General features: G+C 56.8%; 49 protein-coding genes and 6 tRNA genes. 40 read left to right on the forward strand and 15 right to left on the reverse strand.

Annotated features, from left to right (window positions below; translation table 11 throughout):
- The 3 genes from AC559G_RS23670 to seqA all read right to left on the reverse strand — a co-directional run.
- Positions 1-265, reverse strand: a 265-nt coding sequence (locus AC559G_RS23670; protein WP_498915103.1) for a hypothetical protein, incomplete at its 3' end; no start/stop codon positions are given.
- Positions 266-365: 100 nt separating this feature from the next.
- Positions 366-2,009 (reverse strand): phosphoglucomutase, encoded by a 1,644-nt coding sequence (gene pgm, locus AC559G_RS23675; protein WP_498915104.1) that lies wholly within the window; start codon positions 2,007-2,009, stop codon positions 366-368.
- 75 nt (positions 2,010-2,084) lie between these two features.
- Positions 2,085-2,624: a replication initiation negative regulator SeqA gene (gene seqA / locus AC559G_RS23680; RefSeq protein WP_498915105.1), complete on the reverse strand. Its 540-nt coding sequence runs from the start codon at positions 2,622-2,624 to the stop codon at positions 2,085-2,087.
- A gap of 253 nt (positions 2,625-2,877) precedes the next feature.
- Between seqA and ybfF the strand changes: the two genes are divergently transcribed.
- The 4 genes from ybfF to fur all read left to right on the forward strand — a co-directional run bounded on the left by ybfF (position 2,878) and on the right by fur (position 5,726).
- Positions 2,878-3,648 carry an alpha/beta fold hydrolase gene (ybfF, locus tag AC559G_RS23685; RefSeq protein WP_498915106.1) on the forward strand — a complete coding sequence of 257 codons (771 nt, stop codon included), beginning with the start codon at positions 2,878-2,880 and terminating at the stop codon, positions 3,646-3,648.
- 253 nt (positions 3,649-3,901) lie between these two features.
- Positions 3,902-4,189, forward strand: a complete 288-nt coding sequence (gene ybfE, locus AC559G_RS23690; protein ID WP_279027061.1) for a LexA regulated protein — start codon at positions 3,902-3,904, stop codon at positions 4,187-4,189.
- A 232-nt stretch (positions 4,190-4,421) separates the two neighbouring features.
- Positions 4,422-4,949: a flavodoxin FldA gene (gene fldA, locus AC559G_RS23695; protein WP_095845450.1), complete on the forward strand. Its 528-nt coding sequence runs from the start codon at positions 4,422-4,424 to the stop codon at positions 4,947-4,949.
- Positions 4,950-5,279: 330 nt separating this feature from the next.
- Positions 5,280-5,726 (forward strand): ferric iron uptake transcriptional regulator, encoded by a 447-nt coding sequence (fur, locus tag AC559G_RS23700; RefSeq protein ID WP_121553026.1) that lies wholly within the window; start codon positions 5,280-5,282, stop codon positions 5,724-5,726.
- A gap of 95 nt (positions 5,727-5,821) precedes the next feature.
- Here the strand turns inward: fur and AC559G_RS23705 are convergent, their stop codons facing one another.
- The 4 genes from AC559G_RS23705 to nagE form a co-directional block, all read right to left on the reverse strand.
- Entirely contained in the window at positions 5,822-8,494 is a 2,673-nt protein-coding gene (locus AC559G_RS23705) for a beta-N-acetylhexosaminidase (RefSeq protein ID WP_498915107.1), read from the reverse strand.
- Positions 8,495-8,556: 62 nt separating this feature from the next.
- Positions 8,557-9,945: an OprD family porin gene (gene chiP / locus AC559G_RS23710; RefSeq protein WP_498915108.1), complete on the reverse strand. Its 1,389-nt coding sequence runs from the start codon at positions 9,943-9,945 to the stop codon at positions 8,557-8,559.
- A gap of 449 nt (positions 9,946-10,394) precedes the next feature.
- Positions 10,395-12,059, reverse strand: coding sequence for a glutamine--tRNA ligase (gene glnS, locus AC559G_RS23715; protein ID WP_498915109.1), 1,665 nt, complete (start codon positions 12,057-12,059; stop codon positions 10,395-10,397).
- Between the two features lie 240 nt (positions 12,060-12,299).
- The gene (gene nagE / locus AC559G_RS23720) at positions 12,300-14,339 is read right to left on the reverse strand and encodes a PTS sugar transporter subunit IIABC family protein (protein WP_498915110.1); all 2,040 of its coding nucleotides are present in this window, start codon (positions 14,337-14,339) and stop codon (positions 12,300-12,302) included.
- 331 nt (positions 14,340-14,670) lie between these two features.
- Here nagE and nagB point away from each other — a divergent pair, with 331 nt between their 5' ends.
- The 11 genes from nagB (at position 14,671) to AC559G_RS23775 (ending at position 21,614) form a co-directional block, all read left to right on the forward strand.
- Complete coding sequence (gene nagB / locus AC559G_RS23725) at positions 14,671-15,471, forward strand: glucosamine-6-phosphate deaminase (protein ID WP_498915306.1); 801 nt, start codon at positions 14,671-14,673, stop codon at positions 15,469-15,471.
- A 17-nt stretch (positions 15,472-15,488) separates the two neighbouring features.
- Positions 15,489-16,628, forward strand: coding sequence for an N-acetylglucosamine-6-phosphate deacetylase (gene nagA / locus AC559G_RS23730; RefSeq protein ID WP_498915111.1), 1,140 nt, complete (start codon positions 15,489-15,491; stop codon positions 16,626-16,628).
- A gap of 26 nt (positions 16,629-16,654) precedes the next feature.
- Positions 16,655-17,875 (forward strand): DNA-binding transcriptional regulator NagC, encoded by a 1,221-nt coding sequence (gene nagC / locus AC559G_RS23735; RefSeq protein ID WP_438597454.1) that lies wholly within the window; start codon positions 16,655-16,657, stop codon positions 17,873-17,875.
- A gap of 66 nt (positions 17,876-17,941) precedes the next feature.
- Positions 17,942-18,694: an HAD-IIA family hydrolase gene (locus AC559G_RS23740; RefSeq protein WP_095845459.1), complete on the forward strand. Its 753-nt coding sequence runs from the start codon at positions 17,942-17,944 to the stop codon at positions 18,692-18,694.
- 442 nt (positions 18,695-19,136) lie between these two features.
- Positions 19,137-20,801: an asparagine synthetase B gene (gene asnB, locus AC559G_RS23745; RefSeq protein WP_498915113.1), complete on the forward strand. Its 1,665-nt coding sequence runs from the start codon at positions 19,137-19,139 to the stop codon at positions 20,799-20,801.
- Between the two features lie 217 nt (positions 20,802-21,018).
- Positions 21,019-21,095: transfer RNA gene (locus tag AC559G_RS23750), tRNA-Met, on the forward strand.
- Between the two features lie 7 nt (positions 21,096-21,102).
- Positions 21,103-21,187 (forward strand) — tRNA-Leu (locus tag AC559G_RS23755).
- A 35-nt stretch (positions 21,188-21,222) separates the two neighbouring features.
- Positions 21,223-21,297 (forward strand) — tRNA-Gln (locus AC559G_RS23760).
- Between the two features lie 45 nt (positions 21,298-21,342).
- Positions 21,343-21,417 (forward strand) — tRNA-Gln (locus AC559G_RS23765).
- 40 nt (positions 21,418-21,457) lie between these two features.
- A tRNA-Met gene (locus tag AC559G_RS23770) sits at positions 21,458-21,534 on the forward strand.
- A gap of 5 nt (positions 21,535-21,539) precedes the next feature.
- Positions 21,540-21,614 (forward strand) — tRNA-Gln (locus tag AC559G_RS23775).
- 138 nt (positions 21,615-21,752) lie between these two features.
- Here AC559G_RS23775 and araH read toward each other — a convergent pair.
- From araH to ubiF, 4 genes are all read right to left on the reverse strand, one after another.
- Entirely contained in the window at positions 21,753-22,736 is a 984-nt protein-coding gene (araH, locus tag AC559G_RS23780; RefSeq protein WP_462615433.1) for an L-arabinose ABC transporter permease AraH, read from the reverse strand.
- 19 nt (positions 22,737-22,755) lie between these two features.
- The gene (gene araG / locus AC559G_RS23785) at positions 22,756-24,279 is read right to left on the reverse strand and encodes an L-arabinose ABC transporter ATP-binding protein AraG (RefSeq protein ID WP_498915115.1); all 1,524 of its coding nucleotides are present in this window, start codon (positions 24,277-24,279) and stop codon (positions 22,756-22,758) included.
- Between the two features lie 120 nt (positions 24,280-24,399).
- Positions 24,400-25,383 (reverse strand): arabinose ABC transporter substrate-binding protein, encoded by a 984-nt coding sequence (locus AC559G_RS23790; RefSeq protein ID WP_438597456.1) that lies wholly within the window; start codon positions 25,381-25,383, stop codon positions 24,400-24,402.
- Between the two features lie 510 nt (positions 25,384-25,893).
- Complete coding sequence (gene ubiF, locus AC559G_RS23795) at positions 25,894-27,075, reverse strand: 2-octaprenyl-3-methyl-6-methoxy-1,4-benzoquinol hydroxylase (RefSeq protein WP_498915116.1); 1,182 nt, start codon at positions 27,073-27,075, stop codon at positions 25,894-25,896.
- A gap of 169 nt (positions 27,076-27,244) precedes the next feature.
- On the opposite strand from ubiF, the gene miaB reads away from it, so the two are divergent.
- Both miaB and AC559G_RS23805 read left to right on the forward strand, forming a co-directional pair.
- Positions 27,245-28,669, forward strand: coding sequence for a tRNA (N6-isopentenyl adenosine(37)-C2)-methylthiotransferase MiaB (gene miaB / locus AC559G_RS23800; protein ID WP_462615431.1), 1,425 nt, complete (start codon positions 27,245-27,247; stop codon positions 28,667-28,669).
- A 117-nt stretch (positions 28,670-28,786) separates the two neighbouring features.
- Positions 28,787-29,122: a zinc ribbon domain-containing protein YjdM gene (locus AC559G_RS23805; protein ID WP_095845469.1), complete on the forward strand. Its 336-nt coding sequence runs from the start codon at positions 28,787-28,789 to the stop codon at positions 29,120-29,122.
- Between the two features lie 60 nt (positions 29,123-29,182).
- On the opposite strand, the gene araD is transcribed toward AC559G_RS23805, so the two are convergent.
- Genes araD through AC559G_RS23820 form a run of 3 tightly spaced genes read right to left on the reverse strand, consistent with a single transcriptional unit; the run spans position 29,183 to position 33,113 of the window.
- Complete coding sequence (gene araD, locus AC559G_RS23810; protein ID WP_095845470.1) at positions 29,183-29,878, reverse strand: L-ribulose-5-phosphate 4-epimerase; 696 nt, start codon at positions 29,876-29,878, stop codon at positions 29,183-29,185.
- Between the two features lie 24 nt (positions 29,879-29,902).
- Entirely contained in the window at positions 29,903-31,405 is a 1,503-nt protein-coding gene (gene araA, locus AC559G_RS23815; protein ID WP_498915118.1) for an L-arabinose isomerase, read from the reverse strand.
- Between the two features lie 10 nt (positions 31,406-31,415).
- Positions 31,416-33,113 carry a ribulokinase gene (locus tag AC559G_RS23820; RefSeq protein WP_498915120.1) on the reverse strand — a complete coding sequence of 566 codons (1,698 nt, stop codon included), beginning with the start codon at positions 33,111-33,113 and terminating at the stop codon, positions 31,416-31,418.
- Positions 33,114-33,452: 339 nt separating this feature from the next.
- On the opposite strand from AC559G_RS23820, the gene araC reads away from it, so the two are divergent.
- The 10 genes from araC (at position 33,453) to rihA (ending at position 43,240) form a co-directional block, all read left to right on the forward strand.
- Complete coding sequence (gene araC / locus AC559G_RS23825) at positions 33,453-34,298, forward strand: arabinose operon transcriptional regulator AraC (protein WP_498915308.1); 846 nt, start codon at positions 33,453-33,455, stop codon at positions 34,296-34,298.
- A gap of 202 nt (positions 34,299-34,500) precedes the next feature.
- Positions 34,501-35,556, forward strand: a complete 1,056-nt coding sequence (locus AC559G_RS23830) for a PhoH family protein (RefSeq protein ID WP_438597462.1) — start codon at positions 34,501-34,503, stop codon at positions 35,554-35,556.
- Entirely contained in the window at positions 35,553-36,026 is a 474-nt protein-coding gene (ybeY, locus tag AC559G_RS23835) for an rRNA maturation RNAse YbeY (RefSeq protein WP_498915122.1), read from the forward strand. Before AC559G_RS23830 ends, ybeY begins: the two co-directional genes overlap by 4 nt.
- A 76-nt stretch (positions 36,027-36,102) precedes the next feature.
- The gene (gene corC / locus AC559G_RS23840) at positions 36,103-36,981 is read left to right on the forward strand and encodes an HlyC/CorC family transporter (protein ID WP_498915124.1); all 879 of its coding nucleotides are present in this window, start codon (positions 36,103-36,105) and stop codon (positions 36,979-36,981) included.
- 7 nt (positions 36,982-36,988) lie between these two features.
- Positions 36,989-38,524 (forward strand): apolipoprotein N-acyltransferase, encoded by a 1,536-nt coding sequence (lnt, locus tag AC559G_RS23845; RefSeq protein WP_498915126.1) that lies wholly within the window; start codon positions 36,989-36,991, stop codon positions 38,522-38,524.
- 398 nt (positions 38,525-38,922) lie between these two features.
- Complete coding sequence (locus AC559G_RS23850) at positions 38,923-39,819, forward strand: amino acid ABC transporter substrate-binding protein (protein WP_438597465.1); 897 nt, start codon at positions 38,923-38,925, stop codon at positions 39,817-39,819.
- A gap of 220 nt (positions 39,820-40,039) precedes the next feature.
- Positions 40,040-40,780: an amino acid ABC transporter permease gene (locus tag AC559G_RS23855; RefSeq protein WP_095845479.1), complete on the forward strand. Its 741-nt coding sequence runs from the start codon at positions 40,040-40,042 to the stop codon at positions 40,778-40,780.
- The gene (gene gltK / locus AC559G_RS23860; protein WP_279023967.1) at positions 40,780-41,454 is read left to right on the forward strand and encodes a glutamate/aspartate ABC transporter permease GltK; all 675 of its coding nucleotides are present in this window, start codon (positions 40,780-40,782) and stop codon (positions 41,452-41,454) included. The genes AC559G_RS23855 and gltK overlap by 1 nt, the downstream gene beginning before the upstream one ends.
- Positions 41,454-42,179, forward strand: a complete 726-nt coding sequence (locus tag AC559G_RS23865; RefSeq protein ID WP_121554801.1) for an amino acid ABC transporter ATP-binding protein — start codon at positions 41,454-41,456, stop codon at positions 42,177-42,179. The genes gltK and AC559G_RS23865 overlap by 1 nt, the downstream gene beginning before the upstream one ends.
- 128 nt (positions 42,180-42,307) lie before the next feature.
- The gene (gene rihA / locus AC559G_RS23870) at positions 42,308-43,240 is read left to right on the forward strand and encodes a nucleoside hydrolase (RefSeq protein ID WP_498915129.1); all 933 of its coding nucleotides are present in this window, start codon (positions 42,308-42,310) and stop codon (positions 43,238-43,240) included.
- A 396-nt stretch (positions 43,241-43,636) separates the two neighbouring features.
- On the opposite strand, the gene AC559G_RS23875 is transcribed toward rihA, so the two are convergent.
- Positions 43,637-44,119 carry a zinc ribbon-containing protein gene (locus AC559G_RS23875; protein WP_438597123.1) on the reverse strand — a complete coding sequence of 161 codons (483 nt, stop codon included), beginning with the start codon at positions 44,117-44,119 and terminating at the stop codon, positions 43,637-43,639.
- 318 nt (positions 44,120-44,437) lie between these two features.
- Between AC559G_RS23875 and leuS the strand changes: the two genes are divergently transcribed.
- The 13 genes from leuS (at position 44,438) to AC559G_RS23940 (ending at position 57,518) form a co-directional block, all read left to right on the forward strand.
- Positions 44,438-47,020, forward strand: a complete 2,583-nt coding sequence (leuS, locus tag AC559G_RS23880) for a leucine--tRNA ligase (RefSeq protein ID WP_498915131.1) — start codon at positions 44,438-44,440, stop codon at positions 47,018-47,020.
- Positions 47,021-47,033: 13 nt separating this feature from the next.
- Positions 47,034-47,588: an LPS-assembly lipoprotein LptE gene (lptE, locus tag AC559G_RS23885; protein ID WP_498915133.1), complete on the forward strand. Its 555-nt coding sequence runs from the start codon at positions 47,034-47,036 to the stop codon at positions 47,586-47,588.
- Entirely contained in the window at positions 47,585-48,616 is a 1,032-nt protein-coding gene (gene holA, locus AC559G_RS23890; protein ID WP_279023958.1) for a DNA polymerase III subunit delta, read from the forward strand. The genes lptE and holA overlap by 4 nt, the downstream gene beginning before the upstream one ends.
- Positions 48,609-49,271, forward strand: coding sequence for a nicotinate-nicotinamide nucleotide adenylyltransferase (nadD, locus tag AC559G_RS23895; RefSeq protein WP_498915135.1), 663 nt, complete (start codon positions 48,609-48,611; stop codon positions 49,269-49,271). Before holA ends, nadD begins: the two co-directional genes overlap by 8 nt.
- Positions 49,272-49,445: 174 nt before the next feature.
- Positions 49,446-49,763: a ribosome silencing factor gene (gene rsfS / locus AC559G_RS23900; protein WP_279023954.1), complete on the forward strand. Its 318-nt coding sequence runs from the start codon at positions 49,446-49,448 to the stop codon at positions 49,761-49,763.
- A 3-nt stretch (positions 49,764-49,766) separates the two neighbouring features.
- Positions 49,767-50,237 carry a 23S rRNA (pseudouridine(1915)-N(3))-methyltransferase RlmH gene (gene rlmH, locus AC559G_RS23905; RefSeq protein ID WP_498915137.1) on the forward strand — a complete coding sequence of 157 codons (471 nt, stop codon included), beginning with the start codon at positions 49,767-49,769 and terminating at the stop codon, positions 50,235-50,237.
- 37 nt (positions 50,238-50,274) lie between these two features.
- Complete coding sequence (gene mrdA / locus AC559G_RS23910) at positions 50,275-52,170, forward strand: peptidoglycan DD-transpeptidase MrdA (protein ID WP_279023952.1); 1,896 nt, start codon at positions 50,275-50,277, stop codon at positions 52,168-52,170.
- A 6-nt stretch (positions 52,171-52,176) separates the two neighbouring features.
- Complete coding sequence (gene mrdB / locus AC559G_RS23915) at positions 52,177-53,289, forward strand: peptidoglycan glycosyltransferase MrdB (RefSeq protein WP_279023950.1); 1,113 nt, start codon at positions 52,177-52,179, stop codon at positions 53,287-53,289.
- Positions 53,290-53,299: 10 nt separating this feature from the next.
- A complete protein-coding gene (gene rlpA, locus AC559G_RS23920) occupies positions 53,300-54,355 on the forward strand; it encodes a septal ring lytic transglycosylase RlpA family protein (RefSeq protein ID WP_498915139.1) in 1,056 nt (351 codons plus the stop codon).
- 179 nt (positions 54,356-54,534) lie between these two features.
- Positions 54,535-55,746: a D-alanyl-D-alanine carboxypeptidase DacA gene (gene dacA, locus AC559G_RS23925; RefSeq protein WP_279023945.1), complete on the forward strand. Its 1,212-nt coding sequence runs from the start codon at positions 54,535-54,537 to the stop codon at positions 55,744-55,746.
- A gap of 125 nt (positions 55,747-55,871) precedes the next feature.
- Positions 55,872-56,135 carry a DUF493 family protein YbeD gene (gene ybeD, locus AC559G_RS23930; protein ID WP_279023944.1) on the forward strand — a complete coding sequence of 88 codons (264 nt, stop codon included), beginning with the start codon at positions 55,872-55,874 and terminating at the stop codon, positions 56,133-56,135.
- 83 nt (positions 56,136-56,218) lie between these two features.
- Positions 56,219-56,887 carry a lipoyl(octanoyl) transferase LipB gene (gene lipB, locus AC559G_RS23935; protein WP_498915141.1) on the forward strand — a complete coding sequence of 223 codons (669 nt, stop codon included), beginning with the start codon at positions 56,219-56,221 and terminating at the stop codon, positions 56,885-56,887.
- A gap of 127 nt (positions 56,888-57,014) precedes the next feature.
- Entirely contained in the window at positions 57,015-57,518 is a 504-nt protein-coding gene (locus tag AC559G_RS23940; protein WP_498915143.1) for a DUF1543 domain-containing protein, read from the forward strand.
- Positions 57,519-57,671 lie beyond the last annotated feature (153 nt).

Consider the following 57,671-nt stretch of genomic DNA (forward strand, 5'->3'; position numbering starts at 1 on the left):
TCTTGTTGAACTTTTGCAGTTGCCAGACCGCAAGATGTTTTAACAAATCAAAAGGGGTTTTAATAACTGGCTTAAAGCTGAAAGCTTTCCGGAACCCCCAGCCTAGCTGGGGGTTTTCCATCGACAAAAAAGTGCGGCAATATTCTGCCGCACCGTTTGCACAACGAGATCCCCTCACCCCATCCCTCTCCCACAAGGAAAGGGAGCGCACCGGCATTGCCATGAGGTGTGGCTTTACCAGGGGCTGGTTTTGTTCCTTTCCCATGGCGCCGGGGGTAACGATAAAGCGTTGTATTATCAGGCCATGCGTTTTTGTCCCCTCTCCCTGTGGGAGAGGGTTAGGGTGAGGGCACGCACCGGCATTATTACTTGGCTGAAGCCAGCACTTCGCTGACGATATTCACCGCTTCGTGTTCGATCTTCTCGCGATGTTCAGCCCCGAGGAAGCTCTCACAATAGATTTTGTAAGCCTCTTCCGTGCCGGATGGGCGTGCAGCGAACCAGCCGTTGTCCGTCATCACCTTCAAGCCGCCGATTGCAGCACCGTTGCCTGGCGCAGCCGTCAGGCGAGCCGTGATCGGATCGCCGGCCAGCGTGCTGGCCTTCACCATTTCTGGCGAAAGCTTGGCCAACACGGCCTTCTGCGCATGGGTCGCTGGCGCCTGAATACGGTTGTAGCTCGGCGCGCCAAAACGCGCGGCCAGCTCATCGTAATGGGCCTGTGGGTTTTTGCCGGTAACCGCCGTAATTTCCGCCGCTAGCAGGCACATAATGATGCCGTCTTTATCGGTGGACCACGGTTTGCCGTCAAAGCGCAGGAAAGATGCACCGGCACTCTCTTCACCACCAAAGCCGAAGCTGCCGTCAAACAGGCCGTCAACGAACCACTTAAAGCCCACTGGCACTTCCACCAGCTTGCGGCCCAGGTCAGCCACCACGCGATCGATCATCGCGCTCGACACCAGCGTTTTACCTACGGCGACGTCAGCCCCCCACTGCGGGCGATGCTGGAACAGGTAGTTAATGGCCACCGCCAGGTAATGGTTCGGGTTCATCAGGCCCTTCGGCGTAACGATGCCGTGGCGGTCGTAGTCCGGATCGTTGGCGAAAGCCAGATCAAACTTATCGCGCAGCGCCAGCAAACCGGCCATCGCCGATTCCGATGAGCAATCCATACGGATAATGCCGTCGTGATCCAGGTGCATAAAGCGGAAAGTTTGATCGACCGAATCGTTAACCAGCGTCAGATCCAGCTTGTAATGTTCGGCAATGCGCTGCCAGTAGGCAATGCCCGAACCGCCGAGCGGATCAACGCCCAGCTTCAGCCCCGCCTGCTGGATGGCCGGCATATCGACGATATTAACCAGCCCTTCGACATACGGCTGCACCAAATCCTGCGCGTGCAGATGGCCGCTTTGCCAGGCTTTGTCCAATGACTGGCGCGCCACGCCTTTCAACTGCTGCGCCAGCAGTTCATTGGCGCGTTTTTCGATCACCGAGGTCAGGTTGGTGTCCGCCGGCCCACCGTTTGGCGGATTGTATTTAATGCCGCCGTCTTCCGGCGGGTTGTGCGAAGGCGTGATAACGATGCCATCCGCCAGCGCGCCGCCGTCGCGGTTGTGCACCAAAATGGCATTGGAAATCGCCGGCGTCGGTGTGAAACCGTTGTTTTCCTGCACGATCACATCAACACCGTTCGCGGTCAGCACTTCCAACACGGAAATAAATGCCGGTTCCGACAGCGCATGGGTATCTTTCCCCACGTAGCAAGGGCCGGTAATGCCTTGTTGATGGCGCACTTCCGCTATCGCCTGAGCAATCGCCAGAATGTGAGCTTCGTTGAAGCTGTGGCGTTGAGCGCTGCCACGGTGACCTGAAGTACCGAACTTAACCGCATGGGCGGCATTGCCCACCTCCGGCTGCAGCACATAATACTGCGAGGCCAGTTGGGCTACGTTAATCAAATCGCTTTGCTGAGCAAGTTGCCCGGCACGTGGGTTGTTCGCCATCGGCATATCTCCCTGTACCCTCCCGGCCACCGGGCAAACAACTGCGCACGGCCACCGGTCAGGCTGTTCGCTAAATTAGATAGTCCCGCAAACTTTCTCAGTCAGTTCCGCCGGGAACTGCATGGCCAGCATGATATGTTCAACCATGCTGCGCTTGCGGCCGGTATTGGTATTGGTGATCACCCAGTATGGCGTACCTGGAACGTGTTTCGGTTTGGTATGCGTACCATTTGCCAGCAGGGTTTGCTGATCGCCGGCAAAGTAAATACGGGTACGGCCATGCAATGCTTCGGTTGCGGCGGCGAAGCCCGCTGCATCCAGGGTATACAGAGTGGAAAGTACCAGCATAAAACGGTTGACGGCTTTATTCTGCTCGGCATATTCGTCCGACAGCAACAGCTCGCGCATGGCACGCACGCGATCGCGCGGGCGCGATTGCGCCGCATTTTTCTCTGGCTCCGCCGCTGCGCTGCCGCCCACTGGCACAGCGCGCACTGGCTGCCCCGCAGTGAACTTCAACATACGCCGTAAAATATCAGACGCGCTTTCACCAATATGTTGCGTGTGGCTGGCAATATAGCGGTAAAGTTCTTCGTCGACTTCAATAGTTTTCATCTTTATCCAGTACGTTTTTTTCTACTTAAAGCCTGAAGCCAGGTTCTGCATTCAAGCCATGGGATTATAAAGTTAAAAGCGCAGGGGCGGACACAATATTGTTCCATCTGGCAGCAAAAGCAGATTATTACCTATCGCCACCGGAGGCAAACGCCACGCCTTACCATGAAAAACCCACGTTATTCATTGGGAAGACCAACCTGATTCAATCATGATACCCTAATCTTGGTATCCATAAATCATCAACTTCACCATGAAATTACATTATCAACGCTTGGCGGCACCGGCGGATGCACCGGCAGCACTGCCGATTATTTTGATCCACGGTCTGTTTGGCGATCTCGACAATCTGGGCGTGCTGGCGCGCGATTTGTGCCAACAGCACACGGTAATAAAAGTCGATCTGCGTAATCATGGGCTTTCCCCTCACGCAGAGGAGATGTCTTATCCAGCCATGGCGCAGGATCTGCTGGCCCTGATGGACGAACTTTCGGTAGCAAAGGCCATCGTCATCGGTCATTCAATGGGCGGCAAGGCGGCGATGGCGTTAACGGCGATAGCGCCGGAACGGATTGAAAAACTGGTGGTTATCGACATCGCCCCGGTGGCCTACGATACCCGCCGCCATGACAAAATTTTCGCCGCGCTGCAGACGGTGGCCAACGCCAACGTGGCCCAGCGGCGTGAGGCCACCTTGCTGATGCGTGATTATATTGAAGAAGAAGGCGTCATTCAGTTCCTGCTGAAATCGTTTCACAACGGTGCCTGGCGTTTTAACCTGCCGGTGCTGATTCAACAATACGCGGCAATTCTCGGTTGGCAGGATGTGCCCGCCTGGCCACACCCGGTGCTGTTTATCCGCGGTGGGCTATCACCCTATATACAAGACAGCTACCGTGATGAAATCACCCGCCAGTTTCCGCAGGCCCGTGCCTATGTCGTCGCCGGCAGCGGCCACTGGGTTCACGCCGAAAAACCGCAGGCGGTATTAAAAGCAATTAATCGGTTTATCGGCCCTGCCTGAACCAATTGGCGGAAAAACGCGCTAAAGATAAGCGCTTAGCGCGTTTGTACCGCAGTTAAGCATTGTCGTTGCTCTACCTGCTGGGGTAATATGGCGCGCTGTAATTTTGCCGCCTAAGCCCCGCGTTTTAACCGGCGCCAGGCTGGGGGGCGAATTTTGGGTTAGGGTTGATTGGCCCGACAAAATGTAAACCGAACCGTCCAAAGGCGCGTAAGCGCTTTTTGATACAAACTCCCTTGCAGTTACCGCAACAATGGCTAAAGAACAAACGGATCGCACAACGCTGGATCTGTTCGCAGATGAACGCCGTCCGGGGCGCCCGAAAACTAACCCGCTTTCCCGCAATGAACAGCTTAGGATCAACAAGCGCAATCAGTTACGGCGCGATAAGGTTCGTGGCTTGCGGCGTGTGGAGCTGAAAATCAATGCGGACGCGGTAGACGCTCTGAACAAACTGGCGGACCAGCGCAACATCAGCCGCAGCGAACTCATTGAGCAAATGCTGTTGGCTAAACTGGCGGAAGAACAGCCAGAACTCTGATCTTGCCGCCCTGGCGCGCGGCGCAGGCGTTAAGGACAACGCCGGATCGCTCCCGCTTTCTTCCCCATAGGCATCGCATAAATGCGATAAATCCTGCGGGTAAATTTCTGGCATGATAGGCGTTTACCGGTAAGAAACAGCGTGAAAATGGCGCACGGGATGCCCAGCGCTGCATCGCCATCGGCGTCTTATCGCGACACAACTTTATTGAATTGAAAGGGTTATACGCTATATGGCAACTGTAGGCATTTTCTTTGGCAGCGACACTGGTAATACCGAAAACATTGCCAAGATGATCCAAAAACAATTGGGCAAAGAAGTGGCTGAAGTTCACGACATTGCCAAAAGCAGCAAGGAAGATCTGGAAGCCTTCGACATCCTGCTGCTGGGTATTCCAACCTGGTACTACGGTGAAGCGCAGTGCGATTGGGATGACTTCTTCCCTACGCTCGAAGAGATCGACTTCAACGGTAAGCTGGTCGCGCTGTTCGGCTGCGGCGATCAGGAAGACTACGCAGAATACTTCTGCGATGCGATGGGCACCATCCGCGATATCATCGAACCACGCGGCGCCACCATCGTCGGCCACTGGCCAACCCAGGGCTACCATTTCGAAGCCTCAAAGGGTTTGGCGGATGATGATCATTTTATTGGCCTGGCCATCGATGAAGACCGCCAGCCGGAGTTGACCAACGAGCGTGTCGACGCCTGGGTCAAACAGATCAGCGAAGAATTGAATCTGGCTGAACTGGCCAACTAAACCTTGTGGGTGGCGGTTGAATAATGGCCCTGTAACGTGCATAGTAGCAATGTCAACAGGGTCATTATTGATATTATGAATTGAAGCAATAGAAGCTACGATTTTGTAACTTCTCACATCGTCACGGTAAACTGCGGCATCGGTTTATCCCATTCATCAAGACGTTGCATATGTAAAATGCAATAGTGCAAATATAGCGTTGTTAACAACCGGCGGTTTTCATTTAGCGCAACCGGTTCTATAATGTGACGCAATTATATCTTTGTGCCGACCGATGCCATAGGCGAGAACGCCTCAACTTGATTAGCATAGTAACAGGACTGAATCCGCATGACTGACAACAACACCGCATTGAAGAAGGCCGGCTTAAAAGTCACGCTTCCGCGACTCAAAATCCTGGAAGTGCTGCAGGATCCGGAATGCCACCACGTCAGTGCGGAAGATTTGTATAAGAAATTGATAGATATGGGCGAAGAAATTGGCCTGGCCACGGTGTACCGCGTGCTTAACCAGTTTGACGACGCCGGTATCGTCACCCGCCACAATTTTGAAGGCGGCAAATCCGTATTTGAATTGACTCAGCAACACCACCACGATCACCTGATTTGCCTGGACTGCGGCAAAGTGATCGAATTCCGCGACGAATTTATCGAAGCGCGCCAGCGTGATATTGCCAAAAGGCACGGTATCAAACTCACCAACCACAGCCTGTATCTGTATGGGCACTGTGAAACCGGTGATTGCCGTGAAGATGACGCGATACACAACGCAAAGTAACAGGTGCTTGCCCCTAGCGTAAAAAAACAGCCGTATATGCGGCTGTTTTTTTATGGGCTGCGTATGCAGCCCGCGCGCTGCGCGGGCTGGCGTCACTACCCTTGCACCATTTCGCTACGGCTAAAGCGCTTACCATCCGGGCTGACGGCACGGATTTGCACCCCAGCGGAAACGTTCGGCTTGGCGCTGCCGTCATAGCGCCGCCATTGTTTGCCGCCGTCGGTGGAGTATTCAATCCCCAGGCCCGGCAGTGAGATATTGGCCTCCAGTTTGCCATCAACGATGCGCGCGCCAGGCACCGGCAAGCGGTAGTGGATACCGCCCTTATCCAACTTGGCCAGCTCACGCTGCCCTAACAGATTGGCAAAGCGCAGCCAGTCTTTATCCAGCGCCGCGCGATCGACAAACTGCGTTTCGCCACCTTTATATTCGCGCGCGGCCTGATAATCCAGCTCCCAGGCCGCGCGGTGCCACGCACGCTCCGCCACCGAAATGACGCGCGGGAAAATCATATATTCCATCTGCTCGTCGGTACGCACGGTTTCGCTCCAGGACTGTGCCGATAGCCCGTATGCGCCAGGCCATGGCTTATCGCTCTTGGCGCTGAAGGCATCACCGTCGCGATCGCGCGAAGTTTCCGCATTCTGCGGCAGGTTGTCCGGCGCAAAGCTGAACATTTTCTGTTCATCATTAAAGCGTGCCGCCCAATAGTAACCGCGTTCATTGGGGTTAACTTCGTACGGGAAATCCATGTAGACATAATCCGGGTTGGAGATCGTCACCTCGTAGCCCTTGTTCGCCCAGTCGTTAGCGGTGTCGAAGCCGCCCCAGTACAGGGTATCCCAGAAATTAACGCCAACGCGCTTGGTGGCGAACGCCTTGGCGTTTTCCGCGTCTTTCAGGCCATCTTGCCAGGCCTGCATTTTTTCGATGCCGTGCGCGTTAACCCGTTTGCTCACCTCAATGGCGAAATAGCTCGGCAGGTGCGCCATATCCTGCACCTTGCCTTGCGCGATCATCGCCTGGCAAACCTGCGATTTCGCCCAGGGTTTGTCCTCTTTGCTGAGATCGACCATACCTTTGCCTGGCTCCGGATGGCGGATATCGGTATAGCCGGTGCCCAAGCGGATATTTTTTGCTTCATCACCACCAAAATGCCAGGTGGTCAGCGGTTGGCCCGCCTCTTTATGCATCAAAGCGATCTCGCCAATCACCTTATCGGCAAAGTGCGTGGACGACGGCAAGCAAGGGTTCAGATAGCTGTGGCGATCGTAAAACTGTACCGATGTGGTATTGGAGTCATCGGTAGGATCCAGCAGGCGATACTCGCCAGCGGCCTGTTCCTTGCCTTCGGCGTGCAGCTTTTGGTAGCGGGCTTCCATCGCCACCACCGCCGCACGGGCGTGCGCCGGCATGTCAATTTCCGGGATCACTTCAATCTGGCGCGCCTGGGCATATTTTACGATGTCGATATAGTCGCCACGGGTGAAAAAGCCGGAACCGTTATTATTGCTGTTCGGCCCGGAGCCCAACTGGGGCAACAGGCACGTTGTTTCTGTCAGATCGTGGCAGCGCTTGCCCCCCACCTCGGTTAACTCCGGCAGGCCGGGAATTTCAATGCGCCAGCCTTCGTCGTCGCTCAGGTGAAAATGGAATTTATTCAGCTTATAGGCCGCCATCTGGTCCAATAAGCGCAGAACCGCATCTTTGGTGTGGAAATTGCGCCCAACGTCCAGGAACACGCCGCGGTATTGAAAACGCGGCGCATCGCGGGCCGTCAGCACGGCGATTTTTTTGTCGCCATCGGCGGGCAGCAGCGAAAGAACAGACTGCAAGCCATAAAATACGCCCGCCTCATCAATGCCGGTAATCTGCGCGGATTTTTCACCCATCGCCAGCGTATACGCTCCCGGCACTGCCTCGGCGCCGCTGAAGGCGTGCGGATCAATCGCGGTTGTGATCGGATAACCACCCGCACGCTGGGGGATGCCAAGCTGTTCGAAACGCTGGGTGACAGCGCTGGCTGCCGGTGCCGCCAATGCGCCAAGCGCCAGCGCAACGCCCTGGCTAAGATCGGCATCCCGAGTGGGATCAATCGTCACCTGCAGCGGCGTTGGGATCATCTGCCCGCGCAGCGCCGTGGCCGGCAGGCGGCTTAACGCCGCGTTTTTCGTAAAGCGCGTCGCCGGCGTCATCAGGATGTTGTTATCATGTTGGGTGCGTTTCCATTGATCGCCGCTTAACGGCGTCAGGAACCGGTGCAAATCTTCAGTATCGGTGTTCACCAGCACCTTCGGCTTGGCGTTGCCGGAGGTGGCATACCAGCGCGGCATCACGTCGCTGTTGAACAATTGCCAGTATTCCCCCACCAGCGGGATCTCCACGCGCCCCCCAGCCGGGAAGCCGGTGAATTTATCCGTCGGCTCCAGCTTATGTAAATCGCCGGTGATAAAGGTAATTTTAAACTGATCGCTATCCACCTTCAGGATCTGACGGATGCTGTGAAAATAGATGGCCCAATCCTTTTCTTTTATCGCTGCGCCATCGTTGATTAGGGTAAGCACCGCCTGGTTACACGCCGCCCAATCCGCCCCCAGCTTGGCGCAGTCTACGCCATGCTCTCCCGCACGATTATCCACGATGCGGTAATTAACCTTAAGCTGGCTCAGTTGATCAACCACCGCCTGCCCGGCAGGCGCCTGCGCCGCCGCCCCAAAGCCCACCGTTGCCATCAGCGCCGCCAGCGCTCTCACCGTAAATTTATTCATTTTCAGCTCATCCTTAATCAGTCTGCAATATTGCCAATCGCGCCTTTCCCTGCCGGGATGCTTTACAGCAGCGTAAACGGCACAATCACTATGAATTTGACGTCTTTCTCATCCTGGAAAATGTTGCCGTAGCCCCCGCTCCAGCTTGGAATATCCGAGTGGTTGTTATAACGGGTGAAGTGCAGCTTGAACTGTGCGCCTTTGACGCGCCCTTCCTGCACGGTGTACATCGCATCAAGGCTATAGGCACTTTCCCTGAGCCGTTGGCTCTGATCGTAAATCGGGTTGGTGCTGGGCTTGGCATCCCAAGCGTAAACATACGAGCCGCCCACCGCCCAACCGGGCAGATCCCAGTTCTTCAGGTCATACATCACGCCGGCGTAGACGGCTTTTTCACCGTTGGCGTTAAAATCGGAACGGTTATCCCACCAGATATCAAGACGGCCGTTGGAAGACGCGTAGGTCGGCGTCATGCGCTGCAGGAAATACCCCTGGTTGCCCTCGGCCTTAACCATGGTGCCTTCCAAGCGCCAGTTGAACGGGCCGGTGGTATAGCCGAAGGTCAGCGCCTGCAGCCAGGCCAGCCCGTCATAGATGCTGTTGGCATCGCTTTTATTGCCGATGCGATCTTCAGCCCCATAGAACTGATAACTGGTGGTCAGTGGGTTGCCCGCCACGGAAAACTGGTAGCTGGCCTTGGTGAAATACTGGTTTACATAGCCCTGGGCCTGGCCGAAGGCGGCTTCCAGCACCAGGTTGTTTTTAAAGTCATATTTCGCCCCGAAGGAGTGCAGGTAGGCAACCGCGGTTTTTTTGTCGTTCTGGCGGAAATCGTCCATTTCGGTGTGCCACGGGGCCTTGTACTTGTTGGCCCACATATAGGAAAAACGCAGTTCCCCGGCATCGCCGTAATCAAACTCGGCCCCGGCTTCCGCCCCCTGATAGGTGCCGGGCAACAGGCTCCAGTGTGGCGCCAGCAACGTTTGCCCGCTGGGCTGAATATAACCGGCGCGCGCCCAGAGCGGGCCTGATTTGAACTTCGCCGCCGCCTTATACAGGCTAACGCCGCTCTTGTCGCCGCTATAATCTTCAGCGTAAGTGCGGTTCCTCGAAGAAAAAGCGATTTCATTCGGGTGGCCGCTCGCGCTGGATTCCGCCATCTCAACGGCGGTGAAGACCGCCAGATCGATGCCGAACATATCGGCAGCATAGCCGGAGGCGAAATCAAGATTGGCGTTCCATGTGGCGTGGGAAAGGTTGGTTTTATATTGATCGCCGTCGGTAACATCTTTGCGATCGCGCTGGCGCTGCCAGTAGTACACCCCGCCAGTCAGCGACGCATCATCGATAAACCCCGTGGCCTGCACGCTGGCCGGGGCCACACAACCGCCGCCTGCGGCACTGGCCAACACCAGCACCAGCGCTCTGCGCCGCACATCCTTTTGCTCCATACAAAATCCCTCTTGCGGTTAAACGTGCGGCGAATACATCGTTGAACAGTACGCCGCGCAATGTCATGCAGATCTCAGACTACTTTCGCGATGAAAATTATCAAAGGGGATCGGCGCAATTTTTATCAAAATATGACCAAGAGCACATATTAGTGTGTCAGCAGGTAACCATTTATGTGACGCAGCACCAAATGACAGATAGATAAATAATATTTTGATTATAAAATAATTTTTATCACGCCAAACATAATCAGAGTGAACGCATTGCGCTAAAGAAACACCGCCTCAGCTCCGGCTTGCTTGCAAGGGAAATACAGTTAATTCGTAATGAAAATAAATAACACAAGGCAGTGTATGCGGTGGGAATGAACGAAAATAGCCGCGAATGTTCGGCATAAACATAAAAAAAGCGCGGCCTACGCCGCGCTTTTTCACCACTGAAGAAAAACTCACACTGCGGCTTTCGCCCAGGTATCACGCAGGCCGACGGTGCGGTTAAACACCAGGTGCGTGGCCGAAGCATCGCGGCTATCTGCGCAGAAGTAACCTTCGCGCTCAAACTGGTAGGCTTTTTCCGGCACAGCGCCAGCCAGGCTTGGCTCAACGAAACCTTGTTTGATCACCAGCGATTCCGGGTTAATGGTCGAGAGGAAATCCTCTGCCGCGCCAGGGTTCGGCACACTGAACAGGCGATCGTACAGGCGAATTTCCGCCGGCAGCGCGTGCGCCACAGACACCCAGTGGATCACCCCTTTCACCTTGCGGCCATCGGCCGGATCTTTGCTCAGCGTTTGCGCATCATAGCTGCAATAGATGGTGGTAATGTTCCCCTGCTCGTCTTTCTCAACGCGTTCGGCTTTAATCACGTAGGCGTTACGCAGGCGCACTTCTTTACCCAGCACCAGACGCTTGTACTGCTTGTTGGCTTCTTCACGGAAATCCGCGCGATCGATATAGATCTCACGGCTGAATGGCACCTCACGGCTGCCCATTTCCGGTTTATTCGGATGGTTAGGCATGGTGACCATCTCAACATCTTCGCCCTTGTTCTCGATGACCACTTTCACCGGATCCAATACCGCCATGGCGCGCGGCGCGTTCTCGTTAAGATCGTCCCGGATGCAGGATTCCAACGCCACCATTTCCACGTTGTTATCTTGCTTAGTAACGCCTATCCGCTGGCAGAACTCACGGATCGATGCCGCGGTATAACCACGGCGGCGCAGACCGGAAACGGTCGGCATACGCGGATCGTCCCACCCTTCCACGATGTTTTCCGTCACCAGTTGGTTCAGCTTGCGCTTGGACATAATCGCGTACTCAAGATTGAGGCGCGAAAACTCGTACTGCCGTGGGTGGCACGCGATGGTGATGTTATCCAGCACCCAGTCATACAGGCGGCGGTTATCCTGGAATTCCAGCGTACACAGCGAATGCGTGATCCCTTCCAGCGCATCGGAAATGCAGTGGGTGAAATCGTACATCGGATAGATGCACCATTTGTCGCCGGTCTGGTGGTGATGGGCGAACTTAATGCGGTACAGCACCGGATCGCGCATTACAATGAACGGCGATGCCATATCAATTTTGGCACGCAGGCACGCCGTGCCTTCAGCAAATTCACCCTGGCGCATTTTTTCAAACAGCGCCAGGTTCTCATCCACGCTGCGATCGCGGTACGGGCTGTTTTTACCCGGAGCCGTCAGGGTGCCGCGGTATTCACGGATTTGTTCAGGCGACAGTTCATCAACGTAAGCCAGGCCCTTGGTGATCAACTCCACTGCATAACCGTACAACTGATCGAAATAGTTCGAGGAATAGCAAACGTCGCCGCTCCACGTGAAGCCCAGCCATTCCACGTCGCGCTTGATTGACTCAACAAACTCCACGTTTTCCTTAACCGGGTTCGTGTCGTCAAAGCGCAGATTGCACTGGCCGTGATAATCCCTGGCGATGCCAAAGTTCAGGCAAATAGACTTCGCATGGCCAATATGCAGATAGCCATTAGGTTCAGGCGGGAAGCGGGTATGAACCGTGGTGTGCTTCCCTGAAGCCAGATCTTCATCAATGATCTGGCGGATAAAGTTGGTTGGGCGGGCTTCAGCCTCACTCATTGTTCTCTTCCTCAAAGACAAAACGCGACATATAACCGCCTATGATCTAACAAGCCACGCCCGGAAACAACCGTTAGTTTCACGAAAAGCGCAGGTTGCGGCCACCTCATGCTTAAGAGAGCTACAGCCTGGCATTTGTGCCGCTCTTCCATAAGAAAAGCGGGAAGAGATCGCTCTCTTCCCGCCTCATTATCCAGGCTGTTTTTCGCTATGTGCGATAGCGCGCCCTGGCTTTACGCCTTATTTTTGGATCTCGAACAGCGGGGTCTGGCCGGCCACCACCTGCCCGCTGGCCAATTCGGCCAGGCCGGCATAGTCTTCAATGTTGCTGACGATCACCGGGCTCACCATTGAGCGTGCGTTGGCATTCAGGAAAGCCAGATCCAGCTCCAGAACCGGCTGGCCGGCTTTCACCTTCTCGCCTTCCTGCACCAGGCGTTTAAAGCCCTGGCCGTTCAGCGCCACGGTATCAATGCCGATATGGACGACAATCTCGGCGCCTTTATCGGTTTCCAGGCAAAACGCATGATCGGTGTTGAAGATTTTCACCACGGTGCCGTCTGCCGGCGCCACGACGGTTTTATCGGTTGGGCGAATGGCAACGCCTTCCCCCACCGCTTTGCTGGCAAAGGCTTCATCCGGCACCTGCTCCAACGGCACCACCTCACCGGTGATCGGCGCCAGCAAGCGCTGGAACGCTGCTTTCGGCGTATTCGGCACCGCTTGCGGTTTGGCCTGGGTGGCGGGTTCAGCCGCCACTGGTGCAACCGCGGCGGCAACCGGGCCGGCGGAAATAACGCTGCGCATCGCGCTGGCGATCAGTTCGGCACGGGTACCGACAATGATCTGCACGCTCTGCTTGTTCAAACGGATCACCCCGGAAGCGCCCAGGCGTTTCGCCAGGCCATCATTAACCAGCGCAGAATCTTTCACATTTAGGCGCAGACGGGTGATACAGGCATCAATCCCCGTCAGGTTATCGCTACCGCCGATGGCGGAAACATAGCGGCGAGCCAGCGCGGAGGTTTCACTTTCATCCCGATTGGCGCTGTTATCCACATTCACATCATAACCGTCGCTTTCATCACCGGTAGCCGCCAATTCACGCCCCGGCGTCATCAGGTTGAACCGGGTAATGGTGAAGCGGAACACCAGATAGTAAATGACGAAGAACACCAGCCCTTGCGGGATCAGCATATACCAGTGGGTTGCCAGCGGGTTGCGCACCCACAGCATCATATCCACCAGCCCGGCGCTGAAGCCAAAGCCGGAAATCCAATGCATGCTGGCGGCGATGAACACTGAAATCCCGGTCAGCACGGCGTGGATCACATACAGCACCGGGGCCACAAACATGAAGGAAAACTCAAGCGGCTCGGTGATGCCGGTAAAGAAGGCTGCAAAGCCGGCAGCCAGCATAATCCCGGCCACTTTCGCCTTATTCTCCGGGCGGGCGCAGTGATAAATCGCCAGCGCCGCCCCCGGCAGGCCGAACATCATGATCGGGAAGAAGCCCGCCTGATAGCGGCCGGTAATGCCCACCACCGCTTTGCCGGCATCAATGGACTGCTGGCCGCCGAGGAAGTTAGGGATATCGTTAATGCCGGCGACGTCAAACCAGAATACCGAGTTCAGCGCATGGTGCAGACCAACCGGGATCAACAGGCGGTTGAAGAAGGCATAAATACCAGCGCCCGCCGCGCCCAGTTTCTGAATGTGCTCACCGAAGTTCACCAACGCGTTGAAGATCATCGGCCAGACATACATCAGGATAAAAGCAACGAGGATCATCAGGAAAGAGATCAGGATCGGCACCAGACGGCGGCCGCTGAAGAAGGACAACGCCTTCGGCAATTCAACGCCGCTGAAGCGGTTGTATATCTCTGCCGAGATCACCCCCACCAGAATACCAACGAACTGGTTTTCTATTTTACCGAACGCGGCTGGCACCTGCTCGACCGGGATTTTTTGGATCATTGAGACGGCGGCAGGTGAACACAGGGTGGTCAGCACCAGAAAGCCGACAAAGCCGGTCAGCGCGGCGGCGCCGTCTTTGTCTTTCGACATGCCGTAAGCCACACCAATGGCAAACAGCACGGCCATGTGCTCGATGATGGCCGCACCGGATTTGATCAACAATGCGGCAAACGCATTATCGCCCCCCCAAGCGACGGGATCGATCCAATACCCCACCCCCATCAGGATTGCGGCTGCCGGTAGCGTGGCAACCGGCACCATCAGCGCCCGGCCTACTTTTTGTAAATAACTAAGAATGTTCACCTTTTCCCCCTACTGATCCGCGAGCGGAATCTTATTAGTTGTTATTGATGCTACTCACTACTTTTTCGGAAAACTCCGTGGCATGCATTACTCGCACCGAGTGTAAAAAGAATATTTTTCATCGCAAATTAAAACCTCATTATTTGTGATGCACATCACTAATAATGAGTCTTTTATAACCGTATTGCTAGCCACAACACAAAACTTATTTTATGATTCAAAAAATCAAAGCATGCGGTGATTCATACAGGAGCCATCAGGCTGAGTTACGCTTAGAGCTCCTGTCCAGGCCCGTTTCGCTACCGTTTTAGTTTACTTACAGAGGTGTATGATGAGACTGATACCACTACAAGATACCGTACAAGTCGGCAAATGGGCGGCACGCCATATTGTGCAACGCATCAACGCGTTCAAGCCCACCGCAGAGCGCCCGTTCGTTCTTGGGCTGCCCACCGGCGGTACGCCGCTGGAAGCATACAAACACCTGATCGCCATGCACAAAGCCGGCGAAGTCAGCTTCAAACATGTGGTGACCTTCAATATGGATGAATATGTTGGTCTGCCGCAAGAGCACCCGGAAAGCTATCACACCTTCATGTACCGTAATTTATTTGATCACATTGATATCCCGCGCGAAAATATCAATCTGCTGAATGGTAATGCGCCGGATGTGGACGCCGAGTGCCGTAGCTATGAAGAGAAAATCAAATCTTACGGTAAGATTCACCTGTTTATGGGCGGCGTCGGCGTTGATGGGCACATTGCGTTTAACGAGCCGGCCTCATCCCTGGCATCTCGCACCCGCATCAAGACATTGACCGAAGAGACCCGCATTGCCAACTCACGCTTCTTTGGCGGCGATGTCAATCTGGTGCCTAAATATGCCCTGACCGTAGGCGTCGGCACGCTGCTGGATGCCGAAGAAGTGATGATTCTGGTTACCGGCCATGCCAAAGCACAAGCGCTGGCGGCCGCGGTGGAAGGCAATATCAACCACCTGTGGACGATCAGTTGCCTGCAGTTGCATGCCAAAGCCGTTATGGTTTGCGACGAGCCTTCCACCATGGAATTGAAAGTCAAAACCGTTAAATATTTCCGCGCGTTAGAAGCGGAAAACATGAAAAATATTTAATCTCTGCAGGGGGCAACATGTTCGCTTTAACCCACGGCCGTATCTACACCGGCCACGATGTGCTTGATGACCACGCGGTTGTCATTGCTGATGGCCTGATTGAACGGGTCTGCCCACAAGACCAGTTGCCCGCCGGGATCGAAACGCGCGATCTGGGTGGCGCCATCCTAGCCCCCGGTTTCATTGACGTTCAGCTTAACGGCTGCGGCGGCGTGCAGTTTAACGATTCGCTGGCAGCCATCTCGGTTGAAACGCTGGAAATCATGCAGCGCGCCAATGAAAAATCCGGCTGCACCAGCTATCTGCCCACGCTGATCACCTGCAGTGACGAATTTATGAAGCACGGCATCGAAGTGATGCGTGCCTATCTGAAAAAACACCCGAATCAGGCACTGGGCCTGCACCTGGAGGGGCCATACCTCAATCCGGTGAAAAAAGGCACCCACAACCCGGCGTTTATCCGCAAGCCCGAGAGCCAGATGGTGGATTACCTGTGCGCCCATGCCGATGCCATCAGTAAAATCACGCTGGCACCGGAAATGGTCGAGCCGCACTTTATCCGCCAGTTGTCTGAAGCCGGCATCATCGTTTCCGCCGGCCATGCCAACGCCACCTACGCCGAAGCTCGGGCCGGCTTTGCCGCGGGCATCTCTTTCGCCACCCATTTGTACAACGCCATGCCTTATATCACCGGCCGCGAACCGGGCCTGATCGGCGCGGTTTTTGATACGCCAGAGGTCTATACCGGCATCATCGCCGACGGCCATCACGTGGCCTGGGCGAGTATCCGTAACGCTAAACGTATTAAAGGTGATAAATTGGTGCTGGTCACCGACGCGACTGCTCCGGCAGGAGCCGATATTGATCAATTTATTTTCGCCGGTAAAACAATATACTATCGCGACGGAATTTGCGTAGACGCCAACGGCACCCTGAGCGGGTCTGCGCTGACCATGATTCAAGCGGTGCAAAACAGCGTGGAACATATCGGCATCGCGCTGGATGAAGCGCTGCGGATGGCAACGCTATATCCGGCCCGCGCCATCGGCGTGGCTCATCGCTTAGGCACCGTCGAGGCCGGCAAGGTCGCTAACCTGACCGCGTTTACCCGTGATTATAAAATCACCAAGACTCTCGTTAACGGTAACGAGGTGTAATTAATGAACAGCGAGTAACATTATTGATGAGCACCGGTGGCCAGGCACAAATAGGTAATATTGATTTAGTTAAACAGCTCAACGGCGCCGCCGTTTACCGCCTGATCGACCAGCAAGGCCCGATCTCGCGTATTCAAATTGCCGAACTGAGCCAGCTTGCCCCCGCCAGCGTCACTAAAATTACTCGCCAGTTGCTGGAGCGCGGGCTGATCAAAGAAGTTGATCAGCAAGCCTCTACCGGCGGGCGCCGCGCGATCTCTATCGTAACGGAAACCCGCTATTTCCATACCATTGCCGTGCGGCTTGGCCGCTACGACGCCACGATTACCCTGTACGACATGAGCGGCAAATCGCTGGGCGAAGAGCACTATGCGCTGCCCGAGCGCACGCAAGAGACGCTGGAACACGCGCTGTTTGCCGCCATCGCTCAATTTATTGAAAGCTACCAGCGCAAGCTGCGCGAACTGATCGCCATTGCCGTTATTTTGCCCGGCCTGGTTGATCCGGTGCAGGGCGTGGTGCGCTATATGCCGCATATCAGTGTGAATAACTGGGCGCTGGTGGATAACCTGCAGCAGCGTTTTAACGTCACCAGCTTTGTCGGCCACGATATCCGCAGCCTGGCGCTGGCAGAGCACTACTTTGGCGCCACGCGCGACTGCGAAGATTCCATTCTGGTGCGGCTGCACCGCGGCACCGGCGCCGGGATTATCGTCAATGGGCAGATCTTCCTCGGCACCAACGGCAACGTCGGCGAGATCGGCCATATCCAGATCGATCCCCTCGGCGAGCGCTGCCACTGCGGCAACTTCGGCTGCCTGGAAACCGTGGCCGCCAATGCCGCCATCGAACACCGGGTGCGCAACCTGCTGACACAGGGTTACCCGAGCAAACTGACGCTGGACGACTGCAACATCAGCGCTATCTGCAAGGCCGCCAACCGCAGCGATCTGCTGGCCAGTGAAGTGATCGAACACGTCGGCCGCGATCTGGGCAAAGCCGTGGCGATCGCCATTAACCTGTTCAACCCACAGAAAGTGGTGATCGCCGGCGAAATTACCGAAGCCGAGAAAGTATTGTTGCCGGCTATTCAAAGCTGCGTAAATACTCAGGTGCTGAAAGAGTTCCGCAAAAATCTGCCGATAGTCACCTCCGAACTCAACCATCAATCCGCCATTGGCGCTTTTGCGCTGGTTAAGCGGGCCATGCTCAACGGCGTGCTATTACAGCGGCTGCTGGAAAGCTGATCCTTCACGCGGCAAGGCATGTTATTTTCACGCCTTGCCCTGCTGCTATTATGAGAACCGCAAACAATGACCATAAAAAACGTTATCTGTGACATCGACGGCGTACTGATGCATGACAATACGGCCATCCCGGGCGCCGATCTGTTTTTAGCGCGTATTCAGGAACAGGGTATGCCGCTGGTTATTCTGACCAACTATCCTTCCCAGACCGCGCAAGATTTGGCAAACCGCTTTGCCGCTGCCGGGCTGGAGGTGCCGGAAAGCGCGTTTTATACCTCCGCCATGGCTACCGCCGATTTCCTGCGCCGCCAGGAAGGTAAAAAAGCCTATGTGGTGGGGGAAGGCGCGCTGATCCACGAGCTGTACAAGGCCGGCTTTACCATTACCGACATCAACCCGGATTTTGTCATCGTTGGGGAAACCCGTTCCTATAACTGGGATATGATGCACAAGGCGGCCTATTTCGTGAATAACGGCGCCCGCTTTATCGCCACCAATCCGGATACCCACGGCCATGGTTTTGTTCCCGCCTGCGGCGCGCTGTGCGCCCCGATTGAAAAAATCACCGGCCGCGTGCCATTCTACGTCGGCAAACCCAGCCCGTGGATTATCCGTGCCGCGCTCAATAAGATGCAGGCCCATTCGGAAGACACGGTGATCGTCGGCGACAACCTGCGCACCGATATTCTGGCGGGCTTCCAGGCCGGGCTGGAAACCGTGCTGGTGTTGTCTGGGGTTTCTACCCTCAACGATGTGGAAACCATGCCGTTTCGCCCCAGCTACATATTCCCATCCGTTAGCGATATCACTATTTTCTGATTACCCGGCGGCCGCGCCGCCAGGCAAATCCGCCAGGGCGGCCATACGCCGCCTTAGCCTCCCCTCCGTTCCCAAAAGCTGCCTTTATGCCGCCCAGACGGCGCAAAATACCATTTCAACAAACGCCCGATTCGCTTTGTATAAAAAAGACGCATCCGGATGAAAATTGAATATTCGCTAACTTTAGGCGTTTAAAAATGAAGATCCGTTAATTTTATTCCCCCCGCCAACAACTATTTTTCCGGCCGGCGTTAAAACGCTTGCATCTACCGGCCCTTTTGACGCATTTTCATAAACACAACGCAGCCATACCGCCAGATACCCTGGCATAGCCTGAATAATTCCAATCACAAGCCAACGCTTGTACAGCTTGAAATATGACAGGTGTAAAACGGCAATGCTGCTATAAATAACACCACGAAAAGTCGTTAGGAGAGTTTGTATGTGTTCTATCTTTGGCGCGCTTGATCTGAAATCCGATCCCACAGAACTGCGCAAAACAGCGCTGGAAATGTCGCGCCTGATGCGCCACCGCGGCCCAGACTGGTCTGGCGTATATGCCAGCGATAAAGCCATTCTTGCGCATGAACGCCTGTCCATCGTTGACGTTAACAACGGTGCGCAACCTTTATACAACGCCGCTCACACCCACGTGCTGGCGGTTAACGGTGAAATCTACAACCACCAGGCGCTGCGCCAGCAACTGAGCGAACGCTATGCATTCCAAACCGGCTCCGACTGCGAAGTGATCCTCGCGCTGTATCAGGAAAAAGGCCCGGAATTCCTTGACGAACTGCAGGGCATGTTCGCTTTCGCCCTGTACGACAGTGAAAAAGACGCTTACCTGATCGGCCGTGACCACCTGGGTATCATCCCGCTGTACATGGGTTACGACGAAAACGGCACCCTGTATGTCGCTTCCGAAATGAAAGCGCTGGTGCCAATCTGCCGCACAATCAAAGAATTCCCGGCGGGCAGCTACCTGTGGAGCCAGGACGGTGAAATTCGCTCCTACTATCAGCGCGACTGGTTCGATTACGAAAACGTCAAAGACAACGTCACCGACGCCAACGAACTGCGTGATGCGCTGGAAGAGTCCGTGAAAAGCCACCTGATGTCCGACGTGCCGTACGGCGTGTTGCTGTCGGGTGGGCTGGATTCATCGGTCATTTCCGCGATCACCAAAAAATATGCCGCGCGCCGCGTTGAAGATGCAGAGCGTAGCGAAGCCTGGTGGCCGCAGTTGCACTCCTTCGCCGTTGGGCTGGAAGGCTCACCGGATCTGCGCGCCGCGCAGGAAGTGGCCAACCATCTGGGCACCGTGCACCATGAAATTCACTTCACCGTGCAGGAAGGGCTGGACGCTATCCGCGATGTGATTTACCACATCGAAACCTACGACGTCACGACCATCCGCGCCTCAACGCCGATGTACCTGATGTCGCGTAAAATCAAGGCGATGGGCATCAAAATGGTGCTGTCTGGCGAAGGTTCGGACGAAGTGTTTGGCGGTTATCTGTATTTCCACAAGGCGCCAAACGCCAAAGAACTGCATGAAGAAACCGTGCGTAAACTGCAGGCGCTGCATATGTTCGACTGCGCCCGTGCCAACAAGGCCATGTCAGCCTGGGGCGTGGAAGCGCGCGTACCGTTCCTGGATAAAAAATTCCTCGACGTTGCGATGCGCATCAACCCGCAGGACAAAATGTGCGGCAACGGCAAAATGGAAAAACACATCCTGCGCGAATGCTTTGAGTCTTATCTGCCTTCCAACGTGGTTTGGCGCCAGAAAGAACAGTTCTCCGACGGCGTTGGCTACAGCTGGATTGACACGCTGAAAGAAGTGGCTGCGAAGCAAATCACCGATCAACAGCTTGAAAACGCACATTTCCGTTTCCCGTACAACACGCCGACCTCAAAAGAAGGCTACCTGTACCGCGAAATTTTTGAAGAGCTGTTCCCGCTGCCAAGCGCGGCAGAATGCGTGCCTGGCGGCCCATCAGTGGCTTGTTCTTCCGCCAAGGCAATTGAATGGGATGAGTCCTTTAAGAAAATGGACGATCCATCCGGCCGTGCGGTTGGCGTGCACCAGTCTGCCTACCAATAAGCAGGCTGGCGTTACCCACAAGGCGAACCTCCAGGTTCGCCTTTTTATTGCACTTTTGCCCGGCAAACACCCTAACTGCTGTTTTTATCACCATACTGTTCACAAGCCAGACAAACGGCAGCGGCGGTGGCTTTTTCGGGAAAAAACTTGTTGACGCAAATCGGTCATATACGCATAATGCGCCCCGCAACGCTGATGAAGGCAGCGCGAAAAAGATGGCTACGTAGCTCAGTTGGTTAGAGCACATCACTCATAATGATGGGGTCACAGGTTCGAATCCCGTCGTAGCCACCATCTTTTTGCGGGAGTGGCGAAATTGGTAGACGCACCAGATTTAGGTTCTGGCGCCGCAAGGTGTGCGAGTTCAAGTCTCGCCTCCCGCACCACTCTCTTCATCACTGGTTGTTGCATATTCTGCTGATGGGGTATCGCCAAGCGGTAAGGCACCGGTTTTTGATACCGGCATTCCCTGGTTCGAATCCAGGTACCCCAGCCATCTTTTCATGGAAAGGGGGTTCAGCAGGAAGGTTTGCTAAGCTGATGGGGTATCGCCAAGCGGTAAGGCACCGGTTTTTGATACCGGCATTCCCTGGTTCGAATCCAGGTACCCCAGCCATCATAAACAGCTTGCAAATCAAAGTAGTACGAAGTATTATGGCTACGTAGCTCAGCTGGTTAGAGCACATCACTCATAATGATGGGGTCACAGGTTCAAATCCCGTCGTAGCCACCATCTTTTGGGGTATCGCCAAGCGGTAAGGCACCGGATTCTGATTCCGGCATTCCGAGGTTCGAATCCTCGTACCCCAGCCAAATTTAGCTGATATATCAGCGAGTAACGGAGCGATAACCGAAAGGTTACGCTCCGTTTTCTTATGGGCGCCAGAAAACTCTGGCCGGGCGGCCAGAGCACTGCGCTGCGCGCGGAATTAGCTGTTGAATTCCGCCTTGTCAGATCGTTTTCTTCGCCAGCTGTTTGTAGCGGTCAAAAATCACCGCCGCCAGTAGAATCACCCCGCGCACCACGTACTGCGCGAACGGGGAAATATTCAGCAAGTTCATGGCATTTTCCACCGTGCCCAAAATCAGCACCCCGGCGACGACATACGAAATTTTGCCAATCCCACCTTTCAGCGAAACCCCGCCCAGCACACAGGCGGAAATCACGATCAGCTCATAGCCCAGCGAGGTCATCGGCTGGCCGCTGGTCATACGCGAAGCCAGAATGATGCCGGCCGCGGCCGAGACCAGGCCAGACAAGGCGAAAATAATGATACGGGTACGAACGACCGGCACGCCAGCCAACCGGGCCGCTTCCTCGTTGCCGCCGATAGCCAGCGTATTGCGCCCGAAGGTGGTTTTATTCAGTAGCAGGCCGAACAGAATCAGGCAGGCGACGGTGATCCAAATCGGCGCCGGCAATCCCAGCCAGTTAGCGTAGCCCAGCGCAAAAAAACGCTCATCTTCGATCCCCACCGCCTTACCATCGGAAATGATATAGGCCAGGCCACGGGCGATTTGCATCGTGGCCAGGGTGGTGATCAGAGCATTGATTTTCAGACGGGCGATCACGAAGCCGTTAATCAGCCCGAACCCCATCCCCAGCAGCAGCCCGGCGCCGACGCCGAGCCACAGGCTTTCGCTCATATTAATCACCACCGCCGTGGTGACGCCGGCGCAGGCGATAATGGAAGCCACCGACAGATCAAAATCGCCGGAGGCCAGGCAAAACAGCATGCCGCAGGCCACCATGCCCGACATGGAGATCGCCAGCCCCAGCCCTTTCATATTAATAAAGCTGGAAAAGTTCGGCACAAACAATACGCAGGCCAGGAACAGCACGGCAAACACCACCAGCATGCCGTAATTATCCCAGATACGGGAAACCCCTATATGCCGTTTTGGTTTTTCAGGCGTTGTGGTAACAGTGGACATGTTCAGTGCTCCTTCGCAATCAGGCTACCGCGGACGCAATATCCGGGGTACGTAACATTGCCAGACTCAGCGCTTTCTGCTCAGTGGCCTCATCGTGCTGCAACTCGCCGGAAATCATGCCCTCGCGCATAACGATAATGCGGTCGGCCAGTCCGAGCACTTCGGGTAAATCGCTTGACGCAAACAGCACGGCAATGCCTTGCTTGGCCAACTGATAAATGACGTGATAGATTTCATGCCGTGCGCCGACGTCTATACCGCGCGTCGGTTCATCCAGCAAAATGACCTTCATCTCTTCCGATAACCAGCGCCCCAGGATCACCTTCTGCTGGTTTCCCCCCGACAGGTTCATGATGAGCTGGGCGGCCGACGGCGTTTTGATATTCAACGCCTGGATGCGTTTTTCCGCGTTTTCCGCTTCCCACGGGTTATTAATCACAAAGCCGGCCTTTAAGTTCCTGCGCCGCGCGCTGATATTGATGTTCTCGCGCACCGAGTGTACGGCGATAATGCCTTCGGCCTTACGATCTTCCGGGCACAGCATCACCCCCTGGCGGATCGCATCGGCGGGCGAGCGGAGCGTCAACTTTTTGCCGTCCAGCAGCACCTCGCCGGCGGTAATGCGGGTCGCGCCGAACAGGCCTTTCATCAGTTCGCTGCGCCCCGCGCCCACCAGGCCAAACAGCCCAACGATTTCCCCGGCTTGCACGCTGAAGGAAATCGGCGCTTTCACGCCGGGCGCTTTCACCGCGTTTAGCGTCAGGCGCGCGGCGCCGAGCGGCCGCGGCTGGTAGCCGAAGATGTCGCCCAGTTGGCGGCCCACCATCGCCTGCACCAGTTTTTCATGATTAACCTGCTGCATATCGTCAAACGTCCGCACATAGCGCCCGTCCTTGAAGACGGTGATGGCGTCGCTCAGCGCGAAAATCTCCTCCATGCGGTGCGACACATACAAAATGACCCGCCCTTCGCTGCGCAGTTCGCGGATAACCCGAAACAGCTGTTCGATCTCCCGCGCCGACAGCGAACTGGTCGGTTCGTCAAACGCGATGATTTTGGCGTTGCGCGCCAGCGCCTTGGCGATTTCGACCATTTGCCACTGGCCGATAGACAGGTATTTCAGCGGGGTGTCCGGATCGATATCCAGCCCGAGATGCTCTAGTTGCAGTTTCGCTTCATAACGCAGCAGCGAATAATTCACCAGCCCGGCTTTATGCGGCAACTGGCCGAGGTAAATATTCTCGGCGACCGTCATTTCCGGCACCAAATGCAGCTCCTGATAAATAATGGCCACGCCGGCATTCAGGGCGTCGGTGGTATTGTTGAAACGCACCGCCTGCCCGTTAATGCGGATCTCCCCTTGGGTGGGTGTATAGTTGCCGCTCAGAATCTTCAATAGCGTGGATTTGCCGGCCCCGTTCTCACCCATCAGCGCATGGATCTGGCCGGCATGGCAGGCAAAGCTGATGTCATCCAGCGCCTTAACGCCCGGAAACACCTTGCCTATCCCGTGGAACGACAAATAAGGTGACTGTGCTGTCATCGCGATTTCCTCGTAACGTCATGCCCGCTGTGGCCGGGCGATCACACCATGGCGTATGGCGCGTCCTCCTGGCCGCGCCTGTAACAGCCGCGCTTTATCGGCGCGCGGCGCCTTCGGCACTTACATCAGCCCTTTTTTCTTCAGTTCGGTTTTAAAGTTCTCGCGCGTAATCAGCACCACATCGGTGACTTCGGTAAACTTCGGCGGCTCAACGCCGTTGGCGATCCAGTCGTGCAGCATCTGGATACTCTTGTAGCCATGAATATCCGGGCTGGGCAGCAGCGAGCCGTAGAAACCGGTCGCCTGCCCCTTCGACAGCTCGCTGACGGCGTCCACGCCGTTGATGCCGATGCCAATGACGTTTTCAGCCTTGAACCCCTGCCCTTCCGTCGCCCGAACCCCACCGAGCACCGTGTTGTCATTCATGCCGACAATCAGCCAGTTTTTCACGTTCGGGTGCTGCACCAGCATTGAGTTAGCCGCATCAAACGCGCCGGGGATATCGTTGGATTTCGTCGGCACCTGATAGATTTGTTTTTCCGGGAAGCCAGCCGCTTTCAGCGCATCCATTGAGCCGCTGGTGCGGCGGCGTGCGGTATCCAGTTCGTTAGCGGTAATCGCCATCACCGCCGTGTCTTCCACTTGCCAGCCGCGTTTCTGCATCTCCTTCCACAGCTCCTGGCCCTGGCGCTCGCCAATTTTTGTTGCCGCCATCATCACCAGCGGAACGGTTTCCATCGGCTGCCCTTTGGCGTTGACGAACTGATCGTCAACGGCGATCACTTTCAGATCATAACTGCGGGCCTTCGCCACAATGGCCGGCCCCAGTTTGGGATCCGGCGTACAAATCACAAAGCCTTTCGCGCCACTGGCCGCCAGGCTATCGATGGCGTTGAGCGTTTTCTCGCCATCCGGTACCGCAATTTTGATCACATCAAAACCGAGATCTTTCCCGGCCTGATCGGCAAACCGCCATTCCGTCTGGAACCACGGCTCTTCCGGCTGTTTAACTAAAAAACCCAGCTTCATGTTTGCCGCCATAGCCGAATGTGACATAACTGCGGCCAGGCCAAGCACGGCCATCGTCTTAATGAATTTATGCATGATGTTCTCCGGTCGTTTTTTCGTCACTTGCGCCGCCATTGGCTTAATGCGTGTAAACGTTATCAATAGGGTACTTCCGGTCTGGATGGCGTAAAAACACCGACTTAGTGCGGAGCGCTTCCCCAGAAAGAGACTGACGATTTACTTTTTAGCCGTTAATGCCCGGCAGAATATAGAGCGCTATCACATACGGGAAGAACAGCAGGATTGTTCATACATTCAGCGAATTTAGCCAGCTGTTAACATTTTGACTACCGTCACAAAACAGCGATAGGCAGCAGAAAAGTACATGCATCCGCCCTTTCGTTCCCTGCCCACCGGCGCAGGCCACGGAGAGGAAAGCTGTATGGATGAATCACCCGCTGGCGGGTTGGAAGGAAGGAAAGCGATAGACTGGCATGGCGGCAGCCCTGGGCACGGTTTACGGCTCTGCCATGCCTGGCTCTGGGTGGGCCGAAGTCACGCCAACGCACCGCCCGCGCTCACCGGCGGGCAGCGCATTGGCATTAATTACAAACCCAGGGCGTATTTGAGGGCCTGCTCTTTCAGCTTGCCGCCGCGCTCGGCGGCCATCAGCGCCAGATTGCGCAGCACGCCCAGTGGCGCCAAGTTGTTGCTGAACGCGGTGTAGAACAGATCCATGCCACTTTGCATCAGCAGGTTGTCGGTGCGGCGCCGGCGCTGGTAGCGGGCCAGAACCGAAACCGCCGCCCAATCTTCGCCATTTTCACGCGCGCGGCCCACCACATCCAGCAGCGCTTCTACGTCGCGATAGCCCAGGTTCACGCCCTGGCCGGCCAAAGGGTTGATGGTATGCGCCGCATCGCCAATCAGCGCCAGCCCCGGCAGAACATAACGCTGCGCATGGCGGCGCACCAGAGGGAAAGCCCCGGCGGCATGAGCGTTCACCGCGCCCAGCCGCGCAGGGAATGCCGCGCTGATTTCACGTTCAAGCTGCGCCATCGGCAGCGCCTGCAATTGGCGGATGCGTTGTGGGCTGTCGTACCACACCAGCGAAGCCCAGTCATCGAACAGCGGCAAAAACGCGCGCGGCCCGGAGGGGAAGAACCGTTGCCAGGTGACATCCTGCTGCTGCGCCCCGGTGCGTACCGTAATCAACATGCAATCCTGGCGGTATTGCCAACCGCTGGTACCGATCGCCGCCAGTTTTCGCACTTGCGAATGCGCGCCATCAGCGCCAATGACCAGGCGGGCCAGCAGCACTTCACCGCTGTCCAGCGCCACCCGCCACTGATCGCCGTCACGCTGCAGCGCGCTTAGCCTGACGGGGCAACATAGCGTGATGGCGTCGCAGCGCTCAATCTGTTTCCACAGCGCCAGCTGCAGTACCCGGTTCTCAACCATAAAACCCAGTTCAGGCAACCCGAGCGAAGCCGCATCAAACGCCACGCGCGCAGAATCCCACTCCCAGGTTTCCAGGCGCCGATACGGAGCAGAGCGCATCTGTTCCACCGCCGGCCATGCCCCCAGTTGCCTTAGCAACGCCACCGACGTGCAGCCAATGGCGGAAATGCGCAGATCCGGCGGGCTGGCAAGATCAAACGCCGCGGGCCGCTGGTGCTCCAACAGCGCAACCTGGAACCCGGCCTGCGCCAACCCCAGCGCCGCGGCCGCCCCGACCATTCCGCCGCCCACCACCACGGCGTCCATCCGTTTTTCTGTCATCTTCATTTTGGCTATGCTTATTGGAATCCTGGCCCCAGTGTACCGGATTTTTCATCCCGCATCAGGCTACAGGCCATGTTTCCCAGGCTGGTCACCAAGCCGGCAAATGTTTACAATAGGCGCCCAGCATGTCGCTTAACGCAACTTTCACTCCGCACTGAGTAATGGCAAGTTAATGACAAAGAAACTACATATCAAAACCTGGGGCTGCCAGATGAACGAATACGATTCATCAAAAATGGCCGATCTCCTGGGGAGTACGCACGGTTATCAGTGGACCGACAACCCTGAAGAAGCAGATGTGTTGCTGCTTAATACCTGCTCGATCCGTGAAAAAGCGCAGGAAAAGGTCTTCGGAATGTTAGGCCGTTGGAAGCAGTTAAAAGAGAACAAACCGGATCTGATTATCGGCGTTGGCGGCTGCGTGGCCTCACAGGAAGGCGAGCATATCCGCCAGCGTGCGCCGTGCGTTGACGTCATTTTTGGCCCGCAGACCTTGCACCGCCTGCCGGAAATGATTAATCACGTGCAGGGCACCCGCAGCCCGATCGTTGATATCAGCTTCCCGGAAATCGAGAAGTTTGATCGCCTGCCGGAGCCGCGCGCAGAAGGCCCCACCGCCTTTGTTTCCATTATGGAAGGCTGCAACAAATACTGTACTTTCTGCGTGGTGCCTTACACCCGTGGTGAAGAAGTCAGCCGCCCGATCGACGATATTCTGTTTGAAATCGCCCAATTGGCCGCTCAGGGCGTGCGTGAAGTCAACCTGCTGGGCCAGAACGTGAACGCCTATCGCGGCGCGACCTACGACGGCGGCATCTGCTCGTTTGCCGAGCTGCTGCGCCTGGTGGCGGCGATCGACGGTATCGATCGTATCCGCTTTACCACCAGCCATCCGATTGAATTCACCGATGACATCATCAAAGTGTATGAAGACACGCCGGAGCTGGTCAGCTTCCTGCACCTGCCGGTGCAAAGCGGTTCCGACCGTATCCTGACGATGATGAAACGCGCGCATACCGCGTTGGAATACAAATCGATCATCCGCAAGCTGCGTAAAGCGCGCCCCAATATCCAGTTCAGCTCTGACTTTATCATCGGCTTCCCGGGGGAAACCCAGGCCGATTTCGAGCAGACCATGAACCTGATTGCCGAGGTTAACTTCGACAACAGCTTCAGCTTTATTTATTCCCCGCGCCCCGGCACCCCGGCGGCGGACATGGTGGATGACGTCAGCGAAGAAGAGAAAAAGCAGCGCCTGTATATTCTGCAAGAGCGCATTCAGCAGCAGGCCATGCAGTTCAGCCGCCGCACGCTGGGCACCGTGCAACGCATTCTGGTGGAACGCCCTTCCCGCAAAAACGTGATGGAGCTTGCCGGGCGCACCGAATGCAACCGGGTAGTGAACTTCGAAGGCACGCCGGATATGATCGGCCAGTTCGTCGACGTTGAAATTACCGATGTCTACCCCAACTCGCTGCGCGGCGAGGTGGTGCGCACCGAGCAGCAGATGGAACTGCGCGTTCATGAATCCCCGCAAGCGGTAATTGCCCGCACGCGTAAAGAAAATGAGCTGGGTGTCGGCACCTATCAACCTTAACACCGCTTTACGTATCACAATAAACTGCGGTTTTTTGCGTTCTTAATTTTGTTTTCCTGCCGGGCAGCCATGCCCGGTAATTTTCTTTTTTTATTTGATTAATGAGGCAACATAACAATGCAACTCCCACACTGCCCTAAGTGCAACTCCGAATATACCTATCAGGACGGTGAACTGTATATCTGCCCTGAATGCGCCCATGAATGGAACGACCAGGCGGCGGAACAGGATGACGACGCGCTGATCGTCAAGGATGCCAACGGCAACCTGCTGGCCGACGGCGACGCGGTTACGGTGATCAAAGATCTGAAGGTCAAGGGCAGTTCTTCCATGCTGAAAATCGGCACCAAGGTAAAAAATATCCGTCTGGTGGAAGGCGATCACAACATCGACTGCAAAATCGACGGTTTTGGCCCGATGAAGCTGAAATCCGAATTTGTGAAAAAGAACTGATCCTTCCCCCCAATGCGGTAAGGCGGCCCGCCCTACCGCGTTTTCCCCAACGGTGACAAACTACTGGCCGTAATAGGCCCGCTCGCCGTGCTTGCGCAGATAGTGTTTATCCAGCAGGGTTTGCTGCATGCCCGGCAGATGGGGCGCCAGTTGGCGGCACATGATGCCCATATAGGCCACCTCCTCCAGGACAATCGCATTATGAACGGCATCTTGCGGATCGTTGCCCCAGGCGAACGGCCCGTGCGAATGCACCAGCACGCCCGGCATCTGCGCCGGCGTGATGCCGCGCTCGCGGAAGGTTTCCACAATCACCGCGCCGGTTTGCCACTCGTAGTCGGCGTTGATCTCCGCATCGGTCATTTTGCGCGTACAGGGAATGTCGCCGTAAAAGTAGTCGGCATGGGTCGTGCCGGTTGCCGGGATCGGCAGCCCTGCCTGCGCCCAAATGGTGGCATGGCGCGAATGCGTATGCACGATGCCGCCAATCTGCGGGAAACGCTGGTACAGCAATCGGTGGGTCGGCGTATCGGAAGAAGGCTTTTTGCTCCCTTCCAGCACCTCGCCAGTGGCCAGACTGACCACCACCATGTCGTCCGCCGTCATCAGGTCATAGTCGACGCCCGAAGGTTTGATAATCACCGCGCCGCGCTGGCGATCCACCGCGCTGACGTTGCCCCAGGTCAGGGTTACCAACCGGTGTGCCGGCAGCGCCAGATTCGCCGCCAGCACCTGCCGTTTTAATTCACTAAACATAGGCGTTCTCCAAACAGTGTCTGCCTAGCGTTTACCGCCGTAATACACCGCGTTCCAGCGCAACGCGTCTTTAAAGGCCGGCAGCCGGGTATCGTTATCAATCACCGTCAGTTCGATGTCATACAGTTCGGAAAACAGGCGCAGATCGTCCAGCGTCAGCGCCTGGCTGAAGACGGTGTGATGCGCGCCACCGGCGATAATCCACGCTTCGGCGGCGGTGTGCAGATCCGGCAAAGCCTTCCACAGCGCGTTCGCCACCGGCAGTTTCGGCAGCGGGTGCGGCGTATCCAACGCTTCCACGGTGTTGACCAGCAGGCGAAAACGGTCGCCCAAATCGATCAGGCTGGCGTTGATGGCCGGCCCGCTGCGGGTCGAGAAAATCAGCCGCGCCGGATCCGCTTTGCCGCCGATGCCAAGGAACTGTACGTCCAAAATCGGCTGCTCCTCAGTGGCGATAGACGGGCAAACCTCCAGCATATGGGAGCCGAGCACCAGATCATTGCCGGCCTCAAAGTGATAGGTGTAGTCCTCCATAAACGAAGTGCCGCCCGGCAGCCCTGACGACATTACCTTCATGATGCGCAGCAGCGCCGCGGTCTTCCAGTCGCCCTCGCCCGCAAAGCCGTAGCCCTGCTGCATCAGCCGCTGCACCGCCAGCCCCGGCAGCTGTTTCAGGCCATACAGATTCTCAAAGGTGGTGGTGAAAGCGTGGAATCCGCCCTCTTCCAGGAAGCGTTTGATGCCCAGCTCAATGCGCGCCGCATCAATCACGTTCTGCCGTTTTTCGCCGTGAACCTGCGCCGCCGGCGTCAGGCGATAGGATGACTCATACTCATCCACCAGCGCGTTGACATCGCCGGTGCTAACGGCATCGACCACTTCCGCCAGATCGCCCAGCCCATAGCCGTTGACCGAAAAGCCGAACGTGATCTGCGCCGCCACCTTGTCGCCTTCGGTAACCGCCACTTCACGCATGTTGTCGCCGAAACGCGCCACTTTCAGCTGGCGGGTATCCTGCTTCGATACCGCCTGGCGCATCCAGGCGCCAATCCGCATACGGCTTTGCGGATCTTGCCAATGGCCGGTAACCACGCTGTGCGTCTGGCGCATACGGGCGCCGATGAAGCCGAACTCGCGGCCGCCGTGCGCGGTCTGGTTCAGGTTCATGAAGTCCATATCGATGCTGCTCCAAGGGATCTGGGCATTGAACTGGGTGTGAAACTGCAACAATGGCTTGGTCAAAATGCTCAGGCCGTTGATCCACATTTTGGCCGGCGAAAAGGTATGCAGCCACACCACCAGCCCGGCGCAGCGCTCGGCATAATTGGCTTCGCGGCAGATCGCCGTGATCTCGTCCGGGCTGGTGCCCAACGGTTTAAGCACCAGTTTGCAAGGCAGGTTCCCTTCGGCATTAAGCGCATTCACCACCTGTTCGGCGTGTTGAGTCACCTGGCGCAGCGCTTGCTCGCCGTAGAGTTTCTGGCTGCCAATCACAAACCACACTTCGTATTGGGAGAAAATAGTCATCGTCGTGTCCTTAGTGGATCGGAGCTGCCGGTGCGCCGGACGGCGCGGCAGAGGGGAGATAAAGCGGTTCCGCGCGGGCGGCCCACTGCTGATAGCGGTGGTAAAGCGCATCGAAACGCGCCGCGCGCGCAGGCGCCGGTTGCAACGTGGTTGCTATCTGGCTGGCCATCGCCTGCTGCGCGGCGGCAATATCCGGGTGTTGCCGCGCCGCGACGGCGGCAAAAATCGCCGCCCCCAACGCACAGCATTGGTCGGAGGCCACAATCTGTAATGGCCGGTTAAGTACGTCGCAGCACACCTGCATGATGGCCGGCGATTTGCGCGCGATGCCGCCCAGCGCCATCACCGCATTCACCGCAATGCCCTGCTGGGTAAAACACTCCATGATGGCGCGCGCGCCGAAGGCGGTGGCGGCGATCAAACCGCCGAACAGTGCCGGCGCGTCGGTCGCCAGATTGAGATCGCTAATCACCCCTTTTAGCCGCTGGTTGGCGTTCGGCGTGCGGCGGCCATTAAACCAGTCCAGCACCACCGGCAAATACTCCAGCGACGGGTTGCTGGCCCAGGCTTCGGTCAGCGCGGGCAAAAGCTGTTGTTTGCTGCGCTGGAGCGGTTCGCGCAGTTCGGGATGCGCCAGCGCCAACTGATCGAGCGGCCAGCCGAGTAAACGGCCGAACCAGGCGTAGATATCGCCGAAGGCCGACTGCCCGGCTTCCAGCCCGATAAAACCCGGCACTACGCTGCCATCCACCTGGCCGCAAATCCCCTTCACCGCGTGTGTCCCCACCGTGGTTTTATCGGCGATCAGAATGTCGCAGGTCGAGGTGCCGATCACTTTCACCAACGTATTCGGCGCCGCCCCGGCGCCTACGGCGCCCATATGGCAATCAAACGCCCCGCCGGCAATCACCACGCTTTGCGGCAACCCCAGACGGCGCGCCCATTCGGCCGACAGCCGCCCGACCGGGCGCTCCGCCGTCCAGGTCGTGGTAAACAGCGGGTAGGCCAAATGCCGATTGATCAGCGGCTCGAGACTATCGAAGAACTCTGCCGGCGGCAGGCCGCCCCAGCTTTCATGCCACAGTGACTTATGCCCGGCGCTACAGCGGCCCCGGCGGATGTCCTGGGGCCGCGTGGTGCCGGACAGCAGCGCCGGCACCCAGTCACACAGCTCAATCCACGACGCCGCCGCCTGTGCGACGGCGGCATCCGCGCGGGTCACATGCAGGATCTTGGCCCAAAACCACTCGCTGGAATAAATACCGCCGATATAGCGCGAATAGTCCGTCCGGCCCGGCTGGTGGCAGAGCCGGGTAATGGCTTCCGCTTCCTCCACCGCCGTATGGTCTTTCCACAGTACGAACATGGCATTGGGGTTGTCGGCAAATTCGGGGCGCAGCGCCAGCACATGGCCCGCGGCGTCGATCGGTGCGGGCGTAGAGCCGGTGCTATCTACGCCGATGCCGCAGACGGCGGCGCGCTGCGTCTCATCCAGCTCGGCCAGCACGGCGGTTAACGCTTCCTCCATGGCCTCAATGTAATCCCGTGGATGATGGCGGAACTGATTATTGGCGGCATCGCAATAGCGGCCTTCCCGCCAACGCGGATACCAGGCCACCCGCGTAGCCAGTTCCGTTCCCCGCGCACAGTCAACCGCCAACGCACGAACGGAGTCACTGCCGAAATCCAGACCCAGCGCTATCGCCATTTTTGCACTCCCCGAATGAATCAGATGTGCATAGACAATAGGGGCCGGTTGGGCGGAAGCGTCAGGCGGTATGCGCTGAAAACATGGATAAAACAGCTATGCCAGCGGAAATTGTGAAGCAGCGCAAACTCTTGATGCGGATATCCCGGCCCACAGGCCGCAAGCAGCTATGCTCATCACTGACGCAGGCAGAGCCTGCCGTTACGGCAACTCTTGCGCGCTCTCGGGCTGAAGCGCGCGCCGGTCACGTGTTCACTGATAGCCGGGTTTCAGCCCACGATAGCCATCCTGGCACATGGACAATCAGTTTCCCTCTGCTCCTGGAGATCCCGCCTTATGATGAATGAGAAACAAAACGATCCTCTGCTGCCGGGCTACTCTTTCAACGCACATCTGGTGGCTGGGCTGACGCCGATCGAAGCCGAAGGGCCGCTGGATTTTTTTATCGACCGCCCACAGGGCATGAAAGGCTATATCCTCAACCTAACGGTACGTGGGGAAGGCATGATCAATAATCGGGGCAACCATTACCTGTGCCGTCCGGGCGATATGCTGCTGTTCCCGCCCGGCGAGATCCATCACTACGGGCGCGCGCCGCGAAGTGAAAGCTGGCATCATCAGTGGGTCTACTTCCGGCCGCGCGCTTACTGGCAGGAGTGGCTGAACTGGCCGGTGCTTTTTGCCCTCACCGGTTTCTTCCGCCCGGACGAAACGCAGCAGGGCCGCTTTGCGCAGCTGTTTCAGCAGATGATCGACGCAGGGCGCGATGCCGGGCATTACTCGGAGCTGTTGGCCATCAACCTGCTGGAGCAGTTGCTGCTGCGGCGCATGGAGGTCATCAACGCGTCGTTGAAACCGCCGCTGGACAGCCGGGTGAGCGACGCCTGCCACTTTATCAGCGATCATCTGGCCGACCGCAGTGTCAATATCGCCAGCGTCGCGCAGCACGTTTGCCTCTCGCCTTCCCGTCTTTCGCATCTGTTCCGCCAGCAGCTTGGCGTCAGCGTGCTAACCTGGCGTGAAGATCAGCGCATCAACCAGGCCAAATTACTGCTCAGCACCACCTGCATGCCCATCGCCAGCGTCGGCAATATCGTCGGTTATGAAGATCAGTTCTATTTTTCACGCGTGTTCAGAAAATACACCGGCGTCAGCCCCAGCCAGTTCCGCACCGGCTATGCCTAAGCACTTGCCGTTCAGCGCGGGCTTTTCCCCTGCAATCCGCACCTGTTGAGCAGTTTTTATTAGCAACAGCAGTGGTAAACTTGCGCCGATGCCCGACAGCATGAATAATTCAAGGTAAGCCATCAGGGTTCGCCCTGTCCGCGCGCGTCCCGTGACGCGCTACGTGCTATCAACCAGGCCCTATGTGACCTAGAGGAATAGTTTGAACGTCGCAACACAAGAAATCCTGCTAGAGCCCGCAGACAACAAACGCCTGCTCAGTCTGTGCGGCCCGTTTGATGACAATATCAAACAACTCGAGCGCCGGTTGGGGATCGAAATCAACCGCCGCGATAACCGCTTCAAGCTGGTGGGCAAGAACCTGTGCGTTAACGCCGCCGCTGATATTCTGCGCCATCTGTATGTGGATACCGCCCCGATCCGCGGCGTGATCCCCGATATCGAGCCGGAACAAATCCATCTGGCCATTAAAGAGAGCCGGGTGCTGGAGCAGGTGGCCGACAGCGTGCCGGAATACGGCAAAGCGGTTAACATCAAAACCAAACGCGGCCTGGTCAAACCCCGTACGCCAAATCAGGCCCAGTACATCGCCCATATTCTGGATCATGACATCACCTTCGGCATTGGCCCGGCGGGCACCGGGAAAACCTATCTGGCGGTCGCGGCCGCGGTCGATGCCCTGGAGCGCCAGGAAATCCGCCGTATCCTGCTGACGCGCCCGGCGGTGGAAGCCGGTGAGAAGCTGGGCTTCCTGCCTGGGGATCTGAGTCAGAAGGTCGATCCTTACCTGCGGCCGCTGTATGACGCCCTGTTCGAAATGCTGGGCTTTGAGCGCGTTGAAAAACTGATTGAACGCAACGTGATTGAAGTCGCGCCGCTGGCCTATATGCGTGGCCGCACGCTGAATGACGCCTTTATCATTCTTGATGAAAGCCAGAACACCACCATCGAACAGATGAAGATGTTCCTGACGCGCATCGGCTTTAACTCCAAAGCGGTGATTACCGGCGACGTTACGCAGATCGACCTGCCGCGCAACCAGAAATCCGGCCTGCGCCACGCGGTGGAAGTGTTGTCGGAAGTGGAAGAGATCAGCTTCAACTTCTTCCATAGCGAAGACGTGGTGCGCCACCCGGTGGTTGCGCGCGTGGTTATCGCTTATGAAGCCTGGGAAGCGGCGGAGCAAAAACGCAAAGAGGCGGTTGCCGAGCAACGCAAACGCGAAGCCCAGCTGGCTTCCAGCCAGGAGGCGCCATGAGCCAGATTATTCTGGACTTGCAGATCGCCTGCGAAGACAGCGCCGGCCTGCCGGACGAGGCCACCTTCCAGCGCTGGCTGGAAGGGGTGCTGCCGCAGTTCCAGGAAGAAGCGGAAGTGACCATCCGCCTGGTGGATGTGGCCGAAAGCCACAACCTGAACCTGACCTACCGCGGGAAAGACAAACCGACCAATGTGCTGTCGTTCCCGTTCGAAGCGCCGCCGGGTATCGAGCTGCCGCTGCTGGGCGATCTGATCATCTGTCGCCAAGTGGTTGAACAGGAAGCCGCAGAGCAGAACAAAGCGCAGGAAGCCCACTGGGCGCATATGGTTGTCCACGGCAGCCTTCATCTGCTAGGGTATGACCACATCGAAGACGATGAAGCCGAAGAAATGGAGTCTTTGGAAACCGAGATCATGCAGGCCATGGGTTACCCAGACCCGTATCTCGCGGAAAAAGACCCCGCTTAACGCCGGCCGTTTGCCCCGCACAGGGGCAACGCCCGGCTTTCTCAACTCTGACATGAGTGATATTAACTAAAACGCCATGAGCGACGACCATTCACAAAGCAATGACAGCCCCAGTCCCAAGAAGGGGTTCTTTACTCTTATCCTTAATCAGCTGTTCCACGGCGAACCTAAAAACCGTGGCGATCTGGTAGAGCTGATCCGTGATTCCGAACAAAACGATCTGATCGATCCCGATACCCGCGACATGCTGGAAGGCGTGATGGATATCGCCGAACAGCGCGTGCGCGATATCATGATCCCTCGCTCCCAGATGGTAACGCTGAAACGCAACCAGACGCTCGAAGAATGCCTGGACGTGATTATCGAATCCGCTCACTCACGCTTTCCGGTGATCAGCGAAGACAAGGATCACATTGAAGGCATTCTGATGGCCAAGGACTTGCTGCCCTTCATGCGCACCGACTCCGAACCGTTCAGCATTGATAAAGTGCTGCGTACCGCAGTGGTGGTGCCGGAAAGCAAGCGCGTTGACCGGATGCTGAAAGAATTTCGTTCCCAGCGTTATCACATGGCTATCGTCATTGACGAGTTTGGCGGCGTTTCCGGCCTGGTCACCATCGAAGATATTCTGGAACTGATCGTCGGCGAGATCGAAGACGAATATGACGATGAAGAAGATGTGGATATTCGCCAGCTTAGCCGCCATATGTATACCGTGCGCGCACTGACCGATATCGAAGACTTCAACGATACCTTCGGCACCCATTTCAGCGATGAGGAAGTCGATACCATCGGCGGCCTGATTATGCAGGCGTTCGGCCACCTGCCGGCGCGTGGGGAAACCATTGAAATTGAAGGTTACCAATTTAAAGTGGCGATGGCGGATAGTCGACGTATCATCCAGGTTCATGTAAAAATTCCGGACGACTCCCCGCAACCGCAACTGGAAGATTAAATTTCACATGGCTAAAGCCTCTCTACTTGAACGCCAGCGGGTTCGCGCCCTGCTGGCGCTGTTGTCTGGTGCCTGCGGCACGTTGGCCTTCTCGCCGTATGATTTCTGGCCTGCCGCCATCGTCGCCCTGTTTGGCCTGCTGGCCGTCACCCTGTCCCGCTCGCCCCGGCAAGCGGCCCTGCTTGGTTTTATCTGGGGGCTGGGGCTGTTCGGCAGCGGCGTCAACTGGGTTTACGTCAGCATCGCCGATTTCGGCGGCATGCCGTTTGCCGTCAATATCTTCCTGGTGGTGGTGCTGGCGGCCTATCTGTCGTTATACACCGGCCTGTTCGCCGGGCTGTTGGCGCGCCTCTGGCCGCGTACCAGCCTCTGGCGGCTGGCGCTCGCCGCGCCGGCCCTGTGGCAGCTTACCGAATTCCTGCGCGGCTGGGTGTTGACCGGCTTCCCTTGGCTGCAGTTTGGCTACAGCCAAATCAATGGGCCGCTGAAAGGCGTGGCCCCATTGTTGGGGGTTGAGGGGATTACCTTTATTCTGGTGTCGCTCAGCGGGGTGCTGGTTTATGCCTGCAACCAACGGCGGCTCATCCCGGCGATCGTCGCCGCCGCCATGCTGTTGCTGCCTTGGCCGCTGCGCCAGTTGCAGTGGTTTACCCCACAGCCGGAAAAAGCCGTCAACATCGCCATGGTGCAGGGCAACATCGCCCAGTCAATGAAGTGGGATCCGCAGGCACTGGTCAGCACGCTGCAAACCTACCTCGACGAAACCCGCCCCCTGATGGGCAAAGCGCCGATCATCATCTGGCCGGAATCGGCTATCCCGGATTACGAAGCCGCGCAGAATGGTTTCCTGACCATGGTGGACGATCTGATGCGGGCGAAAAACAGCAGCCTGGTGACCGGCATTGTCGATGTGCGGGCCACGCCGCAGGGCAACCAGATCTTCAACAGCGCCATTGTGCTCGGCGAACCAACGCCGTACCGTTACCCGGCGCAAAACCGCTACGATAAGCATCATCTGGTTCCTTTCGGCGAGTTTGTGCCGCTGGAAACTCTGTTACGGCCGCTGGCGCCGTTCTTTGATTTGCCGATGTCATCCTTCAGCCGCGGCGGCTACGTGCAGCCCGCGTTGAGCGTGCGGGGGCTCAAGCTGACGGCGGCGATTTGCTATGAGATTGTGCTGGGCCAACAGGTGCGCGATAACTTCCGCCCGGATACCGACTTCCTGCTGACCATCTCCAACGACGCCTGGTTCGGCCATTCGATCGGCCCGTGGCAGCATTTCCAGATGGCGCGCATGCGCGCATTGGAATTGGGCCGCCCGCTGTTGCGCAGCACTAACAACGGTATCACCGCCGCCGTCGGGCCAACCGGCGAGGTGATAGCCAGTATCCCGCAGTTCACCCGTGGCGTACTGGCCGTCAACGTGACCCCCACCCGCGGCATCACGCCCTATGCCCGTTTTGGTGCAATGCCCGTCTGGATCATCACCGCCCTGCTGGGCGCGCTGGCGCTGATCGCCGGCTGGCGCCGCGGCAACCGCTAACCCACAGGCAGGCACAGCACGCTGTGCCTGCCATGCGCAAATCCGCCTGCGAAGGCACCTGCGGGCAGATCCCTCCCCTGTAAAACCAACAAGGCTGGCACACTCCTTGCTTTAGTTATCTCGTGATTTATCGCAGGTTTACTTTTGGTGACATTTAATGGCCGATCAGCACAATGCCGGAGCACAGCATGCACTTTATTGGTGCTTGACGCTTTTTATGCATTAGTTTGGTGCGTTTGATGTCGCAAAAAACGAAACATTTTAGTTTCAACCTATTCACAATCGACTATTTTCAAACGGTAATCTGTTCCGGGGCTATCTTTATAACAGAGCAAAAAGCAACCGTTTAAACTTGGCGCGTTTAGCCAAAGCCATCACAACAGCAAAGGAGTTGGACCATGCAAATGCGTAAATTGGCGTTATCGTTACTGCTGATCGGTATGGCAAGTAGCGTCGCCCATGCGGAAGAGCTGACCGGTACGCTTAAAAAGATTAAAGACAACGGCGTGATTGTTGTTGGTCACCGCGAATCGTCAGTACCTTTCTCCTATTATGACAACCAACAGAAAGTGGTGGGCTACTCCCAGGAGTATTCCAACCTGATCGTTGATGCCATCAAGAAAGAGCTGAACGAACCCAACCTGCAGGTGAAAATGCTGCCTATCACCTCGCAAAACCGTATCCCGCTGCTGCAAAACGGCACTTACGACTATGAGTGCGGTTCCACCACCAACAACCTGGAGCGCCAGCAACAGGCGGCCTTCTCCAATACCATCTTTGAGATCGGTACCCGTCTGCTGGTGAAAAAAGGCTCCGACATCAAAGACTTTAAAGACCTGGCCGGAAAAACCGTGGTCGTTACCTCCGGCACCACCTCTGAAATTCTGCTGAACAAGCTGAACGACAACGACAACATGAAGATGCGCATTATCAGCGCCAAAGATCATGGCGACTCTTTCCGTACGCTGGAAAGCGGCCGTGCGGTTGCCTTCATGATGGATGACGCCCTGCTGGCCGGTGAACGTGCAAAAGCGAAAAAACCGGGTGACTGGGTGATCGTCGGCACGCCGCAATCCAAAGAAGCCTATGGCTGTATGCTGCGCAAAGACGATCCGCAGTTCAAAAAACTGGTTGATGACACCATCGCCCAGGCGCAAACCTCCGGTGAAGCCGCCAAATGGTTTGATAAATGGTTCCAACAACCGATTCCACCCAAAAACCTTAACATGAATTTCGAACTGTCCGACGACATGAAACAACTGTTCAAAGCACCTAACGATAAAGCAGTTCAGTAAGTTGAAAAACAGCGCCGGCCAGGCCACAAACCTGGCCGGCCTGGTTGATGGCTGGGACAGACAGGCATGCGGGGGGCCGTTCCCCTCCCGCTTTTCCCCGTTTTACTCACTATCGGCTTTTCGCCAATAAGCCAGGGAAACCCAACTGGCGGCAAAAGGCCAAAAATACTGAAAGTCATCAATGTTTGGGGTGCTCTGTGCCCGCTTAACGGAGTTTTTTATGTCAATAGATTGGAACTGGGGTATCTTCCTGCAGCAGGCCCCGTTTGGGAATACCACTTACCTTGGCTGGCTGTGGTCCGGCTTCCAGGTAACGGTAGCTCTCTCCATCTGTGCTTGGATCATCGCTTTTTTTGTCGGTTCCCTGTTCGGTATTCTGCGAACCGTGCCTAACCGCTTTCTTTCTTCCCTGGGTACCTGTTACGTGGAGCTGTTCCGTAACGTACCGCTGATTGTGCAATTCTTCATTTGGTATCTGGTGGTTCCGGAACTGCTGCCGGTGGATATCGGCATGTGGTTTAAAACCGAGATCGACCCCAACACGCAGTTCTTCGTTTGCTCAACCGTCTGCCTGGGGCTGTTTACCGCGGCACGCGTGTGCGAACAGGTTCGCGCCGCCATCCAGTCATTGCCGCGCGGCCAGAAAGCCGCCGGGCTCGCCATGGGCCTGACGTTGCCGCAAACCTACCGTTATGTGCTGCTGCCGAACGCCTACCGCGTTATCGTGCCGCCCATTACCTCTGAAATGCTGAACCTGGTGAAGAACTCCGCCATCGCCTCAACGATCGGGCTGGTGGATATGGCCGCACAGGCTAATAAATTGCTCGATTACTCCGCGCACGCCTATGAATCCTTTACCGCAATCACGCTGGCTTATATCGGCATTAACGCCGTCATTATGATAATCATGCGTTTCGTCGAACAGAAAGTGCGGTTGCCAGGCAATATGGGGAGTAAATAATGTACGAATTTGATTGGGGTTCCATTGTCCCAAGCTTCCCTTACCTGTTACAGGGGCTGGGCGTCACGCTGAAAATTACCGTTACGGCGGTGATTTTCGGTATCATCTGGGGCACGATTCTGGCGGTGATGCGTTTGTCGCCGTTCAAGCCGATCAGTTGGTTCGCGATGCTGTACGTCAACCTGTTCCGCTCCGTGCCCCTGGTGATGGTGCTGCTGTGGTTCTACCTGGTGGTGCCAAGCTTTTTACAACAGGTTCTGGGATTGTCGCCGAAAACCGATATTCGCCTGATTTCGGCTATGGTAGCCTTTTCCCTGTTTGAAGCGGCTTATTATTCGGAAATTATCCGTGCCGGTATCCAGAGCATCTCCCGTGGCCAATCTTCAGCCGCCCTGGCGCTGGGTATGACCCACTGGCAATCGATGCAACTGGTTATCCTGCCGCAGGCGTTCCGCGCCATGGTGCCGCTGCTGCTGACGCAGGGCATCGTACTATTCCAGGATACCTCACTGGTGTATGTGCTGAGCCTGGCGGATTTCTTCCGCACCGCCACGACGATTGGCGAGCGCGACGGCACGCAGGTTGAAATGATCCTGTTCGTCGGTCTCGTCTATTTTGTTATCAGCCTTGCCGCCTCGGCGTTGGTAAGCTATTTGAAGAAAAGGACAGTTTGATGATTTCCCTGAAAAACGTTTCTAAATGGTATGGCCACTTTCAGGTGCTGACTGATTGCTCCACGGAAGTAAAAAAAGGTGAGGTAGTCGTCGTCTGCGGTCCTTCCGGCTCGGGCAAGTCTACCCTGATTAAAACCGTCAATGGCCTGGAGCCGATTCAGAAAGGGGAAATCCTGGTGAACGGCACGCAGGTGAACGATAAAAAAACCAACCTGGCGCATCTGCGTTCCAAGGTCGGCATGGTGTTCCAGCATTTTGAACTGTTCCCGCACCTGTCGATCATCGAAAACCTGATCCTGGCACAGGTGAAGGTTCTCAAACGCGATAAGGCCGCCGCACGCGACAAGGGCCTGAAGCTGCTGCAGCGCGTTGGCCTGTCGACGCACGCGGATAAGTACCCGGCGCAACTTTCCGGTGGCCAGCAACAGCGCGTGGCGATTGCACGCGCGTTGTGTATGGATCCTATCGCCATGCTGTTCGACGAACCCACTTCGGCGCTGGATCCGGAAATGATCAACGAAGTGCTGGACGTGATGGTTGAGCTGGCGCAGGAAGGCATGACCATGATGGTGGTCACCCACGAAATGGGCTTTGCCCGCAAAGTGGCGCACCGCGTGATCTTTATGGACGAAGGCAAAATCGTCGAAGACCGTAAAAAAGATGATTTCTTCACCAACCCGGAATCTGACCGCGCCAAAGATTTCCTGGCGAAAATCCTGCACTGATCGTCCTCTTCAAGCGCTCCTTACGGGGCGCTTGCTTTTGTTATGCTGCCCCAAACCCGATTGAGGAAGAGAAACGCCGTGCCCATGAGCGTTATGCTGCAGAGGTAACCCGGCCAAGGAGATAACAGATGCCCCGCCCGATTATTATCGATTGCGATCCCGGCCTTGATGACGCCATTGCCCTGGCGATGGCGCTGCGTTCACCCGCGCTGGATGTAAAAGCCGTCACCACCTCCGCCGGCAACCAAACGCCGGAAAAAACGCTGCACAATACCCTCGGTTTGCTGACGCTGATGCAGCGCACGGATATTCCCGTCGCCGCCGGCGCGGCCAAGCCGCTGATGCGCGAGCTGGTGATCGCCGAACACGTCCACGGCAAAACCGGCATGGGCAATACTCACCTACCGACGCCAGGCTGCAACCCGGTGAAGCAGAGCGCGGTAGAGCTTATCGCCAGCCTGCTACGCAGCGCGCCAGTGCCGATAACGCTGGTGGTCACCGGCCCAATGACCAATATAGCCCTGCTGCTGGCCCAACATAGCAAACTGAAGCCGCGCATCGAACAGATTGTGTTTATGGGCGGCGGGATACACGCCGGCAACGCCACGCCGGTAGCGGAATTTAATATTTATGTAGACCCGGAAGCCGCCGAAATCGTCCTGCAGTCTGGCGTCCCGCTGGTGATGGCCGGCCTTAACGTAACCCACCAGGCGCTGGTGTTGCCGCAAGAAGCCGAACGCATCCGCGCCATCGGCAACCCGGTCGCCACGGCGGTGGCTGAAATGCTGGATTTCTATCTGCCGCTTTATCTTCAGCACCCGCGCGGCCTGCCGGGCGCCGCCATGCACGATCCCTGCACCATCGCCTGGCTGCTGGCGCCGGCGCTGTTTAACAGCCGCCAGCTTTGGGTGGGCGTGGAAACCAAGGGGGAATATACCCTGGGCCAGACGGTAGCGGATGAGTTCCAGCAAAACGGCAAGCCGGCCAATGTGGAAGTTTTAACGCATATCGATCGCGCCGGCTTTGTGGATTTACTGGTGGAGTGCGTTTCCCGTTATTGAACCGGCTTCCCCTCACCCTAACCCTCTCCCCAAGGGAGAGGGAACCGGACGGTGCGACTACATAACCACCGAGAGAGGGAGCTGACCTTAAGCCCCCTTTTCCCCCTCATCCTCTCCCCAAGGGAGAGGGAACGGCCGGTGCGACTACATACCCACCGAGAGAGGGAGCTGGCCTTAAGCCCCTTTTCCCCTCCCCCTAACCCTCTCCCGCAGGGAGAGGGAACTGGCAGGTGCAACTACATAACCACCGAGAGAAGAAACAAGCCGGTGCAACGATACATGCCGCAGAACAGCCATCACTTTAGCTTCGCCAGGCGAGTTTTAGTCACCCCACCGGCCCACAACGCCGGGCTGCTCCCTCTCCCCGCGGGAGAGGGTTGGGGTGAGGGTGAGGGATCAAGGCTCAAACGGCCGCCTCTGGAACTGGTCGTGCCCGCATTTTGGGCAGAGCGGCAACACCTCCGGCGTGTAAAACGCCAGATGATAATGGCATTTCTCACACACCAGATTGCCCAGCCCGACCACCTCGCCGCTGTGATAAACCCCGTGGTGGCTCACGTCTTTGAACACTTCCCGCCACTCAAGCTGGGTTTTATCGGTGATATCCGCCAACTCCTGCCACAGGCTCTCTTTAATCACCCGCATAAAAACGCTGTCGGTAAAATCTTCCTGGTTCTCGCCGTAGCTTCTGGCGAACTCTTCCAGATCGCGCCGGACGGCCTGGGTAAGCTGTGCGATCTCGGTGCGCGTCATCTCCCCGGCGGCGTTCAGCCGCTGTTCGGCGCTGGCGACCAATGCATCGATATCACGTTCCCCCGCCTTCAAACGTTCCGTGAGTGATGACAGCAATTCCCGGTAATGCTCAGTTACCTTGTTCATAGTCTCTCCTCGTGAAGCGGTGCGACAGGATTGTCTTCCTACGTTACCCCCTACCATTTTAGCCGTAAATTACTGATGTCACTCACTTGCGGCGAAATTGTACAAATATGCACCCGATCGTAGCGGGGATTTTTAAATCCGGCGGCCCGGAAACGCTTAGTGTTGTTGCCAAGAGCCCTTATCAGCTATGCTATGCGGATCTATCTATAAACCAAAAGTTACGGATTTATACCCGATGGCTTCAAGGCGCGGCCAGTCAGGCTGCGTGCGCGAAGGCAGAAGGTATAGTGTTTTACACCTATAGGACCACCAGCCGCCATGCAAGAGCAATACCGTCCAGAAGACATAGAGCCGAACGTACAGCTTCACTGGCAAGAGAAGCAAACATTCAAAGTTACCGAAGATTCCAGCAAGGAAAAGTACTACTGCCTATCGATGCTGCCGTACCCTTCCGGGCGCCTGCATATGGGGCACGTGCGTAACTACACTATCGGTGACGTCATCTCGCGTTACCAGCGCATGCTGGGTAAAAACGTGCTGCAGCCGATTGGCTGGGATGCATTCGGTCTACCGGCGGAAGGTGCTGCGGTAAAACACAATACGGCGCCAGCGCCGTGGACTTACGACAACATCGAATACATGAAGAACCAGCTGAAACTGCTGGGCTTCGGTTATGACTGGGATCGCGAGATCGCCACCTGCAAACCCGACTATTATCGCTGGGAACAGTGGTTCTTCACCAAGCTGTATGAAAAAGGCCTGGTTTACAAGAAAACCTCTGCGGTGAACTGGTGCCCGCACGATCTGACCGTGCTAGCCAACGAACAGGTTATCGACGGCTGCTGCTGGCGCTGCGACACCAAGGTCGAGCGCAAGGAAATCCCGCAGTGGTTCATCAAAATCACCGCTTACGCCGATCAACTGCTCAACGATCTGGACACGCTGGAAAGCTGGCCGGAGCAGGTGAAAACCATGCAGCGCAACTGGATTGGCCGTTCCGAAGGGGTTGAAATCACCTTCGATGTCGCCAGCAGCGATGAGAAAGTGACGGTTTACACCACCCGCCCGGACACCTTTATGGGCGCCACTTACGTGGCCGTTGCCGCCGGCCACCCGCTGGCGCAGCAGGGTGCGGCCAATAATCCGGAACTGGCCGCCTTCATCGAAGAGTGCCGCAATACCAAGGTTGCCGAAGCAGAAATGGCCACCATGGAGAAAAAAGGCATGGCTACCGGCCTGTATGCCATCCACCCGCTGAACGGTGAAAAGCTGCCGATCTGGGTAGCCAACTTCGTGCTGATGGAATACGGCACTGGCGCGGTCATGGCGGTTCCTGCCCACGACCAACGCGACTGGGAGTTCGCCAGCAAATATGGCCTGACCATCAAACCCGTGATCCGTAATCTGGACGGCAGCGCGCCGGACGTCAGCCAGGCGGCGATGACCGATAAAGGCACGCTGTTCAACTCCGGCGAGTTCGACGGGCTGGATCACGAAGCCGGCTTTAACGCCATCGCCGATAAACTGGTGGCGCAGGACGTGGGCCAACGCAAGGTTAACTACCGCCTGCGTGACTGGGGCGTTTCCCGCCAGCGTTACTGGGGCGCGCCGATCCCAATGGTCACGCTGGAAGACGGTACCGTAATACCGACGCCGGAAGATCAACTGCCGGTGATCCTGCCTGAAGACGTGGTGATGGACGGTATCACCAGCCCGATCAAAGCCGATCCAGAATGGGCGAAAACCACCGTCAACGGGCAGCCTGCGCTGCGTGAAACCGATACCTTCGACACCTTTATGGAATCCTCCTGGTACTATGCGCGCTACACCTGCCCACAGTACGACAAAGGCATGCTCGACCCGGCCGCGGCCAACTATTGGCTGCCGGTGGATCAGTACGTGGGTGGTATCGAACACGCGATCATGCACCTGATGTATTTCCGCTTCTTCCACAAACTGATGCGCGACGCCGGCCTGGTGGATTCCGACGAGCCAGCCAAACGCCTGCTGTGTCAGGGGATGGTACTGGCGGATGCCTTCTACTACACCGGCAACAGCGGCGAGCGCATTTGGGTTTCCCCGGTTGACGTAACCGTCGAGCGCGATGACAAAGGCCGTATCGTCAAGGCGACCGATAAGCAGGGCCGTGACGTGGTCTATGCCGGCATGAGCAAAATGTCGAAGTCGAAAAATAACGGCATCGACCCACAAGAGATGGTAGAAAAATACGGTGCGGACACCGTGCGCCTGTTCATGATGTTCGCCTCACCGGCGGAAATGACCCTCGAATGGCAGGAATCCGGCGTCGAAGGGGCAAACCGCTTCCTGAAGCGCGTCTGGAAACTGGCTTACGATCACACCGGTAACGGCGCCGTTCAGGCATTGGACGTTGCCGCGCTGAATGAAGATCAAAAAGCGCTGCGCCGCGATCTGCACAAAACCATCGCCAAAGTGACCGACGATATCGGCCGCCGCCAGACTTTCAACACCGCTATCGCAGCGATTATGGAGCTGATGAACAAACTGGGCCGTGCGCCGCTGGAAAGCGAACAGGATCGTGCCCTGATGCAGGAAGCGCTGCTGGCCGTGGTGCGCATGCTGTATCCGTTCACGCCACACTTCAGTTTCAGCCTGTGGCAAGCGCTGGGCGGCGAAGGCGATATCGACACCGCACCATGGCCTGTGGCTGATGAAGCCGCGATGGTTGAAGACACCAAACTGGTGGTGGTACAGGTTAACGGTAAAGTCCGCGCCAGAATCACCGTGCCGGCCGATGCAACCGAACAGCAGGTACGCGAACGCGCTGCAGAGGAACATCTGGTGGCGAAATATCTGGAAGGGGTTACCGTGCGTAAGGTGATCTATATTCCAGGCAAACTGCTTAACCTGGTTGTGGGTTAAACAAGGAGGCGTTGTGCGACATCGTATTATCACGTTGTTGCTGGGGTTGGCGGTGCTGGTCACCGCCGGCTGTGGTTTCCACCTGCGCGGCACCACGCAGATCCCGGCTGAAATGAAAACCATGCTGCTGGACAGCTACGATCCTTACGGGCCGCTAACCCGCGCCGTGCGTGAACAACTGCGCCTAAATGATGTGACCATTGTCAAAGACGCGATGCGCAAGGATATTCCTTCCCTGCGCATCACGGGCTCCACCGTGGGCCAGGATACGGTTTCCATCTTCCAGGATGGGAAAACCGCGGAATACCAGTTGGTGATGAATGTCAGCGCCCAGGTGTTGATCCCTGGCCACGACGTTTATCCGCTCAACATTAGCGTGTTCCGCTCTTTCTTCGATAACCCGCTGACCGCGCTGGCGAAAGATTCCGAGCAGGAAATCATCCTGCAGGAAATGCGTGAGCAGGCTGCTCAGCAGCTGGTGCGTAAACTGCTGTCGGTGCATGCCGCCGAGGAAAACGCTCAGCATAAGGCCGCCGCTAACAAAGCGGAAAGCCGCGTAGCCCCATGACCCGCCTCTATCCAGAACAACTTGCCGCGCAACTCCGTGAGGGGTTGCGCGCTTGTTATGTGTTAAGCGGAAATGAACCGCTGCTGCTGCAGGAGAGCCAGGATTTAATCCGCCAGGCGGCGCAGCAGCAACAGTTTAGCGAGCATTACAGCATCACGCTTGATCCCCATACCGACTGGGGCGCCATTTTTAACCTGTGCCAGTCAATGAGCCTGTTCGCCAGCCGCCAGACGCTGCTGCTGATCTTCCCGGATAGCGGCCCAACGGCGCCGATCGGCGAACAACTGGTCAAACTGGCCGGGCTACTGCACGATGACATTCTGCTGATCCTGCGCGGCCCGCGCCTGACCAAAGCACAGGAGAACAGCGCCTGGTTCAAGGCGCTGGCGCCCAAGGGCGCATACGTGGTCTGCCAAACGCCGGAGCAGGCACAGTTGCCCCGCTGGGTCGCCGCGCGCGCCAAAGCCATGGGGCTGGAGCTCGACGATGCCGCCAATCAGCTGCTGTGCTATTGCTATGAAGGCAACCTGCTGGCGCTGGCGCAGGCGCTGGAACGCCTGGCACTGCTGTACCCAGACGGCAAACTGCCGCTGCCCCGCGTTGAGCAGGCGGTGAACGATGCCGCCCACTTCACCCCCTACCACTGGCTGGATGCCCTGCTGGCGGGAAAAAGCAAACGCGCCTGGCATATTCTGCGCCAGTTGCAGCAGGAAGACGCCGAACCGGCAATCCTGTTGCGCACCCTGCAGCGTGAATTACTGCTGTTACTGACGCTGCAACGGCGCATGGCGACCACACCGTTGCGCACGCTGTTCGATCAGCACAAAGTGTGGCAGAACCGCCGCAACCTGATCACTCAGGCGCTGCAGCGCCTGTCCGGGGCCCAGTTGCAACAGGCCGTGCACCTGCTGGCGCAGGTGGAACTGACCCTGAAGCAGGACTATGGTCAGACCGTCTGGCCGGAATTGGAAACCCTGTCGATGCTGCTGTGCGGCAAACCTTTGGCCACGAGTCTTTCTGATGTCTGATAACGCAGAACCCATCACTACGCTGCACGCCCTGTTCGGCGGCACGTTTGATCCAATCCACTACGGCCACCTGCGCCCGGTTGAAGCACTGGCGGAAAAAGTCGGGCTGAAGCAGGTTACGTTATTGCCAAACCATGTGCCGCCGCACCGGCCGCAGCCGGAAGCCAATGCCCGGCAGCGTTTGAAAATGGTTGAACTGGCGATCGCCGATAACCCGCTGTTCACCGTTGACGATCGCGAACTGCACCGCACCTCCCCTTCCTATACCATCGAAACGCTGGAGGCGATCCGCAAAGAACGCGGCACCGCCCAACCACTGGCGTTTATTATCGGCCAAGACTCATTGCTGACATTGCACAAGTGGCACCGCTGGCAGGATCTGTTAACCTACTGTCATCTGCTGGTGCTGGCGCGCCCGGGCTACCGCAACCACATGGATACGCCGGCGCTGCAACAGTGGCTGGAACAACACCAGGTGACGGACAGCGCCTTATTGCGCCAACGGCCGCAGGGCGCCATCTATCTGGCGGACACGCCATTGCTGGATATTTCCGCCACCGAGATCCGCGATCGGCGACACCAGGGCATCAGTTGCGACGATCTGCTGCCCCGTTCGGTGCAACGCTATATCGAGTTGCAGGGTTTATATCGTTAGCCAAAGGTGCATGCTATACTGCGCCGCTATTTTTCCGGTAACGGCTGGAAGGCCTGGCAACACTGGCTCGCCCGCGTCCCACGGCTGCGTTCTGCCGATTACCATGAATATTGGCCGTATGCAGGTGATAGCCTGCCTACGCTGAATGAACAAAAAACACCAGAGGGGGAACCTTTGCAAGGTAAAGCGCTCCAAGACTTCGTCATCGATAAGATTGATGACCTGAAAGGCCAAGACATTGTCGCTCTGAACGTTCAGGGTAAATCCAGCATCACCGACTGCATGATCATCTGCACCGGTAACTCCAGCCGCCATGTGATGTCCATTGCCGATCACGTTGTACAGGAATCCCGCGCTGCCGGCTTGATCCCTTTGGGTGTTGAAGGCCAGAACATTTCTGACTGGGTGGTCGTGGATCTGGGCGATGTGATCGTGCACGTGATGCAGGAAGACAGCCGCCGCCTGTATGAACTGGAAAAGCTCTGGAGTTAAACGGTGAAATTGCAACTGGTCGCCGTCGGCACCAAAATGCCGGACTGGGTGCACACCGGCTTTATGGATTATCTGCACCGCTTTCCCAAAGATATGCCGTTTGAGCTGACCGAGATCCCGGCGGGCAAACGCGGCAAAAATGCCGATATCAAACGCATACTGGAAAAGGAAGGCGAGCAAATGTTGGCCGCCGTCGACAAGGGCAACCGCATCGTCACGCTGGATATCCCCGGCACTCCGTGGGAAACGCCGCAGTTGGCGCAGCAGCTTGAGCGTTGGAAGCAGGATGGCCGCAACGTCAGCTTGTTGATCGGCGGCCCGGAAGGGTTGGCGCCTGCCTGCAAGGCCGCGGCAGAGCAAAGCTGGTCACTGTCGCCGCTGACGCTGCCCCACCCGTTAGTGCGCGTACTGGTTGCCGAAAGCCTGTACCGCGCCTGGAGCATAACAACAAATCATCCTTATCATCGGGAGTAACCGGTGATGACCGTGACAGAGTGAATAAAGCAGCGGGATGAAAATAGAACGCAACCCTTTTCGCGACTATACGGCTGAATCAGCCCTGTTTGTACGCCGCGCCCTGGTGGCGTTCTTTGTCATTCTGGTGCTGACAGGCATTCTGATCGCCAATCTGTATAACCTGCAGATCCTGCGCTTTGAAGATTACCGAACCCGTTCCAACGAGAACCGTATCAAGCTGGTGCCGATCGCGCCCAGCCGCGGCATTATTTACGATCGTAACGGCACCCCGCTGGCGCTTAACCGCACCATTTATCAGTTGGAACTGATGCCGGAAAAGGTCGACGATCTGAAAGCTACGCTGCAGGCGCTGCGGCCCATCGTCGATCTGACCGATGAAGACATCGCCAACTTTGAAAAAGAACGCAAGCGCTCACGCCGCTTTGTTTCCATCCCAGTAAAAACGGCGCTCACCGAAGTGCAGGTCGCGCGCTTTGCCGTCAACCAGTTCCGCTTCCCCGGCGTTGAGGTAAAAGGCTACCAGCGCCGCTATTACCCTTACGGTTCGGCGCTCACCCACGTCATCGGCTACGTATCGAAAATTAACGATCGCGACGTGGAACGGCTGGATAAAGACGGCAAGCTGGCCAATTACGCCGCCACGCATGACATCGGCAAATTGGGCATTGAGCGCTATTACGAAGACGTGTTGCATGGTAAAACCGGCTATGAAGAAGTCGAGGTAAATAACCGCGGCCGGGTCATCCGCCAGTTGCATGAACAGCCGCCTTCCGCCGGGCAGGATATTTACCTGACGCTGGATCTCAACCTGCAGCGCTACATTGAACAACTGCTGGTGAACAGCCGCGCGGCCGTGGTGGTGAGCGATCCGCGCACCGGCGGTATTCTGGCGCTGGTGTCCACGCCAAGCTACGATCCCAACCTGTTTGTGGACGGCATATCGAGCAAGGACTATCAGGGGTTGCTGAACGATCCAAACCGCCCGCTGATCAACCGCGCCACGCAGGGGGTTTATCCGCCGGCTTCCACGGTGAAACCTTATATCTCCGTCTCGGCGCTCAGCGCCGGGGTGATCACCAAAAACACCGTGGTGTTCGATCCCGGCTGGTGGCAATTGCCCGGCTCTGAAAAACGCTTCCGCGACTGGAAAAAGTGGGGCCACGGCCGCCTCAACGTGACCAAAGCGCTGGAGGAATCCGCCGATACCTTCTTCTACCAGGTTGCCTACGACATGGGCATCGATCGTTTGTCCGAATGGCTGACCAAATTCGGCTACGGGCAATACACCGGCATCGATCTGTCCGAAGAGCGCTCCGGGCTGATGCCGACGCGCGAATGGAAACTCAAACGCTTCAAGAAGCCGTGGTATCAGGGGGACACCATTCCAGTGGGCATCGGCCAGGGCTACTGGACCGCCACGCCGATCCAAATGTCCAAAGCGCTGAATACGCTGATTAACGACGGCAGTGTCAAAGTGCCGCACCTGCTGCAGGCCACCCGGATCAACGGCGAACAGGTGCCCTATGTTCAGGAACAGCATACGCAAATTGGCGATATTCATTCCGGCTTCTGGGAAATCGCCAAAGACGGTATGTACGGCGTAGCCAACCGGCCTAACGGCACGGCACGCAAATATTTTGAAGGCACACCGTATAAAGCCGCGGCGAAATCGGGTACCGCACAGGTATTCGGCTATGAAACCTATAACGCACATAAGCTGGCGGAGCACCTGCGCGATCACAAGCTGATGACCGCCTTCGCGCCTTACGACAACCCGACAGTATCAGTCGCCATTATTCTGGAAAACGGCGGTTCTGGCCCGGCGGTGGGTACCATCACCCGCCAGATCCTCGACCACATCCTGCTGGGCGACAACAATACGCAACTACCGGTCGCGGCGCCTGCCCCGCCCGGTACAGAAGGTGACTAACGGATCATGACTGACAGTCAACAAAAAGGCACGATCTGGACCAAAATCCATATCGACCCCACGTTTCTCCTTTTCGTCCTGGCGCTGCTGGTATACAGCGCCTTTGTGATGTGGAGCGCCAGCGGCCAGGATATCGGCATGATGGAGCGAAAAATCGGCCAGATCCTGATGGGGCTGATTGTGATGGCGGTCATGGCGCAGATCCCGCCCCGGGTATATGAAAGCTGGGCGCCCTATTTGTATATCTTTTGCGTTTTCCTGCTGATTCTGGTCGATGCCTTCGGCCAAATCAGTAAGGGCGCGCAGCGCTGGCTGGATCTGGGCTTCGTGCGCTTTCAGCCTTCGGAAATCGCCAAAATCGCCGTGCCGCTGATGGTGGCGCGCTTTATGAACCGTGACGTTTGCCCACCGTCGCTGAAAAACACCGGTATTGCGCTGGTGCTGATTTTCCTGCCCACCCTGTTGGTGGCCGCCCAGCCCGATCTCGGCACCGCGATCCTGATCGCCGCCTCCGGCCTGTTCGTGCTGTTCCTCTCCGGCATGAGTTGGAAACTGATCGCCGTTGCCGCCCTGCTGGTAGCCGCATTTGTCCCCGTGCTGTGGTTTTTCCTGATGCATGATTATCAGCGTGCGCGCGTGATGATGCTGCTCGATCCGGAAAGCGATCCGCTCGGCGCCGGCTACCACATTATCCAGTCGAAAATCGCCATCGGCTCCGGCGGCCTATCGGGCAAAGGCTGGCTGCACGGCACCCAATCCCAATTAGAGTTTCTGCCTGAACGCCATACCGACTTTATCTTCGCCGTGCTGGCGGAAGAGCTCGGCCTGATTGGCGTTCTGGTTCTGCTGGCGCTGTATCTGCTGGTTATCCTGCGCGGCCTGATCATTGCGGCCAAGGCGCAGACGACCTTCGGCCGCGTGATGGTCGGCGGCCTGATGCTGATTCTCTTTGTCTATGTGTTTGTTAACATTGGTATGGTCAGTGGCATTTTACCGGTAGTTGGCGTACCTTTGCCTCTGGTGAGCTACGGCGGTTCGGCGCTGATTGTGTTGATGGCTGGGTTCGGCATCGTGATGTCGATCCACACGCATCGGAAAATGCTGTCTAAAAGTTTATAAGAGGTGTGCAATGCGTAAGGAATGGCTAGGGGTCGTGGTATCGGCAATGCTGCTTGCAGCCTGTACCACCACGACCACAGAACAGCAGGCGCCGCCGCAGCCATACAACGGGCCGGTGGTGGAAATCGGCGGCGTGGAGCCTCACTATGAACCCTATAACCCTGGCACGCTGCAGGATTATAAGGTTAATGGCGACACTTACCGTATCATCAAAGATCCACAAAACTTCAGCCAAAGCGGCCTGGCCTCTTGGTATGGCGAAGAAGCCAACGGCAACAGCACCGCCATCGGCGAACAGTTTGATCCCAACGCCTTAACGGCGGCACACCCAACGCTGCCAATCCCAAGCTACGTGCGCGTCACCAACCTGGCCAACGGCCGCCAACTGGTGGTGCGGGTTAACGATCGCGGGCCTTATACCCCAGGGCGGATTATCGATTTGTCCAAGGCGGCGGCCGAGCGCCTCAACCTCTCCAATAACACCAAAGTGAAGGTTGATTTCATCAACGTCGCTCCGGACGGCACGTTGAGCGGCCCAGGCACTATCGGCACCGTGGTCGCCAAACAAAGCTATGCGCTGCCCGCCCGCCCGGACTTGGGCAGCAGCGCCATGGGGACCCCAATGCAACAGGAAACGCCCGTGGCTGACAACACCGCCGTGCGCCCGATAGACAACAGCACCCTGAACGGCGGCAACGGCCGCAGCGGCTTCCTGGGGGCGCCAAGCGCCCTGCCGGCAGGCGTGCTGGAAAGCGCCGAGCCGCAACCGGCTCCTGTGAGCAGCCCAGCACCGGCAGCCGCGGCCGCACCGGTGGCAGCCCCGGCGGTGAGCAACAGCACCGGCGGCTATGTCGTGCAGGTTGGCGCATTGAGCAACGCAGAGCGGGCGCAAGCCTGGCAGCAAAAGCTGAGCCAGCAGTTCGGCGTGCCCGGCAAGGTTTCCGCCAGCGGTGCGATGTACCGCGTCCAGATGGGGCCATTTAGCAACCGCCAACAGGCAGAACAACTGCAGCAACGGCTCGCCACGCAAGCCCAGCAGCAATCATTTATTATCGCCGCCCCCTGAATCAAGATGCCCGGCAGGCTACAGGCCCAGCAAGCCGTTCTTTAGCTGAAACATTTTCTTGCAGCTAAAACGGGGAAACCCCAACGCTGCTGCACGAATGCCTGATGCCTGCCGGGATCCCATCTGTTATAGTGTGGCTCGTTTTTTCACTTACTTTCACGGATGTCGTAGTCCCGATCATGAAACATTTAACTTCTTTTCGCTTAATCAAGAGCATAGCGCTCGGCACCGTTATCGCGATGAGCGCCTCTTCCGTTGCGCAGGCTGATGACGTTAACCTTAAAACCATGATCCCGGGTGTCCCGCAGATTGACGCGGCATCGTATATCCTGATCGATTACAACTCCGGTAAAGTGTTGGCCGAATCCAACGCCGATGCCCGGCGCGATCCTGCCAGCCTGACCAAAATGATGACCAGCTATGTCATCGGCCAGGCGCTGAAATCCGGCAAAATCGGCCAGGATGACATCGTCTCCATCGGCCAGGATGCCTGGGCGACCGGTAACCCCGTGTTCAAAGGCTCTTCGCTGATGTTCCTCAAACCCGGCGATCGCGTACCGGTCTCTAAACTGATCCGCGGCATTAACCTGCAATCCGGTAACGATGCCTGTGTGGCCATGGCCGACTACGTCGCCGGCAGCCAGGATGCGTTCGTTAACCTGATGAACACCTACGTTAAACAGCTGGGCCTGCAGAACACCCACTTCCAGACCGTGCACGGCCTAGATGCCGAAGGCCAATTCAGCTCTGCGCGCGATATGGCGCTGATCGGCCAGGCGTTGATTCGCGACGTGCCGGATGAATACGCCATCTATAAAGAGAAAGAGTTCACCTTCAACAATATCCGCCAGATGAACCGTAACGGCCTGCTGTGGGATACCAGCCTGAACGTGGATGGCATCAAAACCGGCCATACTGAAGCCGCGGGCTACAACCTGGTCGCCTCCGCGACTGAAGGCCAAATGCGCCTGATCTCCGCTGTATTAGGCGGGCGCACCTTCAAAGGCCGCGAAACCGAGAGCAAAAAGCTGCTGACCTGGGGCTTCCGCTTCTTTGAAACCGTCGCACCGCTGAAGGCCGGCAAAGAATTTGCCTCCGAGCCGGTATGGTTCGGCGACAGCGATCGCGTGGAGCTGGGAGTGGATAAAGATGTCTACCTGACTATCCCGCGTGGCCGCATGAAAGATCTGAAAGCCAGCTATGTGCTGAACAACACCGAAATCCACGCGCCGCTGGCGAAAAACCAGGTGGTTGGCAGCATCAACTTCCAGCTGGACGGCAAGACAATTGACCAACGCCCGCTGGTAGTGCTTAACGAAGTGAAAGAAGGCGGGTTCTTCAGCCGCATCGTGGATTACATCAAGCTGATGTTCCACCACTGGTTTGGCTAAGCCTTGAAAACGGCCTTTTTGCCCCCATCTATTGATTAACATTAACTCCCGCCTGGTCGGGAGTTATAATTTTTAGCACCCCCTACTGTCACCACCACCGTGACGGCACCCTTTCTGGAGCGCACATGAAAACTAAACTGAACGAACTGCTCGAATTCCCTTGTTCATTCACCTACAAGGTGATGGGCCTGGCACAACCCGAGTTGGTAGACCAGGTGGTTGAAGTGGTGCAGCGCCATGCTCCCGGGGATTACACTCCGCAGGTTAAACCGAGCAGCAAAGGCAACTACCATTCCGTTTCCATCACCATCACCGCAACCCATATCGATCAGGTGGAAACGCTGTACGAAGAGTTAGGCAATATCGAAATTGTCCGCATGGTGCTGTAAAGCCCTGGCAGGTAGCCCGCATTGAGCTGCTTGCCGCGCGCACGTAAAGATAATATTTACCCGATGCGAGACATAGCCTGACGATGAGCCACTTGCAACACGATACGATCATTTTGCGCCAACTGGGGTTGCAACCGTATGAGCCGGTTTCCCTGGCGATGCACAACTTTGCCGACCGCCGCAATGCCGATACCCCCGACGAACTGTGGCTGGTGCAGCACAACCCGGTGTTCACCCAGGGGCAAGCCGGCAAAGCGGAACACCTGCTGGTGCCCGGGGATATCCCGGTCATCCAAAGCGATCGCGGCGGCCAGGTCACCTACCACGGGCCGGGCCAACAAGTGATGTATGTGATGATCGATCTCAAGCGCAACAAGCTTGGCGTGCGCCAGCTGGTCACGCACATCGAAAACGCCATTATCAATACTCTGGCCCACTTCGACATTGTGGCGCACGCACGGCCGGATGCGCCCGGCGTATACGTGGGCGACAGCAAAATCTGCTCGCTGGGGTTACGCATCCGCAAAGGCGGTTCATTCCACGGCCTGGCGTTAAATGTGGCGATGGATCTCAACCCGTTTCTGCGTATCAACCCTTGCGGCTATGCCGGCATGCAGATGACGCAGGTCAGCGCGCTGGCGGCGGGCGTTGGGCTGGATGACGTTCATCCGGTGCTGGTGAAAGAATTCGCGCATCTTCTCGGCTACCAGAAAATCGAACCGCGCGCGTGGCGCCTGGCCGACTACCTGTAACCCCGCGGCAAGCAAATCAGGCGGGCCGCCTGTTTTCATCCTCCACTTTCCATACCCACCCACTTTGTATACTATTAAAGGCTATATAAAAATTCATATAGCGATACCCACTGGAGAGTGTAACTGCATGAATTTTTATATGTTCTATATCGGCGGCAACGCAGGAAAATCGAATATCGAAGTGCATGACGTGCAATTCGCCGCCGTTGAAAAACCCGAAGATGCCTACCCCTTGCTGCGGGAAGCGTGGTTTGGCGATAAAAATAAAATCCATCTTGACGGTTACACCCAGCTGACGTGGGCGGATGGCTATGATATCCGCTTGTCTACCGAGCCCGCCTCGGGCAACCAAAAGCTCTATTTCGTCAACGTCGGCGGCTATAGCCCAGACACGCTGGCGGAACTGCATGAATTCGATCTGTTCATTGCTGAAACCCCCGCCGCCGCCAAACAAAAAGCGCTTGCAGCATTGCTCACCGGGGCGGCGCACCAACACAAAGATAATCTGAAAGACGTGGATGACTGTCTGCTGCTGGAGAAAGTCGGGGAGTTCTATTTACACCTGGTTGCAAACCCAAACGGCCAGCCGGCAAAACCGCATTGGCAGGGTTATTTACCGATAGGCGAATAACGTTCGCCTCTGCGCCGCCGGCATCAAGGCGGCGCAATCCCCACCAGCGGCCTGACGGGCCCGTGACAGGCATCCCGGCAGAAAGTCGGGCGTACCAGCGCACAAAACAGCAGGATGAATGGCCCGAGATCGTGATACAAGAGGGGCTGAATG

It is taken from the genome of Gibbsiella greigii, from assembly GCF_039540155.1.
In the GTDB taxonomy this organism is placed as follows: Bacteria; Pseudomonadota; Gammaproteobacteria; order Enterobacterales; family Enterobacteriaceae; genus Gibbsiella; species Gibbsiella quercinecans.

Excerpts from the sequence above, each read along its gene's own strand:
- pgm (WP_498915104.1), bottom strand. The coding sequence starts at position 2,009 with ATGGCGAACAACCCACGTGCCGGGCAACTTGCTCAGCAAAGCGATTTG.
- seqA (WP_498915105.1), bottom strand. The coding sequence starts at position 2,624 with ATGAAAACTATTGAAGTCGACGAAGAACTTTACCGCTATATTGCCAGC.
- ybfF (WP_498915106.1), top strand. The coding sequence starts at position 2,878 with ATGAAATTACATTATCAACGCTTGGCGGCACCGGCGGATGCACCGGCA.
- ybfE (WP_279027061.1), top strand. The coding sequence starts at position 3,902 with ATGGCTAAAGAACAAACGGATCGCACAACGCTGGATCTGTTCGCAGAT.
- fldA (WP_095845450.1), top strand. The coding sequence starts at position 4,422 with ATGGCAACTGTAGGCATTTTCTTTGGCAGCGACACTGGTAATACCGAA.
- fur (WP_121553026.1), top strand. The coding sequence starts at position 5,280 with ATGACTGACAACAACACCGCATTGAAGAAGGCCGGCTTAAAAGTCACG.
- AC559G_RS23705 (WP_498915107.1), bottom strand. The coding sequence starts at position 8,494 with ATGAATAAATTTACGGTGAGAGCGCTGGCGGCGCTGATGGCAACGGTG.
- chiP (WP_498915108.1), bottom strand. The coding sequence starts at position 9,945 with ATGGAGCAAAAGGATGTGCGGCGCAGAGCGCTGGTGCTGGTGTTGGCC.
- glnS (WP_498915109.1), bottom strand. The coding sequence starts at position 12,059 with ATGAGTGAGGCTGAAGCCCGCCCAACCAACTTTATCCGCCAGATCATT.
- nagB (WP_498915306.1), top strand. The coding sequence starts at position 14,671 with ATGAGACTGATACCACTACAAGATACCGTACAAGTCGGCAAATGGGCG.
- nagA (WP_498915111.1), top strand. The coding sequence starts at position 15,489 with ATGTTCGCTTTAACCCACGGCCGTATCTACACCGGCCACGATGTGCTT.
- nagC (WP_438597454.1), top strand. The coding sequence starts at position 16,655 with ATGAGCACCGGTGGCCAGGCACAAATAGGTAATATTGATTTAGTTAAA.
- AC559G_RS23740 (WP_095845459.1), top strand. The coding sequence starts at position 17,942 with ATGACCATAAAAAACGTTATCTGTGACATCGACGGCGTACTGATGCAT.
- asnB (WP_498915113.1), top strand. The coding sequence starts at position 19,137 with ATGTGTTCTATCTTTGGCGCGCTTGATCTGAAATCCGATCCCACAGAA.
- araH (WP_462615433.1), bottom strand. The coding sequence starts at position 22,736 with ATGTCCACTGTTACCACAACGCCTGAAAAACCAAAACGGCATATAGGG.
- araG (WP_498915115.1), bottom strand. The coding sequence starts at position 24,279 with ATGACAGCACAGTCACCTTATTTGTCGTTCCACGGGATAGGCAAGGTG.
- AC559G_RS23790 (WP_438597456.1), bottom strand. The coding sequence starts at position 25,383 with ATGCATAAATTCATTAAGACGATGGCCGTGCTTGGCCTGGCCGCAGTT.
- ubiF (WP_498915116.1), bottom strand. The coding sequence starts at position 27,075 with ATGAAGATGACAGAAAAACGGATGGACGCCGTGGTGGTGGGCGGCGGA.
- miaB (WP_462615431.1), top strand. The coding sequence starts at position 27,245 with ATGACAAAGAAACTACATATCAAAACCTGGGGCTGCCAGATGAACGAA.
- AC559G_RS23805 (WP_095845469.1), top strand. The coding sequence starts at position 28,787 with ATGCAACTCCCACACTGCCCTAAGTGCAACTCCGAATATACCTATCAG.
- araD (WP_095845470.1), bottom strand. The coding sequence starts at position 29,878 with ATGTTTAGTGAATTAAAACGGCAGGTGCTGGCGGCGAATCTGGCGCTG.
- araA (WP_498915118.1), bottom strand. The coding sequence starts at position 31,405 with ATGACTATTTTCTCCCAATACGAAGTGTGGTTTGTGATTGGCAGCCAG.
- AC559G_RS23820 (WP_498915120.1), bottom strand. The coding sequence starts at position 33,113 with ATGGCGATAGCGCTGGGTCTGGATTTCGGCAGTGACTCCGTTCGTGCG.
- araC (WP_498915308.1), top strand. The coding sequence starts at position 33,453 with ATGAATGAGAAACAAAACGATCCTCTGCTGCCGGGCTACTCTTTCAAC.
- ybeY (WP_498915122.1), top strand. The coding sequence starts at position 35,553 with ATGAGCCAGATTATTCTGGACTTGCAGATCGCCTGCGAAGACAGCGCC.
- corC (WP_498915124.1), top strand. The coding sequence starts at position 36,103 with ATGAGCGACGACCATTCACAAAGCAATGACAGCCCCAGTCCCAAGAAG.
- lnt (WP_498915126.1), top strand. The coding sequence starts at position 36,989 with ATGGCTAAAGCCTCTCTACTTGAACGCCAGCGGGTTCGCGCCCTGCTG.
- AC559G_RS23850 (WP_438597465.1), top strand. The coding sequence starts at position 38,923 with ATGCAAATGCGTAAATTGGCGTTATCGTTACTGCTGATCGGTATGGCA.
- AC559G_RS23855 (WP_095845479.1), top strand. The coding sequence starts at position 40,040 with ATGTCAATAGATTGGAACTGGGGTATCTTCCTGCAGCAGGCCCCGTTT.
- gltK (WP_279023967.1), top strand. The coding sequence starts at position 40,780 with ATGTACGAATTTGATTGGGGTTCCATTGTCCCAAGCTTCCCTTACCTG.
- AC559G_RS23865 (WP_121554801.1), top strand. The coding sequence starts at position 41,454 with ATGATTTCCCTGAAAAACGTTTCTAAATGGTATGGCCACTTTCAGGTG.
- rihA (WP_498915129.1), top strand. The coding sequence starts at position 42,308 with ATGCCCCGCCCGATTATTATCGATTGCGATCCCGGCCTTGATGACGCC.
- AC559G_RS23875 (WP_438597123.1), bottom strand. The coding sequence starts at position 44,119 with ATGAACAAGGTAACTGAGCATTACCGGGAATTGCTGTCATCACTCACG.
- leuS (WP_498915131.1), top strand. The coding sequence starts at position 44,438 with ATGCAAGAGCAATACCGTCCAGAAGACATAGAGCCGAACGTACAGCTT.
- holA (WP_279023958.1), top strand. The coding sequence starts at position 47,585 with ATGACCCGCCTCTATCCAGAACAACTTGCCGCGCAACTCCGTGAGGGG.
- nadD (WP_498915135.1), top strand. The coding sequence starts at position 48,609 with ATGTCTGATAACGCAGAACCCATCACTACGCTGCACGCCCTGTTCGGC.
- mrdA (WP_279023952.1), top strand. The coding sequence starts at position 50,275 with ATGAAAATAGAACGCAACCCTTTTCGCGACTATACGGCTGAATCAGCC.
- mrdB (WP_279023950.1), top strand. The coding sequence starts at position 52,177 with ATGACTGACAGTCAACAAAAAGGCACGATCTGGACCAAAATCCATATC.
- rlpA (WP_498915139.1), top strand. The coding sequence starts at position 53,300 with ATGCGTAAGGAATGGCTAGGGGTCGTGGTATCGGCAATGCTGCTTGCA.
- dacA (WP_279023945.1), top strand. The coding sequence starts at position 54,535 with ATGAAACATTTAACTTCTTTTCGCTTAATCAAGAGCATAGCGCTCGGC.
- ybeD (WP_279023944.1), top strand. The coding sequence starts at position 55,872 with ATGAAAACTAAACTGAACGAACTGCTCGAATTCCCTTGTTCATTCACC.
- lipB (WP_498915141.1), top strand. The coding sequence starts at position 56,219 with ATGAGCCACTTGCAACACGATACGATCATTTTGCGCCAACTGGGGTTG.
- AC559G_RS23940 (WP_498915143.1), top strand. The coding sequence starts at position 57,015 with ATGAATTTTTATATGTTCTATATCGGCGGCAACGCAGGAAAATCGAAT.